Raw genomic sequence first — 54541 nt, 5'->3', positions numbered from 1 at the left:
CGTCAGGGGACGACGTCGGGGCGCTGACCGACCGCCTGAAGGTTGCCGGGGTGCCCGCCCACCACACCGGTTCGGAACTCAGGTTCGAGGACCCGTGGCGGAACCGGATCCGCGTGGCCGTCCGCTGATTGATCCCGCCCCGGGCCGCACTGCGCGGGCGGCCCGCGGGTGTGCGCCGGCCGCCCCGCAGCTACTAGGCTGATCCCGTACGGCCGGGCGGCAGGCAGCGCCCGGCGCGCAGCTCCGCCAACGGAAGAAGGGCACCAGCCATGGGCTTCACCGAGATCTTTGTCGCCACCCATGACGCCGCGCTGAAACGCGCCGGCCTCCTTGATGAAGGACGCGGCTCCGCGGACGGCGCTGCTGCCGGCCAGGCCGTGCGGATCCAGGGCATTAGCGACTTCGAGGTGGAGCAGCTCGGCGATCTTGCCGGGACGGCCGTCCACGCCGGCGGGGCCGATTATGAGCTGACCATGGTCGATGTCGCCAGCGACTCCCTCCTTGCCGTTCCGCCGGCAATGGTCCGGGCTCTGGCCGACCTGCTCACCTATGAAACCGAGGGCGAAGGCAACGTCCTTGACGACGTGGCGGAGCAATGGGCCGCCCAGGAGGACATGCCGTTTGATGCCGCCCAGGCGCGGACGTACGTGCAGCAGCTGGCGGAACTTGCTGCCGGAATCGACGATTCCGAACGGACCGGGCTGTACGTCTGGTCCGCCTGACCCTTCCCGGCCCGTTTTCGGAACTACCCTGCGGGCCGCAGGCAGTCTTCGGGCGGCCTGCGGCGCCACGGACGGCAGTGCCAAGTCGAAATAACAGCGCTCATCTGGCACAATAAACAGGTACTCGATCTGCGTGGCCCCTCTCTCCGCGTCCGGATCCTGTCCTTCGAGCCCGCAAGTATGGCCCGCCCCACGGGTGCAGAACGCCGGGTTCACCCCTTTTCTGAAACAGGAGTGACCACAAAAGTGGCCGTAAAGATTCGCCTTAAGCGCTTCGGCAAGATGCGCGCCCCGTACTACCGCATCGTCGTCGCGGACTCACGCACCAAGCGTGACGGCCGCGCCATCGAGGAAATCGGCAAGTACCACCCCACCGAAGAGCCCTCGTTCATCGAGGTCAACTCCGAGCGTGCACAGTACTGGCTGTCCGTCGGCGCCCAGCCGTCCGAGCAGGTTGCCGCGATCCTGAAGATCACCGGTGACTGGCAGAAGTTCAAGGGCCTGCCGGGCCAGGAAGGCACCCTCAAGACCAAGGTCGAGAAGGAAGCTTTCGTTGCCCCGGAAAAGGGCTCGGTCATCATCCCGGAAGCCATCACCAAGAAGGCATCCAAGTCTGACGCTGCCGAGGCCCCGGCCAACGCCGAAGCTGAGACCACCGAGGCTGAGTAGATTGCTTGCAGAAGCGCTGGAGCACCTGGTCCGCGGAATCGTTGATTCCCCGGACGACGTCAAGGTCAGTTCCAAGAGCAACCGCCGCGGGGACACCCTCGAGGTGCGCGTTCACCAGGACGACCTCGGACGGGTGATTGGCCGCCAGGGCCGCACCGCGCGCGCTTTGCGCACCGTGGTGGCTGCACTGGCCGGCGGCGAACCGGTACGGGTCGACGTCGTCGACACCGACCGCCGCCGCTGAGCGCTCGGCAATACCAGTTTTTGCTCCGGCCCCTCCACCACCAGGTGGAGGGGCCGGAGTTCTTTCACAACAAAGTGCTTTCAGTAGAAACACCACAACGCGGAACAGAGGAACAGATGCAGCTACAGGTGGCACGGATTGGCAAGCCGCACGGCATTCGCGGGGAAGTCACCGTCCAGGTGTTGACCGACGCCCCGGAGGACAGGTTTGTCCCCGGAACGGAGTTCGTGGTCGAGCCTGCCGCGGCCGGTCCCCTGACCGTGAGCAGTGCGCGCTGGAACAAGGACATCCTGCTGCTCGGTTTTGAGGAAGTGGCGGACCGGAACCGTGCCGAAACCCTCCGCGGAGCCAAGCTCTTCATCGAAACCGAAGAGCTGGACGAGGACGACGACGAGGGCTGGTACGAGCACGAACTGGTCGGCCTGGAAGCACGGGTCGGGTCCCAGGTGGTGGGCAAGGTGACAGCCCTGAACACCATGCCGGTCCAGGACCTGCTGGTGGTCACCACCCCGGGCGGCGACGAAATCCTCATCCCGTTCGTGGAGCAGATCGTCCCTGAGGTTAACATCGAGGAAGGCTTCATCCTCCTCACCCCGCCGGACGGCCTCTTCGACGTCAACTCGGACGAAGCCCCCGCCCCGGAAGCCGAAGGCAACGCCTAGATGCGGATCGACGTCGTCAGTATCTTCCCCGAATACCTTGCCCCGCTCGAACTCTCACTGATCGGCAAGGCCCGCCAGGACGGCATCCTGGACCTGCACGTCCACGACCTGCGCAGCTTCACCACGGACAAGCACCGTTCCGTCGACGACACCCCGTACGGCGGCGGCGCCGGCATGGTCATGAAGCCCGAGCCCTGGGCTCAGGCACTCGCGGCAGTGGCCGACGGGCGCCCGGACCCGGACCGCAAGCCCGTGCTGATCGTCCCCTCGCCCGCCGGCGAGCGGTTCACCCAGGCCCTTGCTTACGAACTGGCTGAGGAACAGCACCTCGCGTTTGCGTGCGGACGGTACGAGGGCATCGATGAGCGGGTCATCGAATGGGCGCAGGAGCACTTCACTGTCCGTCCGGTGAGCCTGGGCGACTACGTCCTCAACGGCGGGGAAGTGGCCGTCCTGGCCATGGTGGAGGCCATTGGCCGCCTGCTGCCCGGGGTGGTGGGAAATCCCGAGTCGCTGGTGGAGGAATCCCACTCTGACGGGCTCCTGGAGTACCCGGTCTACACCAAGCCCTCCGTCTGGCGGGACCGCGAAGTGCCCCCGGTGCTCCTCAGCGGGAACCACGGCCGGATTGCCCAGTGGCGCCGCCACGAACAGTACCGCCGCACCGCGGAGCGCCGTCCGGACCTGCTGGAAGGGTTCGACGCCGGCAGCCTCCCGCGCGCCGACCGCACCGAACTGCACAACCTTGGTTACGACGTCGTGGACGGCAGGCTTGCCCGCCGCCCCGGGACGGCAGCTGAACACCAGGACTAGCGCCGCCGGAATTGGCGTAACCCTGCCGTTGTGGCAAAATTAACCCTTGTGTCTGCTGGGTCCGCACCTGCCACAGGGGGTTGCGCGGCCAACAGCCGGACAACCGGCCCCATCAACCCTTGAAGCGGCCGGAGACTTTACTTCGGCGGCGAGACCCGGCCTGCATTCCAGCAGCCCGACTTGCCTGCCGTGACCCAAAGTGAATGACCTGTGGCGTTCACCAGGAGTGCAATCATGCATATTCTCGATTCCGTCGATGCAGCCTCGCTGCGCAACGATGTTCCCGAATTCCGCGCGGGTGACACCCTCAAGGTGCACGTGAACATCATCGAAGGCAAGAACACCCGTGTCCAGGTCTTCCAGGGCTTCGTCCTGGGCCGCCAGGGCGATGGCGTGCGCGAAACCTTCACCGTCCGCAAGGTTTCCTTCGGTGTCGGCGTGGAGCGTACCTTCCCGGTGCACTCCCCGATCATCGAAAAGATCGAGGTTGTCACCAAGGGTGACGTCCGCCGCGCCAAGCTGTACTACATGCGTGCACTGCGTGGCAAGGCCGCCAAGATCAAGGAAAAGCGCGACTTCAGCTCCGCCAAGTAAGTCCTTACCGGACTTACCGCCAGGGAGGAGCGCGGCCGTACCCGGCAAGCGCCGGAGCACATGCACCAGCGCCAGGATACGGACCATGCACCAGACAAAACGCCAGCCCCGCAAAATGGGCTGGCGTTTTGTTTTTCTGGCGCTGCTCCTTGCGGTCGCCATCAGCGGGTTGGTGAGGTCTTTGTGGCTGGATGTCTACTTCATTCCGTCCGAGTCCATGGAGCCGCTCCTGGAAGGCGGGGACCGGATCCTGGTTTCGCGCACTGATTTCCAGTCCGACCCCATCCGGCACGGGGACGTTGTGGTCTTCGACGGGCGTGGCAGCTTTGCGCCCCTGAACAGCGGAAAGGGCCCGCTGGTGGATGCCGCAGCCTCCGCCATGCAATGGCTCGGGCTGACCGGCAGCGACACCACCTACATCAAGCGGGTGATCGGCCTCCCCGGTGACACGGTGGTCTGCTGCGACGCCGGCGGAAAGGTCACCGTGAACGGGGCTGCCCTGGATGAGCCCTACATTTTCCCGGGAGATGCGCCAAGTACGCAGAAGTTCAACACCGTGGTTCCCGAAGGCAGGCTGTGGCTGATGGGGGACCACCGTTCGGTGTCCGCCGATTCACGGAGCCTGCTCGGCGCCCCCGGCGGCGGACTCGTCCCGCTGGACCGGGTCATCGGCAGGCCGGTCCAGATCCTCTGGCCGCTTGATAGATTTGCCCCAGTAGCACGGCCGCCCGCACCGGGGCCGACAACACAGAACGGACGGTAAATGCCCGAGAACCACGCGCGGAAACCTGAGCCCCGCCACGACGGCGCTTCAGAAGTACCGGCCGTTCCAGTTTCCTCCACGCCCGCCGAGGGTCCGGAGGCGTCAGAACCCGTCCACCGGCGGGACCGGCAGGGGTCCAAAGCTGCCGGGAAGTCCGCCGGCAATCCCTTGCTGGGATGGCTGAAGGAAATTGCCACCGTGGTGGTCATCGCGGTGGTGTTGTCCTTCCTCATCAAGACCTTCCTGTTCCGGGCCTTCTTCATCCCCTCCGAGTCCATGGTGAACACCCTGGACGTGGATGACCGGATCTTCGTCAACCTCCTGGTCCCCGAGCCCTTTGCCCTCAGCCGCGGGGACGTTGTGGTGTTCCGTGACACCAAGGGCTGGCTCGGTCCCGCCCCGGCCAAGGCACAGGGCCCGTTCACCTGGGTCCAGGACGGCCTGACCTTCGTAGGCCTCCTGCCGGACAATTCAGAGCAGCACCTGGTCAAGCGGGTCATCGGACTGCCGGGCGACCACGTGGTCTGCTGTGACGCGGGCGGTAAACTGACCATTAACGGGACCTCCGTCGACGAGACCTACATCAATCCCGCCGAAGTCCCGCAGGTCCGCAACTTTGACGTCACCGTCCCGGAGGGCAAGGTGTGGGTGATGGGTGATAACCGGAACCACTCTGCGGACTCCCGCGCGCACATGGAGACCGACGGCGGATTCGTCGACCTCAAGGACCTCGAGGGCAAGGCCGCAATCATCGCGTGGCCGCTGAACAGGATCAAGACGCTGGACAACTACCCGGACGTTTTCAAGAACGTGCCGGCGGCCCGCTGACCATGTCTTCCGCAGTACAGGCCTCCCCGGCCGCCACGTCCCGTCCCGCCACCAAGCCCGCGCCCCGCGGAGCCAAGGCGCCGACGCTGCGGCACGAGCGAACCTTCAAGGCACAGGGGATACGGTTCCTGGCAGGCGTTGACGAGGTTGGCCGCGGTGCCCTCGCGGGCCCTGTCAGCGTGGGAATCGCCGTCGTGGACCTGGAGCGCCAAAAACCGCTTGCCGGCGTGCGGGACAGCAAACTCCTGAGCCCGGCTGAACGGGAACGGCTGGATCCGCTGGTGCGGCGCTGGAGCGTCGCATCCGCGGTGGGGCACGCCACCGCCGGCGAGATCGATTCGCTCGGCATCATCGCGGCCCTGCGGCTGGCCGGAACCCGGGCCTGGGGGAGCATCCTCGGTTCAGGCATTGTCCCGGAAGCGGTCCTGCTGGATGGAAGCCACAACTGGCTTTCCCCGGCGGAGCAGCTGTCCCTGTTCGACCAGCCCGTCCTGGAGGCCGCGTGCGAGGCCCCGGTCCACACCAAGGTCAAGGCCGACATGCAGTGCCTCAGCGTGGCCGCCGCAAGCGTCATCGCCAAGGTGGAGCGGGACCGGATGATGCGCGAACTGCACACCGAGTACCCGGACTATGGCTGGGACATCAACAAGGGTTATGCCACGGCAGCCCATCGGAACGTGCTTCGCGCAGCGGGACCCACCCCCTACCACCGGGTCAGCTGGCGGCTCCTCGGCGGGGAACTGCAGGCCGCGGAGGTCCCCGACGGGGACGGGCCCTACGGAGACTGACTCCCGCCGCCCGGCGCCAGCCGTGCCGGACATGGTGCAAGATGGAAGCATGAGTGCTGAGGATCTTGAGAACTATGAAACCGACATGGAGCTTCAGCTCTATCGTGAATACCGCGACGTGGTCGGTCTGTTCAGCTACGTTGTCGAGACCGAGCGGCGCTTCTACCTGGCCAACCACGTTGACCTCCAGGCCCGCAGCGCTGACGGCGAGGTCTACTTCGACCTGACCCTGCAGGACGCCTGGGTCTGGGACGTCTACCGTTCAGCCCGCTTCGTCAAGAGCGTCAGGGTCCTGACGTTCAAGGACGTCAACGTCGAGGAACTGCCCCGCAACGAGGACCTGGCGTTGCCCAAGGACGTGGACCTGGGGAACTAGACACCCCGGAATTCCCGACTTTCCCTCCACACCGGCCCCTGTCCACATAGGACAGGGGCCTTCTGTTCTCCGCTTGCCTCCGCCGCCAGGCTGGTTGCGGAGGTAGAAATGAAATCGAAAGACCTGTTGGGCAGGCACGGCGAAGACCTCGCCGTGGGGTACCTTGAATCGCTGGGCATGCTGGTGGTGGAGCGCAACTGGAGGTGCGCCGGGGGCGAGATCGACATCGTTGCCCTGGACGGTGACGCGCTGGTCATCGCTGAAGTCAAAACCCGCCGCTCCCTGGATTACGGCCACCCGTTTGAGGCGGTGGGTCCGGAAAAACTGGCGCGGCTGCACCGGCTTGGCGCCGCGTGGTGCCGCGACCGCGAGCTGCGGATGCCGCTGCGGCGTGTGGACGTTGTGGCGGTGCTGGACGACGGCGGCGGGGAACCCCTGGTGGAACACCTCAAGGGGGTGGGGTGATGGCGCTGGGCCGGACCTATTCCGTCGCCCTCGTAGGGCTCAATGGCTACATGGTTGAGGTGGAAGCGGACATCGGCCAGACGCTGCCCGCTTTCGTCCTCCTGGGATTGCCGGATGCCTCCCTCAACGAGGCCAAGGAGCGCATCCGCTCAGCCGCCAAGAACTCCGGGATCCCGCTCAGCCGCCGGAAGATCACCGCCAACCTCATTCCCGCCTCACTTCCCAAGCGCGGTTCCGGCTTCGACCTTGCCGTCACCATGGCCGTACTCCGGGCCGCGAACGACATCAAGCCCACGGGGCGCAGTGTCTTCATCGCGGAACTGGGGCTCGATGGCAGGCTCCGCCCCGTGCGCGGAATCCTGCCGGCCGTCATGGCGTCGGTGCAGGCCGGCTATCCCGAAGTCGTGGTGGCGCAGGCCAATCTCGCCGAGGCCTCCCTTGTCCCGGGTGCCGTGGTGCGTGGATACCGCACGCTTGCCCGGCTCGCCCTCGACTTCGGGGCAGATCCGCAGGAACTTGCCCAGGACTTCGAACCCGATGACGCGGATGGGGGCGGCGACGGGCCCGCCCTTCCCGGCCCGTCTCCCGACATGGCAGATGTCTCCGGCCAGGGCGACGCCCGCAAAGCCCTGGAGGTGGCCGCCGCGGGTGCCCACCATCTGCTGCTCACCGGGCCGCCGGGCGCCGGCAAGACGATGCTGGCGGAGCGGCTGCCCGGTCTTTTACCCGACCTTGGCGACCATGAGTCCATGGAGGTCACGGCCATCCATTCGCTGTGCGGCCTCCCGTCGTCCACCGTGCAGCTCCTGCGCCGGCCGCCCTTCGAGAACCCGCACCACTCCGCCACCGCTGCAGCCATCATCGGCGGCGGGTCGGGCCTGCCCAGGCCTGGAGCGGCATCCCGTGCGCACCGGGGCGTGCTCTTCCTGGACGAGGCGTCAAATTTAGGACATACCCCGCTGATTTGGCAACCGGACACAGCCCCAGGGCCGGTACTGCCTTTTGTAGGCTGTTAGGCTCGAAAGCGTGACTTCTAACGGCCCTGGGCCCCGCGACTACAGCACTGGCACGGTGAATGCACTCTTCGCACTATCCGGAACCTCCTGTTATCACCCTGATTGCCCTGTGACAGTGGTCAAGTTTCTAGAGGATGAAGCGTTCACAGATGTCCAGATTGCCCATATCTATGGTGCAAACAAGGGTGCAGCTCGTTACGACCCGGCGATGACAAATGACCAGCGCCGTGCGTTCTCCAACCTGATGCTCCTGTGCAAACCGCACCATGAACTGGTCGATAAGCGGCATCCTGAACGTTATCCGGCTGAGACACTCTTGAAATGGAAGACTCAGCGCGAGGCGGCCGCAGGAATTGACCGAAAGGACCTCTCAGGCATCACAGAGGACGATCTTCTCGCACTCATCGAACAAGTCGTCACCGCTGCCGGACCACGGCGGGAGGCAGTGGTTGAGCTGGGAATGGGTTTCGCCGGGTCACAGTTGCTCATCCTTCCTCCTGAGAAGGTCAAAGAATTCATCGACTTGGACAACTACAAGGACTTGGGACCGAAGGTTCTCGCATTGTCTCTACGCAGTAGTGGATCGTTGCCTATCTACTGGGCGAGTGAAGCGATTAGATTCGAACCCTGCGGTGCGGCACTACTGGGCAGGAACGACTTCCCGTACCTGAATCCATCGATGCCACGACGGATTGAGGCGGGAGATTCGGCGCACTGGTTCTACGATCTGGCGCTGGTTACGACGATGGTGACAGTCCTCCGAAAACAGGGTTATCAAGTTGACGCTCTAGTGGCGAAGGTCAGCTTGGGATCGGGCGAAGAGCTGGAGTCGAATCCACTACCGGCCGACTACCTCCCGATCTGAATCAAGTAGCCCAGCTACACTCCGTTGGTACGCTTACCTGAGTATTCAGAGCGAGCATAGGGTGGGTCTTGAAGGTCTTTATCAGTTGGTCCGGTCCCAGGAGTCTCACGGTTGCCAGAGCCCTCGATGAGTGGCTTCCGCAGGTAATGAACGCCGTCGAACCGTGGATGAGCGCCAAGAGTATGGAAGCCGGCAAACTGTCTATTCCTCAGATAACTGAGGCCCTGAGTTCAACCAGGTTTGGCATAATCTGCGTGACACCGGAGAACCAGCGCAAGCCATGGTTGCAGTTTGAAGCTGGCGCGCTGTCCAAAGCAACTGACGGCGTAGCGGGTCATGCGATTCCGCTGCTAATCGGGTTTAACAAGATGGAAGATTTGGAACTGCCGCTAGGACATTTTCAAGCTCACATGACTTCCAAGGAAGATCTTTGGAACATCGTCGTCACCATAAACACTGCCCTTGAAGATGATGCTCGGCCCGAAAGCGCACTCCGCACTGCCTTCGAAAAGTGGTGGCCGGATCTGGAAGAGACCCTCGTTGAGGTTACAAGTCAGCCTGTTGCAGAAGCACCGCCAGTTAGGACGTCCGCGGCCATCCTGGATGAAGTATTGGAAACGGTTCGGGGCTTAGCCCGCTCAGCAGATCAAAATGCTGCTGCCGTCAGCAATCTCGTTGGTCCCACGAGGCTTGACACGAAGACCCTACGAGCCCTCGACGGAATGGTCCATGAGATTGTTGGAGTTGATATTTCAGCCAACAACAACCCTCAGGTAAATTATTCTCCTGGATCAAGTGTGATCACAGTTGCCACTCAGGGCCAACTATCTGGTATGGGCGTAGCTCGTGTCAGGAGCATATTTGAAAACACGCCAGCGTTGAAAGACTATCGGGTGAGCTTTATGGACTTGAATGTGGCAGCTTCGGGCAAATCGGACGGATTCTATCAGTCGCATCTATCTAGCGACTAGACCTACTACGGTAGCAAGAGCTTCTCTATCTGCCACCCTTATCGGAACGCCACTAACTTGTGTGGACTGGGCGAGGTAGGTGGTTAGATCAAAGCCATTCATTTACCTCTATATAATAACAAAACGCATTGACTAATTGAAGTCTTTCCCTCATAAATAGGCGCAGAAGCGATCGCAACCTGTGATTGCTCGTACCGCACCTATTGGAGGTGAAAACAAGATGGCATGGATTAGCAGGAAGGTTTCAGACCTAACCGGCAAGGAAGGCAAAGAGGACGCGTTCACTAACGTCGTCGTCCGCGTTCATCCGAAGCTGGAAGAGCCTGTGCAGTTCGATGCTCTGCCGGAAGAAGTGAAAGGCCTCACGCCGCTCACTGATTTGGTGCAGCTTGAACTGCGCAAGGGCACGGAGGTCAAGGAACTCATCGTCACTTTGGAAGAGTTCAACAAGCTCTCACCGAAGATCGAAGAGGTCCTGGACAACGCAGATGGCCTGCGTGGCCGAAGGAAGAATTTCCGACCCAACATATGACCCGACTGCCAAGAAGGGATCGTGATCCAGCATCTAAGACGGGCTTCCCTTGCGCTTTGAGTTTACTCGCGCAAGGGAAGCCCTTTTAACTTTGTTCGATAAATGCTTAAATGTAGACATAAAAATAACCCCGCTGCCACGGGGTCATTGTCTCTAATATAAGGCATGACCTCCAATTCGGGAAGGAGGTCAGTGTGATCAAACAGTGCGAAATGTGCCCAAACAAGTTTGAGGTTACTGCTTGGTTTGAGAACAAAATATTCTCGTGTTCAGCAGAATGCCGATGGAAACGTCACACGCTCAAGAAGGCCCAATCCCGTCTAGTCGAAGAACAGCCTGAGGATCACAAGCTTATTAGGGTGCCAACAGGTGAAGTGGTTCTAGTATCGAATGAGGACTATGAGGTACTTCGCGACCTTCCTTGGTGTCTGAATAGCCGGGGTTACGTGGGTGGTAGACAGGGCATGTTGCACCGAGTCATCATGGAGCGCACTGCTCCAATTCCTAAGGGCTATGTTGTTGACCATATAAACAGGAATCGGCTCGATAACAGACGAGTAAACCTTCGCTTGGCAACGAGAGGGCAGAACAACACCAACCAAAGGTTGCGGGGAGGGTCGTCAAAATACCTGGGTGTTTCCAAGGCTTCCAAGTCAACCTGGAAATCCTACGTTTCAGTCGATGGGCGGATGTATGTCGTGGGCTTCTATGACGACGAGTTAGAGGGGGCGTGGATGCGGGATCAGTGGGCGCTTGCACTCCACGGTGAGTTTGCCGTCCTGAACTTCGACTACAAGTGACTTTTTGCGCACGTCCGCAAAAAGTGATCCCCGCGAAGCCTTCGCGGACGTTCGCCAATGGAAAAAGCCAGCTCCGAAAAGCTGGCTGATCCCACGATCTAAGCAGGAACGACTCTGACATTGTGAGTCAGCGCATCCTTTTGGGCTTCTAGCAGGATTGTTGCGTAGGCCTGAATCCAGTCATCAAAAATGTGGCTGTGTTCGCGCCAGAGCATGTCATCTAGTCGCTGCTTGTGAACCTTGAAGTGTTCGGCCTCAAGCAGGATCTTGACGTACCACTCGGGCACATCCTCAAACCTCATTTCTTCAGTCTGTCTTCCGAGGAGGACGACATCACCCGCAGTAGCAGAGCGCCCTCTGTGAGAGGTTGCGTGCATCCACAGGATGACCGTTGCTCGTCGGTTGGTCGGCAGCTCCAGATACATGGCGCTCTCGCTCTGGATGAGCGACGCGTCCGGTCTGTTGATGGCAAACCTTTCAATCGAGCCGCCAATCGCCTCTTCCAAGTCCGCAAACTCACAGACCTCAAGCGGCTTGGAGTTGTCCACTGGTATCAAGATTCCTCTCGGCATCAGGTTCATCTCCTTCCGGTTCTTCGAGTCCCGCACGGTAGATTTTGTCCGCCGTGCTGAATACCCGCTTGATGGATGACTCAGGTGGTTCTTCACCTTGCAGCCATGTCTGGATGTAGTCGCGACTTTCCGGTGCGTTGAACTGGTCCGTAGAACCGAGCTCATTCATCAACAGGTAGGCGGCGCCTTCTGCCTCGAACTCACACAGGCCGCGGTGGGTCTGATACTCCTTCATGTTGTCGGGCACCGTATGTCCGCAGACTATGTGTGCCATCTCGTGAAGAGTTGTCTTGAACGGGTAGACCGCCACCGGATTGATGGCGAACTGGCGTCCGACGCTGTACCCCTGGCTATTACCGTCAAGGTGCTCGAAGCTGACCTGAGTAAGACTGAGCTTGCTCATGGCTCGCTCTTTGCTCCACTGCGGCGGCTCGTACTCCGGTAGCTCGTCGCCTTCAGTTTCGGAGACTCCGAACATTGACGGCACCAGCTTGAAGCCGGACAGCCGTTTCTCTTCGTCGCCCTTCTCTGTCAGCTCCTTGCGGAACATGGGTACGTAGATCACCTTCGCTTTGCTGCCACGCTTTACCTGTCGGTTCAGCGAGAGCCAGCCTTTGTAGGTGTGCACCGGCTCCATGACACCCTGCATCATCAGGAGTGCCTGGTTGCCCAGTGAGAACCGCCTGAAGCGGTTGTACGTGCTTCCGGCTTGCCCAGGTAGCTCTAGAGCTGTTTTGAGCAGGTCAGACCAGTGTGGAGGCGTTGTGAGCCGTTCGCTGGTCACTGGGATCAGTCCTCGGCCGGGACTACCCGGCACCGTTCAACTGCTGACCAAGACTCAGCCTTGCCCAGTGCGTAGTTCGCGGCTACAAAGTAGTCGTCAAAACGCATCAGGTTCCCGTTGAACTTGTTGGCGTCGTCGTACGTCTGGAACTCAGCCTTGTAAGACTTCGTTTCAAACAGGAGCTCGACCACTTTGGTCGGGACGTCGGTGGTGTTTCCGTCCTTATCGGGGTAACCGACAATCAGGACATCTCCGACAATCACGTCATGGTGGCGAACACTGGGGAACAGGAGCCAGAAGAGCAGTGTTGCTCGACGGTTGATAGGCTTCTGCGCCAGTTTGCCTTCTTCGTCTAGGACGAGAGAAGCGGTGAGCGGTCCGAGATCGATGATCTCGATGTACCCGCCGACTGCTGCCTGCATACCTGCCAGGTTTTCGATAGCCACCTTGTAGAGAGGCCGTTCTTCGTCCTGCGGGATTTGAATTGCGTGAATCACGTAAATCACTTCCTAATCGTGGGAATGTGCTCTGTGTCCGGTTGGGCACAGAGTTCACCCCGCGATAAGGGCTACTTCTTCTCTTTCTTGACCTTCTTGTTTGAGCAGTACGTGCACGACTTCACGAGACACTTCTTCTCGCCAGGGCTCACCATGTTGCCGCCACGGCACTCGCTCCACGTCGAGCGGATTGCTCCGGGCTTGATATGAGCTGGATCGACGACGGACCCGCTGCCGGTCATGATGATTGGCTCTTTGAGGCGCTTGATCTCAACCTGGTGTTGCTGCGTCTCTGCAATGAGGTCTACAAGGTCACTGAGACGCACTGTGGCAAGAACTTCATCGTCCGCCTGGAACACGAGTGTGGGGATGCGGCTGAAGCTTGCACCTGAGACAGTCTGCTTCCACCACTCACGTATCTTGATCGTCTTGTGGTTCTTGCACTCGATGTCTAGGGGAGTGTCTTGGAAGTAGTCGTTTAGGTCCATCTTCTGGTGAGAGCCGGCACCACTGCGCTTGTCCCTGGATACACGGGCTCCGAGCTTCTTCTGTAGGAGCTTGGCTACTTGCGTCTCAAGGGATACACCTTTTTCCGAGGAGACACTCACGCAGTGTGCTCCACGGTTATCCTCAAAGCGTCTAGGAGTTCCTTGACGGTTACGTCATCCCTGAACAGATCTCCACCTTTGTAGTTGATGAGGTCGGAGAGGACACTAGACACCACTTGACTAGTGTGGGCATCAACCTCGCTTTCAGTCTGCTCCCACATCGCTTGCCATATCTCGCTGTCCTGCTTGGCATTCGCGGTCAAGTAACCGTAGTAGGAGCTGGATAGCTCGACTAGGCGCTTATGCAGTTTGTCTTTCAACGTGTCCGGTACCTGTTCATCCGGGATGTTCATATCACCTCCTTATTGGTTTTTTTGGTTGTGCTCTTACCCAGTCTCACCGGCAATCGGACACTACTCGGATTGTAGGTGAGACAAGGTGCACCAGGGCGGAGTTTTCATATTTGCGAGTGAAGTGGCCCTGATGCGGTGGTTCGTGAATACAAGGAGGAGTTCCTTGTAGCTATGAAGTTGAGAAAAGTGCGAGGCAGGCGATCAAGTCGTCTACCCATCCAAACCCGCAAGTGTTCTTGTGATCTTGGATGGAGCACGGTGCTGCTGGGAAAACCAAACCAGCGCGGTCTATGTCCACTCGAAACTTTGGAGAGTACCTATGGAGGGGTGTGGACGGCGAGCACCGTATGTTATTTGCTCTGTTTCTTCTTGCTGTTCCGTTTGAGACTTGGCAAGAGGTCTTCTGAATCTAGTTTTTCGAAGTACAAATGTAGGTCGCTTAGCTTACTGATAGTAATAGTCTCCTGGCGCTCATTTTGATTGAGAGTGCCGTTTTAGTCAATATGCTTCTCAGGCCAGTCGTCGTTGCCATGACCGTAGATGTCGGCTTGGGTGACGCCGCCGTGCCTCATCCCTGCTCTCCTTGTGACCTGAGTTCGGCAAGCAACAGTTGATAGACATTACCCGTCGCTAGTTTCCGTACGAACTCTGGCGACTTGAGATGGTCTACTGCTTTCCGTATTGCTGCTCGCTCACGACGGGAGGCTTCGGCTTCGATGAGTTGCTTCAACCTGTTCACATTGAACTCTGTCAGTGGTGAATAGCCGCCTTTTATTTGGTCAATCAACCATTCTATGGTTGGCTCTTCGACAGTACCGACTGGACAGACAGGGTGCCAGGTAGCTGTTTCATGGCCTTCGATTACGTCCATACTCTTGAATCGCTGTCCACACTTACTGCATTTACTCATCCCTTACCCTCCTGTTTAGTTAGTTCGGCTAAGCGGTCTTTTATCAAGTCGCAACTGTCTATGTCAAAGTGGCGATTGTGTTGCGTATAGAGTGCGTTTAGATCATCTATTCGAGCTTCCAGCTGTTTCTGGGTGATGAGGTCAGTCATCTCAGCCTGAAATATCCACACATCCTCTTGCAGTACGTTATCTAGCTCTTGAGGTGACCACCGCGACTGCTCCGCTACTCGGATGTGCGTTCGCTGACGACCGTGCAAGCGCTCGTGAATCCGGTCGATCTCTTCTCGCAGCTCTTTATCTTCGTATTGGTTAGGCATGGTCATCCTTCTTCCCTCCTTATCTCGTCATTCATATGTATTAGTTGAGCTATCAGCTCGTTGTAGTCCTTGGTCGCTGCGCACAGCACGGTCGCTGCTTCACCAATCCGCCTCACGAGTTCCTGGCGCTGCCAAAACATCTCCTGAAGTGGTTCCGGTAGCGCCGGGATATTTACGTAGCCATGAAGGATCTCGGTCACGGTCGCAGGTCCTCGATGATCTGACCGTGTATCAGCGCAATCTCTCCGATGGCCTGGTTGAGCGTGGGGTACTTGCCTTGCTTTACATCTAGGAAGATGCCGTAAACACGCTCTTCAAACGACAGATCAGTGATAGCTCTTACCTCTGCGGCAAGCTCACTCGCCGGCGACGGTTGGTAGTAGTTGGGCATCTCTGGCCGCGAATACTTCGGCTCGTTTTTCCTCAAGCCCTTGTCCCAGGCGTCCCACTCCTTGGCCGCTCGGATTGAGTTGGCAGTCATGCCGCCTACTACGCCGCGCTGTGGATACGTGCGCTTCATAGCCGCTTCTAGGCACTGCGGTTGGATCACGCAGCGGGCACAGATGGCCTTCGCTGTCTTGATACGGAAGGGCTCTGTATTGCCGTTCGCCTCGAAGTACCTTTCGGCTACTCCAGGGGCCAGGGTCGTGCAGGCTCCACCTTCTAAACTCGGAAATTTTTCATTCATATACCGCCTTTGGCCTACCGGCCTCAATTATTGTTGTCGTTGCTTCGTAGATCCGCTGCTTCAGATCATCACTCGGTGTCCTACCAGCGAGTCTGCTCCTCATGAGGTATTGAACATGGGGGACATCCATCTGGCTCTCGACGCCTAGTTCGTGCATGAAGATGTAGGCAACACCGTCAGCGCTGTACTCACGTAGTGGACTGTCTTCTGTGAACGCCTGGTCATGGCGCACTAGGGTGTGCCCCAAGCAGATATGCCCCAGCTCGTGTATGAGCGTGTGTAGTGGACGGGGAGCCCTCGGACTGATGGCGAACTCTAGACCGCCGCTGTAGCCATATGAGGATCGTGGATCTTCTGTAAAAGGCACTTCACGTATTGCAAGCGCAGCCAGGGCGCGCCGTTTGCTCCAACCTTCTGGCTCGACTAGTGGCCGCTTCCGGTTTAGGTGAGGGAACAACCTGTTCTTACCGCGTGATGTTGAAGCTTCTTCTAAGAGGCAGTCCCAGTGTGGATTGAAAGACTCACTGGCCATCACCGGCCTCTGGAGTGAACACCTCGACTCGCGCGCTATACAGGCCGCCAGACCAACGCCAGGCTAGTCCACCAAGTGCGAGCCGGCGGTTGAGTTCAACTTCCTCGTCATCGTAGGAAAAGTCTTCAGCCTTGTTCATTCGATCTATGAGTTCAGCATCAGTGAGGTGCTGGAACTTCTCTTGGATCTGCTTGCTAAGGTGCTCGTTCATGCTGCTGTGTCCTGGTCATCCTCATGACCGTCATATATGTAGTACCAAAGCGTTTTGTTCTCTTGGACGCTCCGAATCAGATGCCCTTCATGCTTTAGATCAAGTACGCGGGCCGGGTAGCGCCAAGCGATCTGCCGTAGTTCAAAGTTGCTGACTTTGCCCTTAGCCTTCAGCAGCTTCAGGATCTTGCCTGTGTGGGTTAGCTTCTCGCTCATACATCGTTACTCCGACCGTTCAACCACCAATAGACGACGGCTACGAGGAGTCCGATCACTCCTGCGGACCAGTGGACACCGAAGCCCAGGAGGATAGATACCGCTGCTATGAGGATCGTGACGATGGCAGGGGAGGCGCTAGTAGACATAGTCCGATTCCCCATCAATAAACTTGATAATCTCTGAAGCTTTGGTCTTCATCCGATCTAGGGCCTGAGACGCGTCACGATGATCGCCGTTAGCTACACGGCGCACCGCAAGAGCGATATCTTCCGGAGCATGGGATCTTCGACCAACAAAGGCCTTCCACTCTTCCTTATAGTCCTTGTCGTACTCGATCTTGATCCCGATTTCCTTGTGAAGAAACTTGAGATAGTCCTTGAGAGCCTTCGTCTTGCTCTTTTCGACGGCCACGGCTTCTCGTTTAGCATCTAGAACCAAGTCGTTACATACGTCGGGCGGCACCCCTTCTAAAAGTGTCTTACGGAAGATAGCTGCGAGGAAAATCCGATCAATCGGAGCGGGGTCCGCTAGTCGCGGAGCGGGCTTAATAACCTCTATCGATCCGTTCCTCACTGCCATCATGCCCCAGTCATCCGGAAGTTCGCCTTCCTTGACCATAGAAGCATCAGCAACCAGCAGGTACCAGAAGTCGCAGTACTGTTTGATAAAACTGGACTTCTTGGGGTCTTTTACTTCGTGCAACCAGTCAGATCTTGAGACCTTGATCTCAAACCCAGTCAAGTCGTTCCCGGTCGATGGCCAACATCCCATCAGCAGAGCATCCGCAGTTGATGGTTGCTTCGCCCAGCCGGTCCCGTTTCTAACCTGAGTTAGAAGTACGCTCTGTTCGTTGGACGGGTACTTGTTCACCAACATTCGTGTCAGCTCTCCGGTGCGAATCCCTAGGCCGAGTTCGTCATCGAGAGTAGTCTGTTCAGTCATCCATTGTTTCTCCTATTTAGTTATTGATGGTCCGTAGACCAAGCTCGACATGGCTTGTAAGAACTAATCACCTAACGCGCAGTGCGCATATAAATGTTTAGAGCCATGCCGAGCTTGAACGACGGGCTGTGGAAAAGTCCTGGCTATCGCAACCCCTTGTTCTCACGAGATAGGTTGCAGCTGTAGCAGATGTACATCAGGTCGTAGATAGTCGCGCCTTCGTACTTGGTATGGTGAACTACGCAACCCTGTGGGACGTGCTCCAGGCACAACTCGCAGGTATAACGGTCCTTACCAAGTCGTTCGAGCGCCTCAACCACGTAGACCATGAAGGAAGGGCGTATCCAGTTCTCGCGACTTACGCCGCCTTTCCTGGATGCACCTAGCTTCTTCACGACGTACTTGTTGATGGCGCGATCAGACTTAGGCTCTGAAAGGTACTTCTTTATCTTCGACACGGCCAATCCGTGTTTAGTTAGAACCAAGATTCGTTCTGTGTCCGGCATGTCATCCGTGATAACCGGGAACGGCCTAGTAACCGAAACTTGCTTAGGTTCCTTCTCGTAGATGCCTTGTCTGGCGTCACTGACTATTTGGATGTCTATGTTCAGGTGCTGCGCGATCCATGTGTCATTCAGCCCAACATCAAGAAGTCTGCGTAAATATGGTAGTTGGTAGTTCATCTGCCCGTATTATGCTCTTTTACTTCTTTTCTGTCCATATATTTGAAACGGGTGTTTTCTCTGGCGTGCTTTCTGCTGAATCGGTCGGCTGGGTAACGACTAATTTGATCGTCGTCCCGTCATGCATCCGTATTGCAACGCAGCGTTTGCCTTTGTTGTGATACGTGTCGTAGCTAGCGATTTCGATTACTTGCCCGTCCATGTCCCGTCCTCCTTCATTGCCTGCATGAGTTTGCGGTTGCGTAGCTCATACACCAAGTTGCGTTCATCAATGTAGGTTTCGAGTGTCTTGCGGTTCACTTTCATCAACCGAGCTATCGCAGCTTTTGAGACGCGCATATCCATGTAGCCAAGAATCTCGTCATCGCGACCATAGAGCTTGCGTTTACTCGGGTCGCTTGTGCCAGCCGGCCTTCCGAGTATTTTTCCTTCCGCCTTGATTCTGGCAAGTGCTTCCTTGGTGCGTGATGAGATGAGGTCTCGCTCAATCTCGCTCGCTATACCAAACGCAAAGGCGATCACCTTGCTTTGGATGTCGTTCCCGAACTTGTAGTTCTGCTTGACCGCAACAACTTCAACACCCTTGTCGATGAAGAACTGGATGGTAGAGAAGATTTCTCCCAGGCGACGCGATATGCGGCTCGTCTCAGAGACGATTAGCATGTCACCTGTCTCTAGCTCCTTCATCAGGTCACCGAGCTTGCGCTCAGTGACTGACTTAGTACCGGATATCGTCTCTTCAACAAACTTGTCGTACTTGAGGCCGTCCCGAGCCAGGTAACGCTCTATTTCAAAGCGTTGGTTCGCGGCGTCTTGCTTATCTGTGCTGACGCGAGCGTAGGCAATGATCTTAGGCATCTCCTACCTTGATGTCCTTCGGACGTCGACTAATCTGGCCTCCCTTTTTACCTGCGCACATCGCCTTGTGGTGGCTGCCAACGAGGTCATTACAGTTACACTCAGTCTTCGCAGCGAATCCGCCGCTCGTTCCGTTTCGCCCGCCTTTAGCGCCGATCTTGGCGTAGAAGTCCTCGCCGTGCAGCTCTTTGTTCTTTGCAGCGGCTTTCATGCCGCCTTCTTTAGTGCCGGCCACGTTACTTAGACCTCCGGATCAACGCGAGGATGCTTCGGTTCTGCTTTGCCTGCTTGATGCTCCGCTCTAGGTCCGCCTCCTGGTATCGAGCAATGGTTTCGCCTTGGGTCTTATTGAGCTTCTCGAAGCGTTCAGCACGGCCCTTGTGCCAGTCGCGATCAGCCTTTACCGTTTCGAGCTGCGTCTGCATATCGAGGAAGGCGGCTGCTTGCTTCTTTGTGAGATTGCTATCGAGCAGTCCACCGCTCTTACGGCGTTCCACTAGAGTCTTGTTGCTGGCTTGATAAGCCGGCCATGATCGAGCGTTCTTGATCCGCCTGACGATGGTTCCACCGCGGCCAGACTTGGTTTCAATTTGAGGGACGCTAAGTCCGCCCTTGAAGTCTGTCTTTATGGCCAGGAACTCCTGGCGGGTGACTTTGTTGCGTGACATCTACTTGTTACTCCTTGGTGGCAATCCCACCGTTATGTTGTCTCCATGCACCTCCTTGTACTTGGCAAGCTCTAGGAGCTCATAGGGGATGCTGACGTTGTGCTTGATAATGAGCCTGCGTTCAGCGTCGGTCAGCTGGACTGTCTGACTGAAGTCGTCGATGGCCTCGCGGATTCCTATTGGGAGCTGAGTAGCCAGGTAACGAATAGCCTTGGCTGAAAGTCTGCTGGCGCGGTCAACGACTATGTCGATGGCGTGTTCTCTTGTATCTGGACGGATCATGCTGTGTCCTCCGGTGGTCCGATGGTCTCGCCTTTATCAGTGGCTTTCGCTGGTTCTTCCTTGAGCCAGTCTGCCGGTAGTGTTTCTTCGCCTGCTTCGATGCGATCCAAGGCCTCATTGATCAACCGAAGCTCCGGCTCTTTGCAGTTTCCCAAGAGTGGCTTCTTTGTGGTTGCCAGGATGAAGCTACTGATGATCTTGTTATCAACGAAGCCAAAATTCTTCAGACGGTTTTCCACGGCCTTGTGGGAGCTACGAGACTCATCCGTTGGGACTTCGACGATGTCGATGTTGGTTGCAGCATCACTGGATGCCCGTTGCGCTCTCATATTGATGACACTCTCTAGCTTTGTTATTGCGAGGTTCGCGTGATCGAAGCTGCGTATAGTCCGTAGCCGACGCTGAACATCCTCTTCTGGGTACTTGAGATCGAGACACATGGTCTTGATTTGTTCTATTTGTTCAGCGGACGGTGGCTGTTGGTGATTGCTCGCCTTATTGCCGTCGTCGTCCTCATCTTTAGCAGAGAGGCCGAGAATGGCCATAACTGTCTGCCTACGGGTATAGGTGATAGCTGAGCCAAGTCCTTGTGGATCTTGTTTGACCAGGAGTAGTTCGATATCGCCTTTGATACTGACGCCAGATTCATGGAACAGGTTTGTGTGTAGGTAGTGTCTGCCGTCCCTGGTGGTCGGCCACTGCATGAGTCCTAGCTTGTGGCTCGAAAGGAGAGGGAGCGCGTTGTCCATCACCTCATCGAGGGGAGCGTAGGTGTTCTTGAAGTGGTCGTTCTTAGCTGACTTATCTAGTGCCCTGACTTCCGCCTGTAGGTCGATAAGCGCCTTAGCAATCTCTGGTGGGATGCGCTCAAAGAGAGAGGTAACCGATGTATCAGGAGTCTCTTTGACTTCGCTCATAGGCTGAACTCACGCCGTCTTGCTACGTAGACCTTCTGCTTCACCGCCTCACGTCGAGCACGGATGGTGGCCAGTGCCTTAGCGTGCGGATTTAGTTGCTTTGACCGTCTTGATGCCATCAAGGTAGCGTCTGCCATTTCGTTTTCCTTTCTCGATCTCTTGGAAGATCTCTCTTAGCTTGTCGTTATGCTGCAACGCGGAGGCTGCAAGGATGTTGCCGTTAGCTGTATCGGGTAGGTTGTTCTCGATAAGCCAATGCCTGTAAAGGCTAAGGGCTTGCTTGAAACCTGTCGGTACGGTGATAGATAGCGGCTCGTGACCGATCTTCTTCTGTGGTGGGTAGATGTGTTTATCCATGCCACTCCTTTCTATTTGGGTTAGTATTCGCCGGGTTGTAAATCTGCGCTGTGTGGGTAGTGCCCGTTTGCTAATGCTCATTATGAATGAATGCCCTAAATGTTCAATAGCAATTGTGATGTAGAAAGGACAATGCCTGGTGTGGAAAACTGCGCGGCACAGCTTGTGTTGTTCGACGTGTCGTTGGTGTGTCTTTGCCGACACAGCAAATCCGCGTCAGGTCAGGGTAGACCGTGGGCTAGGGCACGAGACTAACCTGTTCTATACTGCGGACATGCGAATGGTCTCAAAACATGCCGATATATTGCGCTCCGTCGATCGCTTCGGACAGCTTTCAAGTGCGCATATACAGCAGCTCTATTTCCCAACTGCTAAAAGCAGAACTTCCTTTGCTAGACCGGCGAAACAGCTCGTTGAAGAAGGATTCCTTGTTCGTATGGGCCAGCGGCAAGTTAGGGGACATGGCAAAGGGTCGGGGCCGGCCGTCTACCAGCTCGGGGTCGCCGGATGGCATTACCTGGGTAAGAGAGGAAAGTTTCGCCCACGGTTTACGGCTGTATCTGAGCACCGTCTAAGGGTGGCCGATGTCTTCGCACAACTATGTGAGCGTGAGGACAGGGGAGAGATCAAGGTACAGGGCTACTACTGCGAGCCCGATACACACAGGCCTCTGGCTGGTGTCACCGTGCGCCCTGACTTCTTCGTTGAGCTTGAGCTGACGGACAAGAGCGAGTTAGTAAGTCTCTGGATAGAAGTAGACCGAGACAATGAAAGCCGTTTAGAGATTGAAAAGAAGATCCGCGAGTACGTCGCCGTATTCGATGGTGTGCGCCCTGGAGAGATTGAGACGGTCCCTAGCGTGTTGTTCTTAGCGGAGACAGATATAGGGCTTCGGAACCTGCAGGGCTACATGCACGGCAAGCTAGGGGCCTATGAGCACATGTTTGAGTTGATGCATATAGAGGGATTCGCGGACAAGGTTAAGTAGACTTAACTACAACTTAAGATGCTCCAAAGTTATTGAACTTTCCTTCTGTTAATCAGATAATAATAGAGTAATAAGGATAACTGGAGAATTTCAATGACCTATAAGGAGTACACGATTACAGCAGAGGTCCGAGCATATCAAGCTTGGAGTATTAACTCTGAGGGGGAGATCGTCGAGCCTATATTCAACGGCACAGAAGATATCGAGGTATGTGGGTATAACGTCTATGACGAGAACGATAGCTGGGTTGAGTACTCAGAGGGGAGTAATATCGAGCACGCTAAGCAGATAGTGGACAGGGAGCTGGCGGGATGAGTCGCTTCGTGACCACAGACACTCACACAGGCGTGATAGTCCAAGAATCGAACTGGCTACCGTCTATACAACCAAAGCGACAGTACAAGCCCTCTAAACGCGTCGACAGTCGTTCCTGGGCAGAACGTGAGCTATCTACTGAGACAGGCCGGCTCGTAGCTGTAGCGCTTGTATCGCTACTATTCGGTGGAGCGCTTTTCTAAGAGCATCAGCACTGAAACAACAAACCCCTCACTCGGAGGGGTTTTTCTGTGTGGGATTAGCGTCTACTGCCGAAACGCGTGGATGTGGCTTGATACCAGGCCTCACTATGAAGAAAGACTTGTGTTTTTTCAAGAGCTTTTGACGTTCTGCAAAGGTTGGCTCGAAGTAGGGGACGCCCAGCTCGGGAACTGTATAGGTCTTGTTTGTAAGTTTTAGTAGATCCATGGGGAAGACTATGACGCATAGAGCGCGTTTTGCCTAGAACTTATCCACTGTATTGCCCGACTTTTCCACAGTTTGAGTGCGCTTAGTCACATGTCAAGATTGACTTAGGGCACTTGTGCTTCATAATGACTAGTAACCGTTTGCCTTCTAGAACAAGGCGCGGGGGTATAAGAGCAACGAAAAAGACACCGCTTGTGCGATGCCTTTAGTTTGCCTTCTAGAACTGCTTCTATTATAGCAATCTTGGTTTCTTATGCAAATACTTTTACAATAGAATAGTTCGCAGTCTATGTTATATTGGATATATAGCATGAACATAGAGCATAAACTTTGCTGCGTGACCTGCAAAATAACTGATAATCTCATGTCGGGGCCTTATTCAAAGGGGGCTCTTAGGCGAGACGGTAAGCAAGTCGGCTACTACCTCTGCAAGGACTGCAATACAACCAGGCTCAAGAAGTACCGAGCTACGTCTGTAGGCAGATTCAAGACCTGTAGGGCTAGAGATAGCTACATCAGGAGAAGTAGAGAGAAGCAACTTGCACGATGGCAGGTTCAGCACGCAGTAAGGACAGGCAAACTCATCAAACCACGACTTTGTGAGAGGTGCAGCCTAGAGAGTGACCTCGACGGTCATCACTCTGACTACAACCTTCCTCTCAGCGTTGATTGGTTATGTAGAACTTGCCACGCTCATGTTCATCAATCCGTATAACACTTGAAGGTAGCTGTGAGGGTCGGCAAAGATGATATGGGTCGCTCCCAAGCCGAGGTTCGCTCTTGATGCCACTTCCGAGAGGCGCAAGACGGGTAGTCCCCGCTGTTCCAAGAACAGCCCCTCTCACATGCTTTCAATCAAAACTGTTGGTGCAGCCCTCACAGGCTTGGTGAACCGTGACTAAATGTTGACTCACCTGACTTACTGAGTGCTGAACTATTGAGAAGCCTTCGTTGGAGCAGATCCCAACTGTCAAGCCGTATGAAGATACGAGAGCATTGGCGGAGGCGTAAGAATAGCTTTGTAATTGGTTTACCTGGTCCCGTCCCTCAAGTAGTAGGGAGTGGGGGAGTAGTGCCTAGCCTCAATGGACTGTGGTGGTAGGTACGGCACTGCGCAGACGATTTGCTATTGACCGCCCCGCAGAACTAACCCTGTCGAGGCCACGCTCCAACCAAGATGGCTTCTCTTGTTGCTTCGGGATGTTTGATCTAATACTGGTGATGTTTGCAACCTCAACGTGTCCGAGCAGTACAGCGTTTACGATAACTTCGATTGCCTCGTCCTGGCGTTCAAAGCTCTTTTGAAGAAAGCGAACGGCTGAAGCGACAGATAACGCTACGACTAGGAAAGGCCACGGATCGTGCTGCTCTTGCCCCAGGCGAACCGCCAACACGATCCCTACGAAGATCACAGGCGCTGCCACGGAAAAACGAAACTTAGCCTCCGATCGGTTTTTGTCGTATATCTCGTAGGCTTTCTCTTTAGTCGCGTGAAGTTGGGTCGCCAATATATCGACCTCCATGACAATTGCGTATATTAGGTCATCGACAATGTGAGCTTTGGTGATCTCAGGTGCCTCTGGCTCTTCCTCAGTCGTAGCCGGCGTAACCTGTCTCACAAAATGCGAATAGGCGTCATCATGTATTTCTTCGAGGCTCCGACCGTGTTTCATCGCGTTTTGTATCTCGTCGTCCAGGAAGTTCGCCAAGCGTTGCTGCGTCGTTGGACGCATACGTTGCATCTTGTAACGAATAGGCATTCTTAGCAGTGCATTGCCTAGGGAAAGCAGAGTTCCCAAGAGATAGGCTACGAACGCAACAAGACCGAGCGTGGCTGGTCCACCGAGATAATCACAGAGTTGGCGCAGGTTACTAGTGATTGTTGGACCTGGCACAGCCTTGGAGATCTCATTTTCGAATATCAACCACAGGCCGAAGAGAACGATGAATCCGGATGCAAGAGGGGCCTTCAGGTCGCGCAGCCCGTCGAGAAGGTTGATCATGTGGCCTCCAAAATGGAACACCACCCCCGTAGCTCGGGAGGCTCATCATCTCATGACTAACGCTTGGATGGCGAGTGGTCGACAGGGCGAGTGCTCTAATTGTTGACTATTCCACATCAACAAAGATATTGAACATTCAATCAATGTGGCTCATAATCCCAACAGAAAACTAAGCAGGACAAAAGCAATGCAAGCAGAGACACTACAACAGTTTGAAGATGGGATCACGCTCGACGATATTCGAGAGGTGCTGATTGAAGCAGGAGCTAAGTCATGAACGTGGCTTCCCTTGAACTGTGCAAGGAGCTGCATGAGGTAAGTGGATGGAGCGATACGCCACTCGTATATGGCAATTTTTGGAGAGACGGGTCGATATCCCCCGTTGGCGTCTACAGCCGCGACCATCTGGAGGACGACTCCATCCCGACCATAATCCATCCCGTATTTGATCTCGGCTATCTTCTTAGCAAGCTACCGCAGAAGATCACTTGGAGGCGGGAGACGATGGGATTCTGCCTTACGGGCGCTACCAGCGACGGTTCATGGATCTGTGACTACATCGTAGCCACATGGAGTTACCCACTGCCCGATCCTGTTAGCAATGTATGGATGCACTCAGGCGGCGAGGCAAACAAAACGGAAGCCGACACTCCCGAAGACGCAGCAACAAAACTCGCCATCCAGCTATTCAGACAAGGCCTACTCACCAGGGACGGTGAGAGCGGAGCTTCTGCATGAGTGCTCCACTCAAGTTCGACTACGTCTATAAGAACAACGACGAGGCTGGAACCATCCTTCACGAAGTAGTGACCCTAGATGAGATCCAAACCGACGAGTTCGTGTACGAGCTGGAGATCATCGCGCGCCGGCTGTTCACTGGGCTTCAGGATATGACCGGAGCAGACATCTTCGATGGGGACTACCTTGAGTACGTCTCACCGTTTGAATACGAAGAACCACGCCGCTACCTCTATGTCGTTGAGTGGGTGGACTTTGGGTTTGAGGCTCGTTGGATAAATCCACCTAGTGCCAACTTCAGGTCTGATGGTCATCTGTCTCTCCAGGGCGCGGACGAAGACATGCGGATTATCGGCAATCGCTTCGAGCATCCTGATCTGTTGGAGGCAAGGTCATGAGCGAGAAACACCAACCAACTATCCACTACGAAGAGGACAGCGGCAAACACTACTTTGACGGCAGGCCAGTAGAAGATTCTATGCCCCTTGACAACTCGGGGCATGGCGAAGACGCAGAGCTGCGGGGCAAACTAGATCAGCTATGGGGCTGGGCTAAAGCTGGGAAGGGTGACGTCAATTATTTGATGGCGATTGATAGCGTGGATAGCTTCACGGACACCGTTATGAAGCTCATCAAAGCCCGTGACGAACTGCGGGAGAGGCCAATCGAAGCGCTAAGAGACATCATCGTTCATGCAGCGCCTGACGGCACTCAAGATGATGGCGAATTCATTGGCTTTTATGTGCTGCCCACTGGACCTGTGCACCGTGGCCTAGTCGCCCTACAAGCTGTTGGGCAAGCTAGAGAGACCATGGGCGACGTGGCCGTCATCTCTCGTTACCAAGCTCATCTTGAACAGAGAGAGAGGGAGATACGGCTCGATGAGGGATGCCAGATTGAGCGGCTATGTCATGAGAACGGGCCGTACGTAGGCGCAAGAGAGCTAACTTACGCAGACTTCATGTTGGCACGAGATAAGCGCATAGCTACTCTTACCCCACGACCTAAAAAGTAGCCAGGAGCAGCACTTGACCGAGCAACTCAAGATCGTTGAAGCACTCTCACGAGGCCTGCGCCACGAACAGATAGATCGCATAGTGGCGCTGCACAACGGCTACAGGGCTATGCACGGCATCGGCGCTCTGGCAGTTCACGTGACTTTGATGGAGTCAGCCAAAGCCAAGGTAGATGACATGGTTGCAACCGGACTGTTTAGCCATGGCCACAGAGACGGTAGGCGATCAAGCAGTTACGCCCTGGATCTCGGGTATGACTTCACCGAGTTTGCGGAGAACCTCAATCGCTACGCGCCGACCGTAGATGATGCCTTCCGCGGCCTCACGAAGAGTCCTGGGCACCGCGTGAACATCCTCCGACCTATGGAACACATAGGGGTCGCTATTTCCCAGCTGGACGGTCAGCCGTATGTCGTTGTCCACTACGGACGCTTGACCGTTCGGAACAAAGACGAGCTCTAAGAGGACGCGTCCTGATCGTCTGTCTCTGGAATCTTATCTAGCAAGTACTTGGCGCCCTTGCTAACAGCTGCACCAGCAGCCGGCCCGCTTAGGCCAACGGCACCAATAACTGCTGCGAGTTCCGCGTTGTCCATGCTGATGTCCAGAATGAGGCAGGTGACATATAGCGTCACGGCTATGCGAATGAACCAGATGACGAGCTTCCGATTCTCGGGCGAGAGGCTCACAAGCATAGGCAGCTGGTCGATTGAAGCCGCGAGTTGAGGGTGTGTCTCGAAGAGCTCTGATGCTCGCTCATCAACATCGGAAGCATCTACTTCTGCCCTGAAGGTACCCGCTTGTTCGACCAGATCCTCAGCGGCCATCGTGCCGAAGGAAGATGCAACAGCTGCTCCAATAGCCGCTAGCGAGTCTCCGATCTGAGCCGACGTGTAAAAGTTGCTCATATTCGGAAGTGAAGCCAGGGCCATGAGCGGCGCATCGAGGGATGCTTTTGTATCGATACCCAGGCGCTCTAAGGAACTGCTGTAGGCGTCACTGAGGGCACCCACACTAGCGAGCAGCGACCCATCCTTGAAGTCCGCAACCTTCTTTGTGTGATCACCTAGCTGCGCTAGTGCCAGACCAACGCCGGTTATATCTGGACGAGGAGCTTGCGCTGTCATGGCACCAAGTGCCGCGAGGGTTGAGCTGATGTTGGCCAGTCGGTCTGGAGAGGTCATGGCTCAACTCTACTGATGGCCAACGACGACCGGTGCCAGGGGCAGTCCTACTAATAAGTGCCTAATTATGTTGCATATTCTACAACTCTAAAACTATTGAACATTCAACCAAAATAGGTTAATATCTAAGCATGCCCAAAGCGCAGCGAATAATGGCTGGATAGCAAAGCGGCAAGATCAAGTCTCGATAGTCCTTACCTGGACAACAAGCCTAGTAGAGCGTGAAATCCGCTCCAAGTCCCGACAAGCTGAGGGGCGAAATAGCGTAGATGTGTTTGGGTAAAGGCTATTGAGCGAGAACATTGAAAATTCGGTTGTTCAGTTACATGGGCACATAAGTGGCGGAATAGGTAGACGCTGGCGATAGATAACTAGGTGTCAATCCGGTGACGGTGCATGAGCACGCCGCGAGACAAGATGTGGTCAGCCTACGGGTAGATACCATCAGCCATGCAGGGTGACTATACGAGTAGCAAGCTGTCGGTCCCGTACAGGACGGGCTACGCAGGGCGGCACCCCGCTCTCGTCAAATCCCTGCCTTATATGTTCAACATGGCTATGTAGTGAAACCTGAGCGAGTGTACTTGCAAAATGGTAGAGCGGCCAGTTCGGGGAAACGTACACGTCATGCCCGCCCCGCTCGGCTTACATAGACCAGCTAGATAGTAAGAGGGTTGCCCTTAGGTGACGACAGGGCCCTGTGCGGCATTAGTGCCAATCGAGTTTAACGGCCAGGCCTACTATCTAGCAACCATGCAACTGAGCAACATTGAAGGTAGCTGCGAGGCCATGGGCGCGGACCCCCTGTAAGCCGTCGAACGTAACAGGTACTTGCGCCGGTGTTTCATTATTAGCATCCAGGTTCAAGGCTGACGTGTGTCCTCTCACCTACCTTCAAGTTCGATCATCCACTTCCGTTCAGGTTGAAGCCCACCCTTTTCCTGAACGGTAGCGGCTCATCGAGCCAACATAAACAAATAACGCCCACTTGGGCAAGGAACACAAAGACATGAAATCAACAGAAGAGCTACGCAAACAAGACATCAACACAAACATGGTGAGCAAGACAGTGTTGAAGCTGTCCATCGCCCTGGCTGTTTTCGCAACGGTCGTGGTGGTCACCATTGCTAACTGGTTCTTGTACAACAACATTCAGTCAGAGGCGCGACAGGCAGTCCATGCCGACATCCAGCTCGTGTCGTCAAAAGACCAAGCGCGACAGCAATAGAAGCCGTCAGTCGCGTTCAACAACCAAAGACGGCTCACATATCGGTCCAGGCACCAACAACGCCACAGAGCGCGCCAGAACGAGCCACAGCACATGTGCAAGCTAGGGGCTGCGTACAGTATCGAGACTTGATCGGTCAATACGACTGGGATTTCGATACTGCCCTAGCCGTATGCCAAGCGGAAAGCCAGGGGAGGGCTGAGGCCTTCAACCCAAGCAACTACGACGGCAGCAATGATAAAGGTCTGTTTCAGATCAACAGCGTGCACGTTGGCCGGTTCATCGGGGATGAAGAGCGATTCAACCCAACGGCGAACGTCACAGCTGCCTACAAGATTTATCTTGGCAGCGGATGGTCAGCCTGGTCGGCGTATAACAACGAAACCTATAAGAAATATTTGTAAGGAGGGACGATCGGATGTTCAAAAGTTTCATCGAGCTATGGATTGCGATTCAGCAGCTACTGGTACAGATACAAACAATAAAGGGCGAGTTCCCAGGCGTGGATGCCGTGATCATCAGGAAGTCTCTTGAAGTATACAAGCAGACGCTGTTAGTCGGTTTGACAGATGACGACATAACCACACGTCTAAGAGCCTACGCTTCGGGAAAGATCGACGTTGACAGCTTGAAGGAGGTGATAATTGGGAACTAACTACTACGCGAGGATCAACACATGTCCGACATGTCGTAGGCCAGAGGAAGAAATTCACCTGGGCAAGAGCAGTGGTGGCTGGCAGTTCCTGTTCGCCTACAACGATGGCGACTACTACAAGGACGTGCACGAGCTGAAGGACTGGCTCAAGGATAAGACCATCATTGACGAGTACGGCCGCGAGGTCAGGCACGACGACTTCTGGTCCTTGATCGAGGCGAAGCAAGCGACGGTGAATCCCGAACAAGGCCACTTCATGACTATCGATGGTCATCGCTTCATGGACGGAGAGTTCTCGTGATTGGCACAGGTATTTATGGCTTTTGTGATGGCTACTTTGGCCGAGACGACTACGACGACAAGATGATCATCATCGAAGGCAGAACGTGGATCGTCTGTCGCTACGTGGATCGAGACGTAGTGACATGTACTAACTTCATGTCGGAGGAATCGAAGAAGCGCTATGTCGCTGAATGGTCCACTGGGAACTAGGCAGATCGAAGGGAGCAACTGGCTCCCTTTTTCGTGCTCAAGGTCGGACCTTCTGGTTTCTTCCATGTCACGAGGCTGCCGGTTGAATCATCGCTGTTAGCATCATCGAATGGTCAAGAAGGCGTTTGGTTCAGCAATCCGTTCGGCGAAGTCTAAGGTACGCCGGCCATCTGCCGTTGGTAACCGTCGAAAGATCAATGACCTCACTGATCAGTGGTATGACGCCAAGAAAGCCAAGGACAAGGATCTAGTAGCTCATCTAGAACGCCAAATCCGTAGACTTGGTGGTCGCGTTCCGTCTTCCCCGAAGAAGAAGCAGCCCAGGGAACTACGCAAGGTGTTAAAGGACGCCATTTTACCTCGGGTGGCAGTTGCCGAGCCTGAAATGTATGAGTCTGTGCAGCGTGTAACGAGGCCTAAGCCCGCTCCAGTTCCGGACATGACTGTAAGTGTCTTTCTGGACACCGACGACGCTGTGACGGCGCTCAAGGTCATAAAGGCCACACAGCGGATGGCCAACGAGCTGGGCTATGAAACTCCGACTATCACTGACGTGCAACGCGGTTCCTTATGGACATGGATGGTCGCCAAGTGGAACAGCGCGGAAGGTCAAAAGATCGTCGCCGCTTCTAAGGCGAAGGGTAAGGAGATCATTGAAGAAGCGGAACACCTGGGAAAGCTTCAAATTCAAAAGCAGCAGGCTGAGGTGGACGCTTCCAACGTCAGTAGTGCGGTTGAACTGATGACGGCATACGCAGACGTTTCCAGGGTCGCTATCAAGATAGGTGCACTGCTGTTTGTAAAGTACCCGGCTCCTGATGGATCTTCCGTAGTCATAACTCGGACGTTATCCACGAAAGAGATGATCGCGTACGACAAGACGCCATCCATATGCTCCAAGCCTGAGCTTCTAGAACAGAATCTCGCACTGCTCGTTGCTGAGGGCGACCAGAAGACAATCAGCCAGTAGGTTCAGGGTCCGCTGCTGCCTTTCCACTCTTCCAGCGTCACTTCCTACAGCGGCCGGCCCCTCCAAGACTCAGCATCTACTCGCTTGATCTGCGTAGCCGGGAACCAGTCCACCTGATAGTTCCGCTGTTCATCGGTCCACTCCACAAGGCCATAGGTCCTCGTGTACCGGATCGCACGACCATAGATCTCGCCGACACGTACTAGCGGGGCAGTTCCAGCGACGAACTCCATGATCTTGCCATCGTCTGGCCTGGGGTGGTTGGACTCCGCGTTCACTTGGGCCATCATGCGGTTGAAGCCGCCCTCATCGAACTTGTTCACGGCTTTAGTTTAGAACATATATTCGAATTAGGTCCTATGGGCCGTCCGATACGATCAGGCTTGCATGTCTAGTCAATTCGAAGGAGAAAAGTGTCTGACGCAGCATCGATCATCAACAGCATTGCCCGGTACTCAAAGGCAGAGGAGGTAGGTCAGCTTGTCGGCCAGTACAGGGCTTACCTGAATGGCGAAGAGATCAAGGTCGAGATCTATCACCGGCCTACTGACGGTCACTACCAGTACTCGGTGGACGCCTATGTAAGCGACGATCCCACACGTCGTGGCTTCGGTAACGGCGGGGCGACGATTGACGAGGCTTTGGCTACGTACCACTGGGACAAGCTCGCCGGATAAGTAGAGCGGCCCGTCGGCAGCGATTGGGGGAACGCTGCCGACGGGCCAACATCGAGCATAGTGCACCCGTGATGTCGGGGTTGTGGTGTATGGCTCCAAATACCAGCTTCGAGCTCGCTGAACGGTAAAGTCATCTACGCCGCGCGGGTGCCTCAAGGCCAGCGTCGGCCTCGATGATTTCAAGGAGTATGGTGGCACACCTCGACACGCTGATCGCGATGATCCCGGATGAGAAGCTAAGGAACGATATCCAAGCCCAGGTCAGCAAATTGACCGCTAAAGCTAGCTTTGGACTCGTCTACCAAGAGCACCACCCTGAAACAGTCCAGCTCCCCGGCTTCAAGGTCACACGAGGTAGCAAGGTTGTCTTCAAGGACGGGACGACTCCCGGCATCTGGACCGTACTCAAACTTGCTGACGACATCGCGACGATCGTCCGGACAGGTGACACCAACGAACGCACAACTGCCAACGTTGAAAACCTTGTTCTTATCCGTGAGTTCGGTGATCCGATCTACCCAGGACTCAAGAGCGTAGGCAGTGTGACTCGTGGTGGTGATAAGCCGTTCCATACGGTGATCAACGCCGAGAACTTCCACGCAACAGAGATGTTGCTATATCCGTACGAAAACAAGATCGACGCGATCTACATTGATCCCCCTTACAACACAGGATCAAAGGACTGGAAGTACAACAACGACTACGTAGACACCGAAGACACCTACCGCCACAGTAAGTGGCTTGCCATGATGGAGCGAAGGCTTAAGGTGGCGCAGCGTCTGCTCAACCCACGCGGCTCTGTTCTTATCGTCACCATTGACGAAAAAGAGTACCTGCGCCTTGGGCTCTTGCTTGAAAAGGTTTTCGACACCGCGAAGATCCAGATGGTGACTTCGGTGATCAACACTAAGGGCGTCGCTAGAGGCCGAGAGTTCTCGCGCGTTGAAGAGTACATCTACTTCGTTTACATAGGTGACCAGGGACCTATCCCAACGTCTGACAACATGCTTGGCGTACCTGATGACAACGCGGGACCCGAAACAATATGGCTATCCATGCTCCGTCGAGGAACCGCCGCTGCCCGTGTCGATAGGCCAAGCATGTTCTACCCGATCTTCGTTGACCAGGAGTCAGGGGCGATTCATTCGGTAGGGGAGTCGCTGCCGCTGACTGCTGACAGGAGCACTGCTGCTATTCCCGATGGCTGCGTTGCCGTTTGGCCGCTACGAACCAACGGTAGTGAGGGACGCTGGCAGATTGGTCGAGAATCCTTCATTGCCGCTGTCGCCGAAGGTACAGCCCGACTTGGCCGGCGAAACGCGCGCACAGGTCAATGGGCGGTCAACTACCTGAATGAGGGTGCTAAAGCTCGGATCGCGACCGGTGAGATCGTCGTGACTGGCAAGGACGCTACGGGCGCACTGATCATCGACGCACATGCTTCAAGTGAGAGGCTGACTGCCGCGCGGACAGTATGGAACCGTTCTTCGCACGATGCCAGTACCTATGGCACGTCGCTTCTATCGCAGTTCTTGCCCGACCGGAAGTTCCCGTTCCCTAAGTCTCTCTATGCCGTGGAGGATACCCTCAGGTTCTTCGTCAAGGACAAGCCCGACGCTACCGTTCTGGACTTCTTCTCGGGATCAGGTACGACAGCTCACGCAGTTATGCGGCTGAATCACCAGGACGGCGGACGGAGGCGGTCAATCCTCGTGACCAACAACGAGGTATCGCCTTCCGAGCAGACCGATCTCCTCAAGGCGGGACTCGAGCCAGGACAAGATGCCTGGGAAGCCCGCGGAATCTTCGAGTACATCACTATGCCGCGCATTACTGCCGCCGTTACCGGAGTTAGCTCTACAGGCAAGCCGATCCAAGGTGACTACAAGTTTGTGGACCAGTTCAAGATGAGCGATGGCTTTGAAGAGAACGTCGAGTTCTTCAAGCTGACCTATGAAGACAACCAGCTCGTGCGACTCGGCCGGAAGTTTGAAGCAATCGCTCCTATCTTGTGGATGCGCGCTGGCGCTGAGGGCGAGCGAATCGATGTACTTCCGGAAGATGGATGGGCGCTGCCTAAGAAGGGTTTCTATGGCGTCCTGACTGATATCGACCAGTGGGAGCCATTCGTCGATTCAGTCAACGCTCGCGATGATGTTCGCTGCGTCTTCATCGTCACAGACTCGCAAGCTGAGTTCGAAGCTATCAACGCGCAGATCGATCAGGGCATCGACTCGGTTAGGCTCTACTCGGACTATCTTCAGTCGTTCGAGATCAACACGAGGCAAGGCTAGACACTTATATGAAATTCAAGCTCCGTGGCTATCAGGCGGTTGCCAAACGCGACGTACTCGAAGACATAAGTGATGCCCTGCAGCGGTATATAGAAACAGATGGTGAGCGCGTCACGGCTGTTCAGCTGACCGCACCAACTGGATCTGGCAAGACGGTCATCGCCTCGGCCGTCATTGAAGCGGCACTTTTTGGCGCCGACGACTTCACGGCTAATTCCGACTGGACGTTCCTTTGGGTCTCCGACGATCCTTCGCTGAACGAACAAACGTCACGCAAGTTCTTGACCGCCTCCGACAAGATCTCGCACGGCACGATTGAAATCATCGAGTCTAGCTTTGATCAGAAGGTGCTGGATGGAGGGAAGGTTTACTTCCTCAACGTCCAGAAGCTCAACTCGAGTGCTCGGCTGTCCAAAGAGGGCGGAGATCTTCGCGAGTATTCATTCTGGTCGACACTGACGAATACCATCGAGATGAAGCCCGACAAATTGGTCATCATGATCGATGAGGCCCATGTCGGCATGAGGACGGAGCGATCACGCGACACCATCGTCTCCAGGATTATTGGTGGCGCTAAGACTGGCCGTCCGCCAGCGCCAGTCATCGTCGGTATTACTGCCACGCCCAAGCGCTTTGAAAAGGCCATGGACGCCATCAACCGCCGTGTGAGGGCTACGCGAATTGGCGTCGACCAGGTGCAGGCATCAGGGCTGTTGAAAGACGGCTTGGTTCTCGCATCGCCTCAGCAGATAGCGGCTAACTTCAACGAGTCCGCCTTGCTTCGCCATGCAGTATCTACCGTGCGCCGCTACGAACAAGAGTGGGCGGCCTACTCTGCACAGAACAACGAACCTCAAGTATTGCCGGCCATGGTTATCCAGGTAGCCAACATGCCCTCGGATGACGAGCTGTCTTCAATCATCAGCGTCGTGCTGGAGTCATGGCCTGGTCTCAAGACGCACAACATCTGCCACACGTTCGGCGAGCACAGTGTGCTCCAGGTCGGCAGCTACGCCATTCCTTACTCGAACCCTGAAGATATTCAGGATGACCTCGATATCCGAGTCGTTCTTTGTAAGCAGGCGATCACCACGGGCTGGGACTGCCCTCGTGCTGAAGTGCTGCTGTCGTACCGCAAGGTAGAAGAAGAAGACGCCATCACGCAGATCATCGGTCGTATGATCCGTACGCCTTTGGCTCGCCGCGTAGAGCAAAATGAAGCGCTCAATTACGTGCACTGCTTCTTGCCCAGGTTCAATAAGGCAGGCGTCAAGCAGATTGCAGACCGCCTCAAGCTTGGTGACGATAGCTTCCGCCAGGAATGGGTACACCCCGAAACCTTCGACAAGGACACACTGCCTGAGCTCGTACCTGCCGTTCCATCGACTGAGATGACGCTAGCGGGAAGCACTCTGGCCAAGCGTGCCACGACGTTCAACACAGGCCTTCGTGAAGAACTGCTCCGCCGCAAAGAAGCGGAGCACGCCGACGCCAAGCTCTTTGACGACGAGACTGAACAGCCGACAGGCAAGCCCGAGCCCGTTGAAGTTCCGGAGCCGGTAGAAGAGCTGATCATCGTTGAAGAACAAGAACTTACCGATGGACCTGGCGCGACGGGCGTCAGCGTCATTACGCAGGAAAACGTACGCCTCACTCGGAATCCACTAATCGATTCCAGTGTGTTCGAGAATCTCCTTGAACTGCCCTCGTACGTAATCCCCGGCGTCCAGTACCGGACTCAGGTTGATCGCCTCAAAAACTTTGCGACCTTGCTTACCGGTGGCGGAAAGAATGCAATCCTTCAGGGTGCCTCGAAGATGGCGAACGATCGTCTGCTTCAGGTGCTCAAGGAAACGCGCGTCCAGCTCGACGCCAGCGATAAGTTCCAGGAGCAGGCCGACAAGCTCGCCCATTTCTTCATTGAGAATGAAGTGACGACGCTGTTTGATGGCAACGCTGTGCTTGAAGTTGACCAGCTTGAGGAAGTGGAGATCGACAGTAAAGGCGTTGAGCAACTGTTCGCCCAGGCAGAGCGTCGTATTGGCCGCACCATGGCAAATGCTTACCTGAACGAGCGCTATGAAGAAGACGGCGACACCTTCACGATGATGATGTCGGTAGCTGTCGTAGCCCACCAACCTGGCGTCAAGGAAAAGCTTGAGCAGGTAGCCAACGCCACGATCGTGGAGTGGTTCAAGGAATACCAAACACAGATCAACAAAGCTCCAGCAGCACTCAAGGCTCAACTGGATGAGGTGCGATCTGAAGCCACAGAGCCAGAGCCAACGGTCATCTCACTTGCCGACAACAAGCCGTTCCCGGTGGCAGAAGTCGTCTGGCCGAAGCACCTGTTGTCCTCTCCTACCGGCGACTACCCGGTGAAGCTCAATGAGTGGGAAATCCACGTTCTCGATACTGAGCTGAAGGATGCCAACTGCTTGGGCTGGTACCGGAACCCTTCAAGTGGATCAGGCGCATTGACGGTTCCATACAAGATGAATGGCCGGCACCGCGGACTTACGCCTGACTTCATTTTCTTCCACCAGACCGACGACGGCGTTGTACCTTCCATTCTTGATCCACACGCCCAGAGCCTTAGTGACTCGATTCCAAAGCTGCGAGGACTGGCGAAGTACGCCAAGGATCACGGTGACCAGTACCAGCGCATTGAGTCGATCATCAAGGTAAACGACATCTTCTACTCACTGAACCTGAAAGATTCTTCCGTTCAAGCTGCCGTCGCAAGCTACAGTGAGGCTCGGCCTGAGGGTCTGTACGTGGAGCACGCGGGCAAGTACTAGAACCAGAGTTTCTATTTGAAACGCACTGTTTCAGCCGCCCGCCACGGCAAAGCTAAGCTGGCCTGCCTCGCGGGTCTGAATCGGGTCTCCTAGTGCCAATCCTCTTGCTGTAACCGATCACCAACCGATTGAGGCATTGTTGAGCAGGAGTCTTTATCGAAGCGGAAAGCTGCATGATCCGCGGCTGTATCGGTGATCCCAATAGTCGCCACCGTAGCCTTCCACCCTCCAAGCCCTTCTATCTGTCGCGGCACGTGGACGTTTGCTGCTCCGTTCACATAATCCGACACCAGGGGATGAGCGAGGGGACCAAGATAGATGCCACCGTCTTTTGCGCGCTGCACCAGGTTAGGCAGCGGCAGTACTCCCATTAGTTGGGCAGCCTGATACTGAGTTATGTTCCATGGCGGGTTGCCGAAGTAGTACCAGGTGGCCGCACAGATGCCATACAGCTTTGGGCCGAACTGCGCGTAGTTCAGGTACAGCTCCAAGATGCGCTTATCCGACATGATCATGCTCAGCTCACTAGCAAGGCCGGCCTCCAGCGCTTTCCTGAATGCACTCTGCTCTGGCCATAGGTAGATGTTCTTTGCGAGCTGCTGCGGAATCGTAGAGCCGCTAGGGTCGGGCTTGCCCTCGGAGTATGCCTTGATCCTGGCATTGAAGTCGTCCATGTCGAACGCACCAGGGCGAGTCCCGAGCTGCTGATCTTCGTGCGCGATAGTAGCGGCCAGTACATACCGGCTGATGTGGTCGATCGAGACGTACTGGTACACCACCGGCTCACCAGATTGGAGCATGTACGAGGTGCGCGGGGGAGTCCCCCATATGTACGGGACTGTGACCAGGAGATTGAGCGCGACCAGTACGAGAAAGAGCTTGAAGCACCATCCGAAGAATCGACGGATAGGGTGTCTCTTTCGCTTTGTGGGGCGAAAAGGTTTGGACTGCGTGGCCGGAACTGCTTCAGTTGCCATGTGCGGACTTTCACGAAAAGAATACTCCCTATTCGAATTAGGAAGGTAAAAGAATTATACGCAATAGGCTATTTCTTCGACTATAGAGGGAATTTGAATCAACTCTTTTAATCTCGCGCCATCTGTGCCATAAATAGAGGCACAATGCCAGACCAAGCGACACCAGACATACCAGAAGAAAAGAACAAGGGCGGGCGGCCGCTCAAATACAAATCAGTTGATGAGCTCCAAGTTGCTATCGACTCATACTTTGATTCCTGTGATCCACACCTGGAGTCTCGTCTTGTTGAATCGGGCATCAACGAACGCGGCGAGACCATCTTTGCTCAACGCAAGGTGATGACCGAGCAGAAGCCCTACACGGTTTCCGGATTGGCAAGAGCACTCGGGATCACGCGGGACACCCTCTTGTCCTACTCCGAACGTCCTGAGTTTCTCGACTCGGTAGAGGCCGCCAAGGAGCGTTGTCACGAGTGGGCTGAGAACGCCCTCTTTACGAAGAGTGCCACCGGTGCTGCCTTCAGCCTCAAGAACAACTGGGGTTGGAAAGAACGTCAGGAGATAGACCACACGTCTGACGGTAAGCCGATGCAGGCGCTCGTGGAGATCGTCCGTAGTGGGGACAAACCAAGTACGGATTAAGTTCCTCGAAGAATACGAGGAACTGTTCAACGAGTCCTGGCGCAACATCGTCTTCTACGGTGGTCGTGGCTCTGGTAAATCTCAGCACGTCGCCCTGGCACTGATCCTTCGTGGCCGGCAGAAGCAGCTGCGCATCCTCTGTACCCGCGAGCTGCAGAACACCATCGCTGACTCGGTGCACAAGCTCTTATCCGACATCATCAACAACAACGGCTTCACCGACTACGAGATCACCGACAAGATCATCCGGAACACCATCACTGGAACTGAGTTCTTCTTCAAAGGTCTTCGCCACAACTCCACTGAGATCAAGTCCACCGAAGGTATCGACATCGCCTGGGTGGAAGAAGCCCAAAGCATTAGCGAGTCGAGCCTGAAGCTGCTCGTACCAACGGTGCGCAAGCCTGGAAGCCAGCTGATCTACACCTTCAACCGCATGAACGAGCTGGACCCTGTCTACGTGCGCTATTGCAAGACAGACCGTGCCCGTACTTATGTTCGCAAGGTCAACTACGACGTTCTGGAACGAGCCGGCCTCTTTCCCGTTGAACTCCGTGAGGAGATGGAAGCGGACAAAGCCGCGTCACTGGATCTCTACGCTCACGTGTGGCTTGGCGAACCCGTATCCCAAGGTGACAACGCCATCCTTAGCCGTGAAGCCATACTCGGCGCTATGGAGCGTTCTGTTGACGATGAGGGCGGCGTTGAAATCGGCGTCGATGTTGCTCGTATGGGAACTGACCGCACGATATTCAAGATGCGGAAAGGCCTACGGGACCTGCGAATGAAGACGTACACGAAGCTAAGGACTACCGAAGTGTGCGACAAGCTCGAACTGTTCGTGGACCACAACAAGACGGTGCTGATCAAGGTTGACGACACCGGAGTTGGCGGGGGAGTCACGGACGAGATGATCCGTCGCGGCTACAAGGTCATGCCGATCAACTTTGGAGCCAAGGCTTCTGATCCCGACAAGTATCCAAACCTCATCAGCGAGGCATGGTTCTATCTAGCAAGCATCATCGAGTCGATCCACATTGAGATGGACGATGACCTTCTCATGGAGCTGTCGAGTCGCCAATGGAAGATGGACTCCAAGGGCCGTCGAGCTGTCGAGAGCAAGGACGACTACAAGAAGCGCGGATTCAGATCACCAGACAAGGCTGACGCGTTGATCATGTGCTTTTACAACAACGCTATTGGACCTTTTGAAGCTCCTAGTGAAGCAACAAACGCCTTTGGTGGTGGCATTACATCGGGATTGTTAAACACTCAGTTCTAGTTTATATTGCAAGTAGATGGCCAGTAATTCTACACGGAAAAGGAAACAACTAGTCGGCCCAGAAATGGGCGACTCTGGTACTCATATTTTCGCTGGTGTTATCACTGGTGAAGAGTACAACTTCGATCTGGCCGGCCGCAGAGCCCTCAAGATCTGGGAACAAATGCGCCGCAGCGATGCCAGTGTTGGTGCATCGCTCAAATCAATCAAGTACCCGATCAAGGCCACCAAGTTCTATGCGGCACCAGCGAATGAGGATGAAATCAATTTGGAAGCATCCGACTTCGTCCACTGGAACTTGTTCAGCCGCCTCAAATGGAAGAAAGTCCTAGGAGAGATCCTCACCTACTTGGAGATGGGTTACGCCATCTTTGAGATGGTGTTTGAAGTTGAGATGGTTGACGGCATTGAGCGCATCGTGCTCACCAAGCTTGGCTTCCGCAAACAGACAGGCCTCGAAGCTTGGCAGGCGGGTCCAGATTTACCAGGTATCACTTTCCGCAAATCGACCGGCCAGAGCGTCGGCATTCCACTCGACAAGCTTATTGTCTTCACCAACGAGCAAGAGGGCGACAACTACGAGGGTGTCAGCATCCTACGTACCGCCTACAAGCATTGGTTCTACGTGGATAAGTTCGATCAGATCGACGCTTTAGGCCACGAGCGCCACTCTCTTGGCGTTCCGAAGATCAAGTACCCGCGGACTGCTACCGATCCCGAGCGAGAAGCTGCTCGCAATACAGTCCGCAACCTCCGTGCCAATGAGCAGTCCTTTATCGAGGAGCCTGAAGGCTGGGAAATCAACTTCATGGACATGCAGTCGCACAGCCTCAAGGACATCGGACCTAGTATCGACCGGCATGACCGGCAGATCACCAAGAACGTCCTGGCTCAGTTCCTAGAGCTTGGTTCGAGCGGTGCCAGCGGTGCACGCTCTGTCAGCGAAGACCAGCACATCCTGCTGAACCAGTCGATTGAGTCTGTCCTCGACTACATTGCCGACACGCTTGGCTACGTCGTGAAGACACTCGTTGATCTCAACTTCACTGTTGATCAATACCCGACGATCAAGCACGGCGACGTAAACCAGAAAGACGTCACTGCGCTAGCTGAAGCTGTCGCGAAGTTTGTTGATGCCGGTGTCATCACGCCGACCGAGGCCGACGAAGACCACGTACGTCAGTTGATCGAGTTCCCGAAGTTGAGTGATGAAGACAAGGCGCAACGCACTAAGAATCAGGCAGTAGCTACCAAAGCGTCGGTGGCAGCCGACATATCCGCCCCACACCAGCACGTCGCTGAGGACGATTCGATTGGTACCCCTATCCCGACTGAACCTAACAAGCTCAAGACGATGGCCGGCAAAGTCTCAGCATCACTAACGAGGCTTCTCTATGGCGACAAGAGCAGAGCTGCTTAGAGCACGCGAAGAGCTGCACATAGCCATTCACGCAGCCGAGGAGTGGCAGGACAGCTATAAGGCGAACCAGGACACGTTCCGGCAGCTTCTCGTGCTTGCGGCACGTTTAGAAACAGCCTCAGGCGAATACTTGCATGAGCTGGCGACCCGAGCGTTGGACTATGTTGACTGGTCCCGCTTACCTGAACCGATCAAGGCTGACAGTGGTCCGGTCTTCAACAACGACGACCCAGTGTGGAAGCGCGAGGAAACCATACTGACCGCTGCCGTCATCGACATTATTACGGATCTTGTGGCCATAGGCGCAGTATCAGGTGAAGCCCTCTATGGGTATCCGGCAGGCTACGCAGGTATCGAGTATGCCACTCTCGATGTAGCGATCCAGAACGCAGCTCGCTGGCACACAGCGCAGCTTGTCTCTCGGGTGACAGAGACGAGCCGCGATCTCATTCGCCAGGCAGTGGCCAAGAGCATTTCCATGGGGGAGGACGTTCACGAGGCCAGGCTGCGAATCCTGGAAGAGATCGACAACCCGATACGTGCTGAACTCATCGCCCAGACGGAGCCGGTCAACGCTTACCAAACGGGACTCAAGCACTATGCCAAGTCAACAGGTGCCAAGACCAAGACATGGGATGGGCTTAGTGGCGCATGTCAGATTTGCTCACCGCTTATAGGTAAGACGATACCGATTGATGATCTATTTCAGCTGCCTAATGGACGGGTAATTGATAGGCCCGCAGGTCATCCACGCTGCCGTTGTAGTCTGATCTACGACTATTAGGAATAATTCCTATTGACTTCTATTCCCATATTTAAGACATTAAGGGTATATGGCGATAAAAGCATTTCATAACCTAGTAAAAATTAGCGCAGATGCCCAGGGCAATGCGCCTAAAACTATTGAGTTACTTCGCGCCGGAACCTGGAACACTCCATGGCACGGCGAGTTCGAGATCACTCCGGACGACATCCAGCAGTTCATCGTCAATGCCGACAAAGGTGTTGGTCTTGTAGAAGCCGATCCAAAGATCCCACTCAACTACGGCCATGAGTCTTGGGACAAGGCAGCCGGTTGGATGCCGAAGCTCTATGCCAGCGACGACGGCGCAGCACTCCTCGCTGATCCTGAATGGACCCCAGCAGCTGAACAGGCGATCAAAGACGGTGAGTGGAAGTACATCTCACCAGAGTTCAACCCTCGCTCTTACCCATGGGAAAACCCTGAGCAAGAGTACGAGTTTGTCAGCAACGTGCTTACGGGTGCTGCACTTACCAACATTCCTCTTTTCAAGAAACTGAAGCCAATTACGGCGTCCCGCCTTGAACCTAAGAAGGTGAAGGCGAGTGCCGCTGGCAACAGTGATAAAAGTAAAGGAGAACACATGACGTTAGAAGAAATTCGCGCCAAGCAAGTTGCCGACCTAACGGATGATGAGAAGTCATTCCTGGCCGAGCACAAAGCCGAGCTGACAGCTGAAGAGCTGACAACGTTCGGTTTGGCAGAGGAAGCCCCTGAAGTACCAGAGACTCCCGAAGAGCCAGAAACACCAGAGGAACCGGAGACACCGGAAACGCCTGGCACACCAGTTGAAGCGAGTGCCCTCAAAGGCATCACTGCTGAAGAGCTAGAGCAGCTTCGTGCTGACGCCGCTGCTGGCCGCGAGGCACAGCAAGAACTGGCGCAAACAAAGGCCAGCGCCTTTGCCTCAGCTCGCATTGCAGCTGGCCAGATCAAGAGCGGACAGAAGGCCGACCTAGTCAAGATCCTGCTCGCTTCACGCGGCGACGATCGAAAGACCCTGGAGACGTTCCTCGAATCTCTACCAGAGAACAAGCTCGTCACTGCCGGTGAACTCGGTGATGGCGGCGCAAATGTTGTCGCTGATGCAGCGCAGGTTGTGGATGAGCGAGTACGCAAAATCCTTGCCGACGCCCGCACAGCAGGCAAAGCAAAGTCATACGCCGAAGCCCGTAAGGAGGTGCTCGACGCCGACGCAACACTAAAAGATCAGCTCAAGGAGGAGCAATAACATGGCATTCCAATCAGGTGAACGCTACAGCGCTACCGCAGGTGCAGACCTGACCGGCAAGCAGTACCACATCGTAAAACTAGACGCTAACGGCGAAGTCGTACTCGCTACGGCTGCCACAGACGCCATTCTCGGTGTCCTGGACAACGCTCCAGTAGCCGGCCGCACAGCAGATGTTGTTCTGCTCAACGGCTCTGGCTCGTTCAAGGTCAAGCTCGCAGCTAACACTGCAAAAGACGCGTATCTAACAACCAATGGCAGTGGTCAAGCAGTTGTTACATCGACCGCAGGCCACCGTGTCATCGGTCGCTTGGTTCGCGCGGGCTCAGCTGGCGCGATCGGTGAATATATCAAACTAAACGAAAAGTTCTAAGGAAGGCATAACTGAATATGGCCAATCAACCTACCTACGTGGATCAAGCGCTTACCAATGTCGCTAACGCGTGGTTCAACGATCAAGAAGACTTCATCGCTGAGAAGCTATTCCCAGTGGTGCCAGTCACCAAACCAACATTCCTCATCCCAGAGTTCGGCAAGGAGAACCTAAACCTTCCAGCTAACTCTGTGCGCACAGGCCTCTCAAAGGCTAAGAGCATCTCACAGACTCGTTCATACAAGAACGCTCAGCCACTTGAAGAGCACGCTCTCTCGGGCTACGTCACTAAGGATGACTACCAACTCACTGACGATCCATTCGTCCCTGAGTCAGATGAAACTGAGAACATCTTGTCTGTCATGGCACTCATCGATGAGAAAGCACTTGCAGACAAGCTAACTGATCCATCTGTCATCACCAACAACCGCACCCTTACAGGTACAAGCCGTTGGTCTGACTACGCTAACTCGAATCCTTTTGAAGATATCCGCACAGCCGTTACGTCAAGCAAGTTCTTGAAGTACAACACGATGGCATTGAGCCGTGAGGGTTACCTTTCGCTCATCAGCCACCCAGACATCTTGGATCGCCTCAAATGGGCCCAGGGTGGTGCTGTCAGCCTTGAACAGCTCAAGCAATTGTTTGGTCCGTTCGGCATCAAGAACATCTACATCGGTCAGGCTCGCGCCAACTTCGCTGAAGAAGGCCTTACAGAAGACATTCAGAACATCTGGGGCGACGACGTACTGTTCGGCTACGTAACTGAAAAGCCAAGCCGCAAGGCTGTCAACGGTGGTTACAAGTTCCAACTCCAGAACGCTCGCGAGACCACAAAGGAAAGCTTCAACAACCCATCTCACACAGAAATCGTGGTCACTGACTACTACAACTACGAGATGATCATGGCCGACGCTTGGTACCTCTTGAAGGACGCGTTTGCGACTGGAGCTTAGTCGTATGGCTAGTGGAATTAGCAAGATCAAGTACTTGGTAGGAGCGATTGCTCCTACCAACCTCAGGAGCGTCGCCGTCACTGTAAATGCAGCTGCAACCAGCGGCACAGCAACAGTGAAGGCCGGCGCCAAGATCCTCGGAATCCTGCCAGCAGGTAACCAGGATCAGTTCGTGGACAACGTAGCGATCAGTGGTACCACCCTCACGGTGACCCTTAGCGCTGCGGCAACCGGAGCGAACCAATTCAACGTAACTGTTCTGGAGGTATAGCCATGGCAGACACAGTAAAAGGAACAGCTAAGAGCGAGATCAAGCTCGACGGCGTTGTCTACAAAGTGGGCGACACCCTCGAAGCTCCGAAGGCAACGATCAAGCGACTGATCCGGATCGGTGTTGTCGAAGATCCAACAGTCAAGGAAGCGGCGGAAGATGCTGCCAAAGCCGAGACCGAAGCTGCTGAAGCTCGGGCTAAAGCAATCACTGATGAAGCCATCGCTCAAGCAGACGCAAAGGCGGCGGAAATCGTGGCTGAAGCGGAGGCCAAAGCTGAAGAGATCGGTGGCCAGGCGGAAGCGGCTGCTGACGACGTGGTTGCGGCTGCCAAGGCTAGCGCGACTGAAGTAGTCGCCGAAGCTGAGGCGCAAGCTGCAAGGCTTGTTGAAGCCGCTAAGGCAGAGGCACAAAAGATCACGGACGCTGCCAAGAAAGCAACTGCTACCAAGTAGACATACGTCTATCACCTAAAAGAGCACCATTGTCGGTGCTCTTTTGCTGTGCAAACATTTTCCTACGTTCTTTCCCATCAGCCGCACTTGGAGCCAAAGGAGTCGCCATGACAGAGCAGGCCACCGAATACGATCCAAGAATGGCTGGGAAGCTTCGTGCGATCCAGAGGCTGCAGCATTACGGGGTTGACCACGATGAGGACCAGCTCATGAAGTCAGATGTGGTTGATGCGGCCATCGAAGAAGCCTTGAAGCATCTGGAAGGTGATGAACCGCCTCAATTCGTTGAGTACCTAGTCGAGACTGTGGCGTTCGCGGCTATGACACGAGAGATTACCGGACACGGGAGCCTTGGTCAGGAGCTGTTGGCGCGCATCAAGGAAGTCCTGCGTGAGGTGTTCGACGGCTTGATATATCGGTGATGAGTACGCCACAGCGACCGGGGCAAGGCAATCCGGAGACAATAGGACTTCGGCTAGCGAGCTATGACCGGTGGAAGGAGTTCTGCGCCTATCTCGGTGGTGGCATCGGTGCCTTGGTCCTGTTCGGAGACCTGGCGAAAGACTCATTCGAAGCTGCTCCGCACTGGATGAGAGCGCTGTTCATCACGCTCATTCTGGCTGCCGGTATCTTCCTTGGCAGAGCGTTCTTCGGTTACGTGTTTGCCTCAGCGGAACTAACCAAGAGGCAACTGACCGATAGCTTGGCGGTGACAGATCCCGTGCCGGGTGGTCGTTGGCTCAAGTACCCCCAAACGTCTTTTATTTGCTATTGGATTGCACTGGTTTTGAGTTTTGCTGCGGCTTTTCTCCTTTGCGCAGCTGCATGGCAGACCTGATGCTCTTTTAAATTTGAGCGAATGGTGCTTTATTGAATACATATGGCAAGTACTCTCCGCATCGACTCATTCCATGAAATCAACATCGTTGAGCGCGGCGAACTTGCTGCCGATCTTGCCGTTGGAGCTACGGCTCTCACACTGCGCAGCACACAAGGTTTTCTGACTGGCCAGACCCTCTATGTCGGTATCTTGGCTCGTGAGGGCGTTGAGAAGGCCGTTATTGCGTCCGTTCCTGACGAGACGACTATCAACCTGACTCAGCCAATCAAGTTGCCACACGGGCGCTATGAAGCGGTCACGGCAGTACTTGGTGATCAGATCCATATCTACCGAGCGGTCAATGTTGACGATTCAATACCTGCCGACGACAGCTTTACGGTCCTGGCTACTCGTGAGATCGACCCCGACCAGCAATCGACATACTTCACGGACTCGGCCGGCTCCTCTGCCTACTGGTACCGATTCACCTACTTCAATGCCACGACTATGGCAGAGACACCACTTACTGCCCTAGATCCAGTACGCGGCCAGGACTTCCCTCACTACGCCTCGATCGGAGACATTCGCCAGGTAGCGGGTCTTCAAAACGCCGTCAACCTTGCAGACAGATCTGTAGAGCTATGGCGTGGAGTTGCAGAAGCAGAGATCAACAGCGCCTTGGCTGGCTCGTACGCCGTGCCGTTCAACCCCGCACCGGCCATCGTGAAGAGCCTGACTCTTGAGCTGGCAGCAGCGTTACTGCTTGTCGATGCCTTTGGACAAAGCGCATACGGAAAGCGCCTCGCAGACGCCAGGGCGAGGCTCATGGAGTACCGAGATAAAACTGCCACCGTCACAGACGAAAACGGGCAACCTATCTCGACGTCAAACTCGATTACTGGATGGCCTGATGATTCGGCACCCCGATCGTTCTATATCGGGCAGGTGTTCTAGCTGTGAGCGAGATCCAAGTAAGCATCTCTGGCGATAAAGAGCTCGTTAGGAAATTTCGTACCTTCGCTGCTGGTCAATTGGACCTGCACCGCTCGATGGGTGCAACTGGTCTGTATCTGACCCGCTTCTTCGCTGGCGAGGTCTTCGCCTCACGCGGTGGTGTCATCGGTGCAAGGTGGCCGCGGCTCAATGAGAACTATGCAATCTGGAAGGCTCGCCACTGGCCAGGAAAAGTGCCCCTGATTCGCACAGGCCTAATGAATCGGAGTTTCAAACATCAATCTACAAAGCTCACGACTTCGTTATGGAATGAGGCCAAGTATTTCGAATATCACCAGGACGGCCGAGGCGTACCGCAGCGCGTCATGATGAAGGTTGATCAACAGCGTGAAGCCCGCATCGTAAAGTACATCGTTTCTGATCTGACCACTCAAATGGATCAGAAGGGACTGCTGTGATGCCAAGCCAGTTCGAACCAACTACGAGTCGTATCCTGCGCCTGATGAAGGACACATTTGGGGACCGATTCAGTACCTATTACGACGGTGATCCAGAGTCAATACCAACCTTCAACCTGCCGTGCCTCATTGTGACACAGGCAAGTGCCGAGATCATGGAATCAGCCATGAACGAAGACGATGTCACCGATTCAATCACGGTGAAGGTTGTGCTCAACAAGCGCGATGACTTCACGGGCGACAAGGTAGATCCCTTGAACCTCACTGATAAGAGAATTAGAGATCTGGTTATCCAGCGGGATACTGCGACAGGCCAATATGACGAACTGACTGTAGTGGGAGCTATCCGCAAGTTCGGTATCGATGGTCTTCGACAGGATGAAGGCATTACTGCCGTTGCTCCAAGCCTCAGTATTGAGTACGGAATCAACCCACGCCCGGCTGAGAACACAACCTTTGCCGATATCACCGCAGAAGGCCACGTGACTTTCTCTATCCAATATTCACTCGACACTGATTAGCCTTTAACAACTAGTGCGATTGATATACATTGAAACTATGGCAAAGCAAATCAAAGATAAGAAGTCAAATATTGAAGCAGCTGAAGCTGTTATTAGTCCTAACCGAAAGTACTTTCTTCCACTAGAAGGTGTGACGGTCGAGGCTGATGATGAGCTAGAAGCTGCCACTAAAGCAAAGCAGCAGAAAGAAGCAGAGGTAGGTGATGACATCATTTAATTCATACAAGAAGAGGCGCGAAGCGATCGTTATCGGTCCTGAGAGCGCACCAGGCACAGTTGCAACGAAGCAGTACTCATACCGCTGGCTCGACAAGGGCCTCAAGCCAATCCCAGGCATCCTCGAGAACGAAAGTGCCATGGGATCAGACGTAAAGGTCAACGACAGCGCAATCGACGTCTGGCACAGTGAGGGACCACTAGGCGGCAAAGTCACCGAAGACGGTATCGGATGGCTGGCAACCGGCATGCTCAACAAGGTCACTACAACGACAGCAACACTAGATGTTCCTGTGGCTAACACGCCGTCTACTGCCACGACAGGTGGAACGCTCGCCGCCGCGACCTATTACTACGTACTCGTGGCCATCAACGCCAGTGGCCAGACAACGAAATCCAATGAAGTATCAGTAGTGACCACAGGTTCGACTAGCACTACGACGATTACATGGGCTGCCATCACGGGTGCTACTGGATACCGTATCTATCGAGGTACAAGTGCGGGTGCAGAGAACACCTACTTTGCAGTTGGAGCGGTGACCACTTTCACCGATACCGGCGCAGCTGGTACGGGCGGTACACCACCTGTTTCCAACACCGCGACGACTTCCCAGAACAAACACGTCTTTAGCCGCGACCAGACGATTGCTCGCCGCACTCTATCTGTTTGGGACGTCCGCCCAGTGAGCACTCGCCTCTACAAGAGCTGCTACATGGACAACCTCACGGTCAAGGTTGAAGTAGGGGAGAAGGGCGCTTGGCTCGAAGCTACTACGGCGCTCAAGGGTTGGAAGCATGCAGACGTTACTGGGGTGACGCCGGCTTTCAAAGTAGGTGAAAAAGAGTTCACAAGCCGCCAGGTAGCGGTGTACTTAGCCGACAACGTAGCGGGGCTCTCTACGGGCAAGATCAAGCCAAAGAGCATCACCATTCAGATGGAAGAGGGCACTACGGTTGACCACTCGCTCGGTGAGACCAACGATGATCCTGAGTTCGACAGTGCACCAGCTGAAGTCAAGGGCTCGATGGTAATCAAGTACCGCAAGACCGACTTTGAAGACGACTATTTCATCAACAAGGTGCATGCGCTGAAAGTCGTCGCTATCAACGGCACGTCCAAAGTTGAGTGGCTTGGTACAAAGGTGCGTTTCCGCGAGCTGACTGACTCTGACGGCCGCGACGATATCGTCACACAAGAGATCAGCTTCTACTTCGAGGCAGATGATGCAAACTCTGGCAAAGATATCGAGATGACCGTTACTAACGACGTCGCCTCTTACGCAGCCTAGTTCCATTGAACTAATAAGTGCCCCATGTTTAAATGAGGGCACTTATTATTTTAGAAAGGATTTCTATGGGTCTAAACATTATTGCCAATCGAAAACTGGGCCTCAAAGGTTTTGCTGAAGGATGGGATGACTGCTATCTCATGGTGCGGGGAGTCAATGAGGCTAAAAGACAGGAACTTCAGGACAAGCTCACTCCGGACACAACAGACGCAGAGGCTGCAGAGGTGATGCGCCAGGCATGTCTCGACGTCATTACCGGTGGTCTTGTAATCACGACGAGCGAAGATGGCACTACTAGCAGCGTCACAGTCGACCGCAAGGACGTGCCAGACGTCGTTGAAGCTCTCAATCTGTCTTGGCAGCAAGAAGTAGTCTCAGTCGCCACAGGTGCAGACCGTTTAAAAGCGATGTCGAACTAAAGCCGGATCAGCTGCACCCCGAGCTTGCACGCTATGAGGAGGCGTTTGAGGACTATTTCAAGCATGGACTGTCGCTCGCTTCTTTGCCAGATGACATACAGAAGGACATCCTCGATCTTGAATATCGCGAAAGGTTCGGCCTCGGCGTTGAACAGTTCGAAAGGGAACCTTGGGAGAGCGTGTATCTGGCCCAGCTCAAGTGGCGAATGATTGCGGAGCGCGATGCTCAACCGCAACATGAGGGTGATAGTAGTGACGATAACTGGGGATATGAGTAACCAGACTGGATAAGGCGACTAGCTATAGCAGCTAGTCGTTTTGCATGTTAAATTGAAGATATAGAGACAGATATAAACAACTGTCACTGAGCAATACCGCGTGGCCAATAAGATCAATATCGTTATATCAGCAGAGGACAAGGCTTCAAAGCCTATTCGAGATGTTACTAACGAACTTGATCAAGGCACTGGCAAAGCCAATAAGTTTAGCGGTGCGCTCGGATCTATGGGAGCGGTTCTTGCTAAGACGGCTCTAGCTGTCGGTGCCGCTGGAGTTGCTGCCGGAACGTTTGCGGTCTCTAGTGCCGCCAATTATGAGCAGTCTCTCAATGTCTTCCGCTCTGTGTCTGGAGCCACCGTAGAGCAAATGAACGCCGTGGCCTCCGCTTCTCGTGCTCTCGGCAACGACATGTCACTGCCTGGCGTGAGTGCCAAAGATGCTGCCCTTGCAATGGTGGAACTCGCAAAAGCGGGTCTCTCGGTCAATGACACTATGGCTGCATCTAAGGGTGTTCTGTCCCTGGCAAAGGCCGGGCAGATGGAGACGGCTGACGCAGCAGAAGTAGCAGCCAATGCCCTGAACTCGTTCGGATTGGCTGGTAGTGAAGCTGGACGTGTAGCTGACCTCTTAGCCGCAGCCGCAAACGCTTCGAGCGCCGATGTAAAGGACATGGCATACAGCCTTCAGATGTCCAGCGCTAGTGCCGCTGCCGTGAAGGTGCCAGTTGAAGATCTCACCACAATGATCGGCGAGATGGCGAATAACGGTATCAAGGGTTCAGACGCCGGTACGTCGCTCAAGACCATGTTCATGAACCTGATCCCGACTACGGATAACGCCAGGGCTGCGATGAAGAAGCTCAACTTGGACTTCTATGACGCCAAGGGCAACTTCGTAGGCGTAAGGGAGGCAATCAACCAGTTAGAGAAGGGCACTAAGAACCTCACTGACGAACAAAAAGCACTGGCGATCCAAACGATCTTCGGATCGGACTCGTCAAGGGCGGCAAACATCCTCATCAAAGAGGGAGTTGCCGGCTACGACCAGATGTCTGCCGCCGTTAACAAGCAGGGCGCAGCAGCAGATCTAGCTGCCGCCCAGAACGCGGGCTTCAAAGGTGCTATAGACGGCCTTCAGAGCTCGCTTGAGACCGTGGCAATAGATGTCGGTATGCAGCTATTACCGTCCCTGACGTCCCTTGCCACTTACCTGGCCAAAAATGTCGAGCCAACCTTCAACCGCGTGAAGAACGTAGTCGTTGGCGTCGGCAAGCAAGTGTGGGACTTCTTACAGCCAGGCGTCATGAGCTTGGGTGATGCCATTGGCAACCACCTGCTTCCTGCTGTCATGGGATTCCTCAGGAGTGACTTTGCTCGGTTCCTTGGCACTACTCTGGTGGCTGCCGTGCGCGTTGCAATGGCTGTCCTAGATGCGGGCATTCGCGTAGTTACCACGTTGTTCCAAGCCTTTAGCGGTGGGGCTCCGATCCTCATAGCGGCGACGGTGGCCTTCGTCGCATACAACGTGACCATGGGCGCCGTAACTCTCGGAACTAAAGCCCTGGCCGCTGCTCAGCTCGCACTCAACGCAATCATGAGCTTAAACCCCTATGTCCTAGTGGCGGCTGCAATAGGCGGGCTCCTAGTGGCCTTTGCGTCCATCGTGACCAGCTCAGGAACCGTTAGGAAATCCACAGAGGATCTTGTCGCCGCTCACTACAACCTGAAGCAGGCGACGGACAACGTCAAGAATTCAGAGCAGGCACTCACTGACTCACGTCTTGCAGCTGAAGGTAGCCGCATTGCAGTGGAGCGAGCAGAAGAACGCCTTGCACAGCTGCGCAGCAGTGGCAAAGCATCTGCACTCGATCTGAAAGAGGCGGAGTTCAATCTCCAATCGAGCAAAGAGAATAGTAAGCGGGCCAGTGAAGACCTCGCGAAAAAAGAGGCTGAGAACGCGGCCAAACGGGAAGAACAGGCGAAGAAAAAGGAAGCGCTGGCTAAGTCTGAAGCCGCCTTCCGCGCTGATTTTGAGAAAACGTCCCAAGCGGTATCGAACCAGAAGAACGACTGGATAGGCATTAACAACATCGTTGGAAACCTCAACGGCAAGAAGTTCGGGTTTGAGCTGAACATGAAGTCCAACGTCTCGCCATCTGACATCCAGTCGGCCATAAATGCTGGCTACAAGAGTGGCGCGCCGTTCAAACACGCAACAGGAACTACCTACGCTCCAGGTGGGCGAACAAGGGTCGGTGAGCATGGTGCAGAAGACGTGATCATGCCCCAGGGGGCTCAAGTAGTGCCTGCCTATAGAACTCGGGCTCAAGTGTCGAGTGGCGCTGGTGGCAACACCACCCTCTACGTCGGGCAGATCAATAACTACACAGAGACAGACAACAAAGTGTTCCTCACCGACATCGGTCTCATGCTGAGGGCCTACTCATGAGGATCTGGCTAGGTAGTTTCCTCTTGAATGATCCAACTAACCGGGTCTACTTAGATGAGCCAATCGAGGGATTGGAGCTACCAAGCGTCCGCACCAGTCGGGGACAGCGTGCCGGTCAGAGCGGCAGCTACATCGGTGCTCAGTTTGATGATGCTCGCTTCATCACGCTCAACGGGCATATTTGGAGCTCTGACATAGCTGAGGCCAAGCAGAAGCGCCGAGACATCCAAGAAGCGCTTCCGCTCCATCCAGACTCGATTACCGTGCGTATCGACGACGACGATGGCCGTAGCTACGAAACCGTTGTGCAGTACGTCGACTTTAAGATGCCGATCAACCGGGCGAAGTTCCGCCATGTATTCAAGATCAACCTGGAAGCAACTGATCCAACGCTCTACGACATGTCAGCCGGCTCTGCACTTACTGCCACGATCCAGAAGGCCATTCCTGGCGGTATCCAGTTCACCAGCACATCGCCACAGTTTGATGCCAGCTTCCAGTTCACACAGACGCAGTCCATAAGCGTTGTGAACAACTCGAGCCCGAACGTGGCGTATCCGGTCATCACGATCACGGGCCGAATCACCAACCCAGTACTTACGAACCAAGCCACGGGCGACAGCTTCTCACTGACGGGCTACGCCGTAACGGGCAGCACTGACGTCACGGTAATCGACATGGCTAACCACACGGTCACGCTGAACAACGGCAACGCCTTTGGCTACGTGCCTCTGACGGCCGAATGGTGGGGCCTTATGCCTGGCGACAACACGATCGACTTCACCAGCGGAAGCGGCTCCGACGTGACGACAGCGGTGATGACCTGGCGGCCAGGATATAGGGGCATCTAGGCATGGCGAGCAAGACTACATTCGGCGTCGAGCTTTGGAGTGCCAGCGGTACCCGCATCTGCGAGATCACTCACCTAGTCCGCAATCTCTACTTTGCCGAGGAACGCAACGAAGCGGAGCTGCTTCAGTTCAGCATGGATCTTGACGCCTTCGAGAACTACCTAGAGAACCAGGTGAAGACAAGCGTTTTGTCGAGCTTCAGGGAAGGGCAGACAGAGATCAAGGTGCGCATGAACGGTGACTATCTTTTTGGCACGCAGCTCTACTACGCACCAATTGACATCAACAACGACGGCTCACTCAGTGTCTCGGTCAACGCTCAGGGTTACCTGAACTTCTTCGCCAGCCGCTACCCAGATCCAGCCATTGCGTACACCAATACCGAGTCGGTGGCTATTTTCTTTGGTCTTATCAACCAAGCTCAGGCGGTGACCAATGGAAACTACGGCATCATCGTCCCTGGCAGCGGCTACTACGCGACGGACAAATTCCGCAGCCTCACCTACGAGTACTACACCAGCTCAACCAAGCTCAACATGCAACGCCTGGGACTGCCCCTGCTTCTGTTGACTCGGGGTCTTAGGCCGCAGTGAGCGCGGTCCGGTTGATTGTTTCATATTCGACGGGCGTGAGTTTTCCCAG

Annotated in this window: 74 protein-coding genes and 1 pseudogene (1 of these 75 cut by a window edge); 51 read left to right on the top strand and 24 right to left on the bottom strand. The window is 55.2% G+C overall.

Annotated elements, in window-relative coordinates; all coding sequences use genetic code 11:
* The 17 genes and pseudogenes from AB0280_RS17845 to AB0280_RS17765 form a co-directional block, all read left to right on the top strand.
* Window positions 1-128: the end of a VOC family protein gene (locus AB0280_RS17845; protein ID WP_141160153.1), read on the top strand. 748 nt of this gene lie to the left of the window's left edge; only the last 128 of its 876 coding nucleotides appear in the window; its start codon lies off the left edge, out of view; the stop codon is at window positions 126-128.
* Window positions 129-269: 141 nt separating this feature from the next.
* A complete protein-coding gene (locus tag AB0280_RS17840; protein WP_224026396.1) occupies window positions 270-722 on the top strand; it encodes a hypothetical protein in 453 nt (150 codons plus the stop codon).
* 246 nt (window positions 723-968) lie between these two features.
* Window positions 969-1391, top strand: coding sequence for a 30S ribosomal protein S16 (gene rpsP, locus AB0280_RS17835; RefSeq protein ID WP_366368178.1), 423 nt, complete (start codon window positions 969-971; stop codon window positions 1389-1391).
* 1 nt (window position 1392) lies between these two features.
* Window positions 1393-1635, top strand: coding sequence for an RNA-binding protein (locus tag AB0280_RS17830; protein ID WP_013601399.1), 243 nt, complete (start codon window positions 1393-1395; stop codon window positions 1633-1635).
* Between the two features lie 116 nt (window positions 1636-1751).
* Window positions 1752-2297 (top strand): ribosome maturation factor RimM, encoded by a 546-nt coding sequence (gene rimM / locus AB0280_RS17825; RefSeq protein WP_366368177.1) that lies wholly within the window; start codon window positions 1752-1754, stop codon window positions 2295-2297.
* A complete protein-coding gene (trmD, locus tag AB0280_RS17820; RefSeq protein ID WP_366368176.1) occupies window positions 2298-3110 on the top strand; it encodes a tRNA (guanosine(37)-N1)-methyltransferase TrmD in 813 nt (270 codons plus the stop codon).
* Between the two features lie 234 nt (window positions 3111-3344).
* Window positions 3345-3704, top strand: coding sequence for a 50S ribosomal protein L19 (rplS, locus tag AB0280_RS17815; protein ID WP_018768283.1), 360 nt, complete (start codon window positions 3345-3347; stop codon window positions 3702-3704).
* 85 nt (window positions 3705-3789) lie between these two features.
* Window positions 3790-4467 (top strand): signal peptidase I, encoded by a 678-nt coding sequence (lepB, locus tag AB0280_RS17810; RefSeq protein WP_366368175.1) that lies wholly within the window; start codon window positions 3790-3792, stop codon window positions 4465-4467.
* Window positions 4468-5295 (top strand): signal peptidase I, encoded by an 828-nt coding sequence (lepB, locus tag AB0280_RS17805; RefSeq protein ID WP_159631745.1) that lies wholly within the window; start codon window positions 4468-4470, stop codon window positions 5293-5295. It begins immediately after the preceding gene.
* Window positions 5296-5297: 2 nt separating this feature from the next.
* Window positions 5298-6083, top strand: coding sequence for a ribonuclease HII (locus AB0280_RS17800; RefSeq protein ID WP_224026393.1), 786 nt, complete (start codon window positions 5298-5300; stop codon window positions 6081-6083).
* Window positions 6084-6132: 49 nt separating this feature from the next.
* Window positions 6133-6459, top strand: a complete 327-nt coding sequence (locus tag AB0280_RS17795; protein WP_159631747.1) for a DUF2469 domain-containing protein — start codon at window positions 6133-6135, stop codon at window positions 6457-6459.
* Window positions 6460-6567: 108 nt separating this feature from the next.
* Window positions 6568-6924 carry a YraN family protein gene (locus tag AB0280_RS17790; protein WP_159631748.1) on the top strand — a complete coding sequence of 119 codons (357 nt, stop codon included), beginning with the start codon at window positions 6568-6570 and terminating at the stop codon, window positions 6922-6924.
* A pseudogene (locus tag AB0280_RS17785) lies at window positions 6924-7862 on the top strand (YifB family Mg chelatase-like AAA ATPase); the annotation flags it as partial. The gene AB0280_RS17790 and the pseudogene AB0280_RS17785, both read left to right, overlap by 1 nt.
* Window positions 7863-7950: 88 nt before the next feature.
* On the top strand, window positions 7951-8805 hold the full coding sequence (locus AB0280_RS17780) for a hypothetical protein (RefSeq protein ID WP_366368174.1): 855 nt from the start codon (window positions 7951-7953) through the stop codon (window positions 8803-8805).
* A 146-nt stretch (window positions 8806-8951) separates the two neighbouring features.
* Entirely contained in the window at window positions 8952-9776 is an 825-nt protein-coding gene (locus AB0280_RS17775) for a hypothetical protein (protein WP_366368173.1), read from the top strand.
* A gap of 220 nt (window positions 9777-9996) precedes the next feature.
* Window positions 9997-10308, top strand: a complete 312-nt coding sequence (locus AB0280_RS17770) for a hypothetical protein (protein ID WP_366368171.1) — start codon at window positions 9997-9999, stop codon at window positions 10306-10308.
* A 212-nt stretch (window positions 10309-10520) separates the two neighbouring features.
* Window positions 10521-11108, top strand: coding sequence for an HNH endonuclease (locus AB0280_RS17765; protein WP_366368239.1), 588 nt, complete (start codon window positions 10521-10523; stop codon window positions 11106-11108).
* A 98-nt stretch (window positions 11109-11206) separates the two neighbouring features.
* On the opposite strand, the gene AB0280_RS17760 is transcribed toward AB0280_RS17765, so the two are convergent.
* The 20 genes from AB0280_RS17760 to AB0280_RS17665 all read right to left on the bottom strand — a co-directional run bounded on the left by AB0280_RS17760 (window position 11207) and on the right by AB0280_RS17665 (window position 21445).
* Window positions 11207-11656, bottom strand: a complete 450-nt coding sequence (locus AB0280_RS17760; RefSeq protein ID WP_366368170.1) for a DUF3846 domain-containing protein — start codon at window positions 11654-11656, stop codon at window positions 11207-11209.
* Window positions 11634-12464 carry an ArdC-like ssDNA-binding domain-containing protein gene (locus AB0280_RS17755; protein WP_366368169.1) on the bottom strand — a complete coding sequence of 277 codons (831 nt, stop codon included), beginning with the start codon at window positions 12462-12464 and terminating at the stop codon, window positions 11634-11636. Before AB0280_RS17755 ends, AB0280_RS17760 begins: the two co-directional genes overlap by 23 nt.
* A gap of 5 nt (window positions 12465-12469) precedes the next feature.
* Window positions 12470-12970, bottom strand: a complete 501-nt coding sequence (locus tag AB0280_RS17750) for a DUF3846 domain-containing protein (protein ID WP_366368168.1) — start codon at window positions 12968-12970, stop codon at window positions 12470-12472.
* Between the two features lie 62 nt (window positions 12971-13032).
* Window positions 13033-13569 (bottom strand): putative PDDEXK endonuclease, encoded by a 537-nt coding sequence (locus tag AB0280_RS17745; RefSeq protein WP_366368166.1) that lies wholly within the window; start codon window positions 13567-13569, stop codon window positions 13033-13035.
* Entirely contained in the window at window positions 13566-13862 is a 297-nt protein-coding gene (locus tag AB0280_RS17740) for a hypothetical protein (protein ID WP_366368165.1), read from the bottom strand. Before AB0280_RS17740 ends, AB0280_RS17745 begins: the two co-directional genes overlap by 4 nt.
* Window positions 13863-14430: 568 nt before the next feature.
* Window positions 14431-14733, bottom strand: a complete 303-nt coding sequence (locus tag AB0280_RS17735) for a hypothetical protein (RefSeq protein WP_366368163.1) — start codon at window positions 14731-14733, stop codon at window positions 14431-14433.
* Between the two features lie 35 nt (window positions 14734-14768).
* The gene (locus AB0280_RS17730; RefSeq protein ID WP_366368162.1) at window positions 14769-15089 is read right to left on the bottom strand and encodes a hypothetical protein; all 321 of its coding nucleotides are present in this window, start codon (window positions 15087-15089) and stop codon (window positions 14769-14771) included.
* 2 nt (window positions 15090-15091) lie between these two features.
* Complete coding sequence (locus tag AB0280_RS17725) at window positions 15092-15289, bottom strand: hypothetical protein (RefSeq protein WP_366368160.1); 198 nt, start codon at window positions 15287-15289, stop codon at window positions 15092-15094.
* Window positions 15286-15777 (bottom strand): WhiB family transcriptional regulator, encoded by a 492-nt coding sequence (locus tag AB0280_RS17720; protein WP_366368159.1) that lies wholly within the window; start codon window positions 15775-15777, stop codon window positions 15286-15288. Before AB0280_RS17720 ends, AB0280_RS17725 begins: the two co-directional genes overlap by 4 nt.
* A 521-nt stretch (window positions 15778-16298) precedes the next feature.
* Window positions 16299-16520, bottom strand: a complete 222-nt coding sequence (locus AB0280_RS17715; protein WP_366368158.1) for a hypothetical protein — start codon at window positions 16518-16520, stop codon at window positions 16299-16301.
* A complete protein-coding gene (locus AB0280_RS17710) occupies window positions 16517-16735 on the bottom strand; it encodes a helix-turn-helix domain-containing protein (RefSeq protein WP_366368156.1) in 219 nt (72 codons plus the stop codon). Before AB0280_RS17710 ends, AB0280_RS17715 begins: the two co-directional genes overlap by 4 nt.
* A gap of 138 nt (window positions 16736-16873) precedes the next feature.
* Complete coding sequence (locus AB0280_RS17705) at window positions 16874-17680, bottom strand: hypothetical protein (protein WP_366368154.1); 807 nt, start codon at window positions 17678-17680, stop codon at window positions 16874-16876.
* A gap of 143 nt (window positions 17681-17823) precedes the next feature.
* Complete coding sequence (locus AB0280_RS17700; protein WP_366368153.1) at window positions 17824-18363, bottom strand: hypothetical protein; 540 nt, start codon at window positions 18361-18363, stop codon at window positions 17824-17826.
* Window positions 18364-18382: 19 nt separating this feature from the next.
* Window positions 18383-18565, bottom strand: a complete 183-nt coding sequence (locus AB0280_RS17695) for a hypothetical protein (RefSeq protein WP_366368152.1) — start codon at window positions 18563-18565, stop codon at window positions 18383-18385.
* Complete coding sequence (locus AB0280_RS17690; RefSeq protein ID WP_366368150.1) at window positions 18550-19221, bottom strand: recombinase family protein; 672 nt, start codon at window positions 19219-19221, stop codon at window positions 18550-18552. The genes AB0280_RS17695 and AB0280_RS17690 overlap by 16 nt, the downstream gene beginning before the upstream one ends.
* Entirely contained in the window at window positions 19214-19432 is a 219-nt protein-coding gene (locus AB0280_RS17685; protein WP_366368148.1) for a hypothetical protein, read from the bottom strand. Before AB0280_RS17685 ends, AB0280_RS17690 begins: the two co-directional genes overlap by 8 nt.
* A 25-nt stretch (window positions 19433-19457) precedes the next feature.
* Complete coding sequence (locus AB0280_RS17680; protein ID WP_366368147.1) at window positions 19458-19889, bottom strand: hypothetical protein; 432 nt, start codon at window positions 19887-19889, stop codon at window positions 19458-19460.
* Window positions 19890-20171, bottom strand: a complete 282-nt coding sequence (locus AB0280_RS17675; RefSeq protein ID WP_366368146.1) for a hypothetical protein — start codon at window positions 20169-20171, stop codon at window positions 19890-19892. It lies immediately after the preceding gene.
* Window positions 20168-21088 carry an ERF family protein gene (locus AB0280_RS17670; protein ID WP_366368144.1) on the bottom strand — a complete coding sequence of 307 codons (921 nt, stop codon included), beginning with the start codon at window positions 21086-21088 and terminating at the stop codon, window positions 20168-20170. The genes AB0280_RS17675 and AB0280_RS17670 overlap by 4 nt, the downstream gene beginning before the upstream one ends.
* 78 nt (window positions 21089-21166) lie before the next feature.
* Complete coding sequence (locus AB0280_RS17665; RefSeq protein WP_366368142.1) at window positions 21167-21445, bottom strand: hypothetical protein; 279 nt, start codon at window positions 21443-21445, stop codon at window positions 21167-21169.
* A gap of 274 nt (window positions 21446-21719) precedes the next feature.
* On the opposite strand from AB0280_RS17665, the gene AB0280_RS17660 reads away from it, so the two are divergent.
* Both AB0280_RS17660 and AB0280_RS17655 read left to right on the top strand, forming a co-directional pair.
* On the top strand, window positions 21720-22433 hold the full coding sequence (locus AB0280_RS17660; protein ID WP_366368141.1) for a replication-relaxation family protein: 714 nt from the start codon (window positions 21720-21722) through the stop codon (window positions 22431-22433).
* A gap of 93 nt (window positions 22434-22526) precedes the next feature.
* Complete coding sequence (locus AB0280_RS17655) at window positions 22527-22748, top strand: hypothetical protein (protein WP_366368140.1); 222 nt, start codon at window positions 22527-22529, stop codon at window positions 22746-22748.
* 1511 nt (window positions 22749-24259) lie between these two features.
* Here the strand turns inward: AB0280_RS17655 and AB0280_RS17650 are convergent.
* Complete coding sequence (locus AB0280_RS17650; RefSeq protein ID WP_366368139.1) at window positions 24260-25180, bottom strand: hypothetical protein; 921 nt, start codon at window positions 25178-25180, stop codon at window positions 24260-24262.
* A 273-nt stretch (window positions 25181-25453) separates the two neighbouring features.
* Here AB0280_RS17650 and AB0280_RS17645 point away from each other — a divergent pair, with 273 nt between their 5' ends.
* Genes AB0280_RS17645 through AB0280_RS17630 form a run of 4 tightly spaced genes read left to right on the top strand, consistent with a single transcriptional unit; the run spans window position 25454 to window position 27396 of the window.
* On the top strand, window positions 25454-25918 hold the full coding sequence (locus AB0280_RS17645) for a hypothetical protein (protein WP_366368138.1): 465 nt from the start codon (window positions 25454-25456) through the stop codon (window positions 25916-25918).
* Window positions 25915-26316: a YopX family protein gene (locus AB0280_RS17640; protein WP_366368136.1), complete on the top strand. Its 402-nt coding sequence runs from the start codon at window positions 25915-25917 to the stop codon at window positions 26314-26316. The genes AB0280_RS17645 and AB0280_RS17640 overlap by 4 nt, the downstream gene beginning before the upstream one ends.
* The gene (locus AB0280_RS17635; protein ID WP_366368134.1) at window positions 26313-26933 is read left to right on the top strand and encodes a hypothetical protein; all 621 of its coding nucleotides are present in this window, start codon (window positions 26313-26315) and stop codon (window positions 26931-26933) included. The genes AB0280_RS17640 and AB0280_RS17635 overlap by 4 nt, the downstream gene beginning before the upstream one ends.
* 13 nt (window positions 26934-26946) lie before the next feature.
* Window positions 26947-27396, top strand: a complete 450-nt coding sequence (locus tag AB0280_RS17630) for a CAP domain-containing protein (RefSeq protein ID WP_366368133.1) — start codon at window positions 26947-26949, stop codon at window positions 27394-27396.
* Here AB0280_RS17630 and AB0280_RS17625 read toward each other — a convergent pair.
* Complete coding sequence (locus tag AB0280_RS17625) at window positions 27393-28118, bottom strand: hypothetical protein (protein WP_366368132.1); 726 nt, start codon at window positions 28116-28118, stop codon at window positions 27393-27395. The two genes, AB0280_RS17630 and AB0280_RS17625, sit on opposite strands and share 4 nt — an antisense overlap.
* 1009 nt (window positions 28119-29127) lie before the next feature.
* On the opposite strand from AB0280_RS17625, the gene AB0280_RS17620 reads away from it, so the two are divergent.
* The 5 genes from AB0280_RS17620 to AB0280_RS17600 all read left to right on the top strand — a co-directional run bounded on the left by AB0280_RS17620 (window position 29128) and on the right by AB0280_RS17600 (window position 31463).
* Window positions 29128-29346 (top strand): hypothetical protein, encoded by a 219-nt coding sequence (locus tag AB0280_RS17620; RefSeq protein ID WP_366368130.1) that lies wholly within the window; start codon window positions 29128-29130, stop codon window positions 29344-29346.
* Window positions 29347-29474: 128 nt separating this feature from the next.
* The gene (locus tag AB0280_RS17615; protein WP_366368129.1) at window positions 29475-29750 is read left to right on the top strand and encodes a transglycosylase SLT domain-containing protein; all 276 of its coding nucleotides are present in this window, start codon (window positions 29475-29477) and stop codon (window positions 29748-29750) included.
* A gap of 14 nt (window positions 29751-29764) precedes the next feature.
* Entirely contained in the window at window positions 29765-30001 is a 237-nt protein-coding gene (locus AB0280_RS17610) for a hypothetical protein (RefSeq protein WP_366368127.1), read from the top strand.
* Window positions 29991-30302 (top strand): hypothetical protein, encoded by a 312-nt coding sequence (locus AB0280_RS17605; RefSeq protein WP_366368126.1) that lies wholly within the window; start codon window positions 29991-29993, stop codon window positions 30300-30302. Before AB0280_RS17610 ends, AB0280_RS17605 begins: the two co-directional genes overlap by 11 nt.
* Before the next feature lie 300 nt (window positions 30303-30602).
* Window positions 30603-31463 carry a hypothetical protein gene (locus tag AB0280_RS17600; protein WP_366368125.1) on the top strand — a complete coding sequence of 287 codons (861 nt, stop codon included), beginning with the start codon at window positions 30603-30605 and terminating at the stop codon, window positions 31461-31463.
* Between the two features lie 44 nt (window positions 31464-31507).
* Here AB0280_RS17600 and AB0280_RS17595 read toward each other — a convergent pair whose 3' ends face one another.
* Window positions 31508-31786, bottom strand: a complete 279-nt coding sequence (locus AB0280_RS17595) for a hypothetical protein (protein WP_366368124.1) — start codon at window positions 31784-31786, stop codon at window positions 31508-31510.
* A gap of 90 nt (window positions 31787-31876) precedes the next feature.
* Here AB0280_RS17595 and AB0280_RS17590 point away from each other — a divergent pair, with 90 nt between their 5' ends.
* The 3 genes from AB0280_RS17590 to AB0280_RS17580 all read left to right on the top strand — a co-directional run bounded on the left by AB0280_RS17590 (window position 31877) and on the right by AB0280_RS17580 (window position 37235).
* Window positions 31877-32140, top strand: coding sequence for a hypothetical protein (locus tag AB0280_RS17590; protein ID WP_366368122.1), 264 nt, complete (start codon window positions 31877-31879; stop codon window positions 32138-32140).
* Window positions 32141-32328: 188 nt separating this feature from the next.
* Window positions 32329-34434, top strand: a complete 2106-nt coding sequence (locus AB0280_RS17585; RefSeq protein ID WP_425328622.1) for a site-specific DNA-methyltransferase — start codon at window positions 32329-32331, stop codon at window positions 34432-34434.
* Between the two features lie 8 nt (window positions 34435-34442).
* On the top strand, window positions 34443-37235 hold the full coding sequence (locus AB0280_RS17580) for a DEAD/DEAH box helicase (protein ID WP_366368119.1): 2793 nt from the start codon (window positions 34443-34445) through the stop codon (window positions 37233-37235).
* Window positions 37236-37324: 89 nt separating this feature from the next.
* Here the strand turns inward: AB0280_RS17580 and AB0280_RS17575 are convergent, their stop codons facing one another.
* Window positions 37325-38212 (bottom strand): biosynthetic peptidoglycan transglycosylase, encoded by an 888-nt coding sequence (locus AB0280_RS17575; RefSeq protein ID WP_366368118.1) that lies wholly within the window; start codon window positions 38210-38212, stop codon window positions 37325-37327.
* A 144-nt stretch (window positions 38213-38356) separates the two neighbouring features.
* Between AB0280_RS17575 and AB0280_RS17570 the strand changes: the two genes are divergently transcribed.
* The 20 genes from AB0280_RS17570 (at window position 38357) to AB0280_RS17475 (ending at window position 54492) form a co-directional block, all read left to right on the top strand.
* Window positions 38357-38854 carry a terminase small subunit gene (locus AB0280_RS17570; RefSeq protein ID WP_366368116.1) on the top strand — a complete coding sequence of 166 codons (498 nt, stop codon included), beginning with the start codon at window positions 38357-38359 and terminating at the stop codon, window positions 38852-38854.
* Entirely contained in the window at window positions 38829-40136 is a 1308-nt protein-coding gene (locus AB0280_RS17565; protein WP_366368115.1) for a PBSX family phage terminase large subunit, read from the top strand. The genes AB0280_RS17570 and AB0280_RS17565 overlap by 26 nt, the downstream gene beginning before the upstream one ends.
* Before the next feature lie 16 nt (window positions 40137-40152).
* The gene (locus AB0280_RS17560) at window positions 40153-41556 is read left to right on the top strand and encodes a phage portal protein family protein (RefSeq protein WP_366368113.1); all 1404 of its coding nucleotides are present in this window, start codon (window positions 40153-40155) and stop codon (window positions 41554-41556) included.
* Window positions 41531-42340, top strand: a complete 810-nt coding sequence (locus tag AB0280_RS17555) for a phage minor head protein (protein WP_366368112.1) — start codon at window positions 41531-41533, stop codon at window positions 42338-42340. The genes AB0280_RS17560 and AB0280_RS17555 overlap by 26 nt, the downstream gene beginning before the upstream one ends.
* A 49-nt stretch (window positions 42341-42389) precedes the next feature.
* Window positions 42390-43589 (top strand): phage protease, encoded by a 1200-nt coding sequence (locus AB0280_RS17550; RefSeq protein WP_366368111.1) that lies wholly within the window; start codon window positions 42390-42392, stop codon window positions 43587-43589.
* A 1-nt stretch (window position 43590) separates the two neighbouring features.
* Window positions 43591-43962, top strand: coding sequence for a hypothetical protein (locus AB0280_RS17545; protein WP_366368110.1), 372 nt, complete (start codon window positions 43591-43593; stop codon window positions 43960-43962).
* Window positions 43963-43979: 17 nt separating this feature from the next.
* A complete protein-coding gene (locus tag AB0280_RS17540) occupies window positions 43980-44918 on the top strand; it encodes a hypothetical protein (RefSeq protein WP_366368108.1) in 939 nt (312 codons plus the stop codon).
* A gap of 4 nt (window positions 44919-44922) precedes the next feature.
* On the top strand, window positions 44923-45189 hold the full coding sequence (locus AB0280_RS17535) for a hypothetical protein (RefSeq protein WP_366368107.1): 267 nt from the start codon (window positions 44923-44925) through the stop codon (window positions 45187-45189).
* 2 nt (window positions 45190-45191) lie between these two features.
* On the top strand, window positions 45192-45644 hold the full coding sequence (locus tag AB0280_RS17530) for a hypothetical protein (RefSeq protein ID WP_366368106.1): 453 nt from the start codon (window positions 45192-45194) through the stop codon (window positions 45642-45644).
* A gap of 107 nt (window positions 45645-45751) precedes the next feature.
* Entirely contained in the window at window positions 45752-46066 is a 315-nt protein-coding gene (locus tag AB0280_RS17525) for a hypothetical protein (protein ID WP_366368105.1), read from the top strand.
* Window positions 46066-46482, top strand: coding sequence for a hypothetical protein (locus AB0280_RS17520; protein ID WP_366368104.1), 417 nt, complete (start codon window positions 46066-46068; stop codon window positions 46480-46482). The genes AB0280_RS17525 and AB0280_RS17520 overlap by 1 nt, the downstream gene beginning before the upstream one ends.
* Before the next feature lie 42 nt (window positions 46483-46524).
* The gene (locus tag AB0280_RS17515) at window positions 46525-47418 is read left to right on the top strand and encodes a hypothetical protein (protein WP_366368103.1); all 894 of its coding nucleotides are present in this window, start codon (window positions 46525-46527) and stop codon (window positions 47416-47418) included.
* Between the two features lie 2 nt (window positions 47419-47420).
* On the top strand, window positions 47421-47876 hold the full coding sequence (locus AB0280_RS17510; protein WP_366368101.1) for a hypothetical protein: 456 nt from the start codon (window positions 47421-47423) through the stop codon (window positions 47874-47876).
* Between the two features lie 44 nt (window positions 47877-47920).
* Window positions 47921-48397: a hypothetical protein gene (locus AB0280_RS17505; protein WP_366368100.1), complete on the top strand. Its 477-nt coding sequence runs from the start codon at window positions 47921-47923 to the stop codon at window positions 48395-48397.
* A gap of 37 nt (window positions 48398-48434) precedes the next feature.
* Entirely contained in the window at window positions 48435-48614 is a 180-nt protein-coding gene (locus AB0280_RS17500) for a hypothetical protein (RefSeq protein WP_366368098.1), read from the top strand.
* A complete protein-coding gene (locus tag AB0280_RS17495; protein WP_366368097.1) occupies window positions 48598-49902 on the top strand; it encodes a hypothetical protein in 1305 nt (434 codons plus the stop codon). Before AB0280_RS17500 ends, AB0280_RS17495 begins: the two co-directional genes overlap by 17 nt.
* A gap of 32 nt (window positions 49903-49934) precedes the next feature.
* A complete protein-coding gene (locus AB0280_RS17490) occupies window positions 49935-50321 on the top strand; it encodes a hypothetical protein (RefSeq protein ID WP_366368095.1) in 387 nt (128 codons plus the stop codon).
* A 378-nt stretch (window positions 50322-50699) separates the two neighbouring features.
* Window positions 50700-53048 carry a phage tail tape measure protein gene (locus AB0280_RS17485; RefSeq protein WP_366368093.1) on the top strand — a complete coding sequence of 783 codons (2349 nt, stop codon included), beginning with the start codon at window positions 50700-50702 and terminating at the stop codon, window positions 53046-53048.
* Window positions 53049-53071: 23 nt separating this feature from the next.
* A complete protein-coding gene (locus AB0280_RS17480; RefSeq protein WP_366368092.1) occupies window positions 53072-53899 on the top strand; it encodes a phage distal tail protein in 828 nt (275 codons plus the stop codon).
* A 2-nt stretch (window positions 53900-53901) separates the two neighbouring features.
* Entirely contained in the window at window positions 53902-54492 is a 591-nt protein-coding gene (locus AB0280_RS17475) for a hypothetical protein (protein WP_366368091.1), read from the top strand.
* Window positions 54493-54541: the final 49 nt, after the last annotated feature.

The organism is Pseudarthrobacter sp. 902506025, from assembly GCF_040702325.1.
GTDB lineage: Bacteria > Actinomycetota > Actinomycetes > Actinomycetales > Micrococcaceae > Arthrobacter.
The sequence above is the reverse complement of the archived record's forward strand: the minus strand, read 5'-3'. Positions and strand labels throughout refer to the sequence as shown.

Coding starts and splice junctions, on each gene's coding strand:
- AB0280_RS17840 (WP_224026396.1), top strand. CDS start 270: ATGGGCTTCACCGAGATCTTTGTCGCCACCCATGACGCCGCGCTGAAA.
- rimM (WP_366368177.1), top strand. CDS start 1,752: ATGCAGCTACAGGTGGCACGGATTGGCAAGCCGCACGGCATTCGCGGG.
- trmD (WP_366368176.1), top strand. CDS start 2,298: ATGCGGATCGACGTCGTCAGTATCTTCCCCGAATACCTTGCCCCGCTC.
- rplS (WP_018768283.1), top strand. CDS start 3,345: ATGCATATTCTCGATTCCGTCGATGCAGCCTCGCTGCGCAACGATGTT.
- lepB (WP_366368175.1), top strand. CDS start 3,790: ATGCACCAGACAAAACGCCAGCCCCGCAAAATGGGCTGGCGTTTTGTT.
- lepB (WP_159631745.1), top strand. CDS start 4,468: ATGCCCGAGAACCACGCGCGGAAACCTGAGCCCCGCCACGACGGCGCT.
- AB0280_RS17800 (WP_224026393.1), top strand. CDS start 5,298: ATGTCTTCCGCAGTACAGGCCTCCCCGGCCGCCACGTCCCGTCCCGCC.
- AB0280_RS17795 (WP_159631747.1), top strand. CDS start 6,133: ATGAGTGCTGAGGATCTTGAGAACTATGAAACCGACATGGAGCTTCAG.
- AB0280_RS17790 (WP_159631748.1), top strand. CDS start 6,568: ATGAAATCGAAAGACCTGTTGGGCAGGCACGGCGAAGACCTCGCCGTG.
- AB0280_RS17775 (WP_366368173.1), top strand. CDS start 8,952: ATGAACGCCGTCGAACCGTGGATGAGCGCCAAGAGTATGGAAGCCGGC.
- AB0280_RS17770 (WP_366368171.1), top strand. CDS start 9,997: ATGGCATGGATTAGCAGGAAGGTTTCAGACCTAACCGGCAAGGAAGGC.
- AB0280_RS17765 (WP_366368239.1), top strand. CDS start 10,521: ATGTGCCCAAACAAGTTTGAGGTTACTGCTTGGTTTGAGAACAAAATA.
- AB0280_RS17740 (WP_366368165.1), bottom strand. CDS start 13,862: ATGAACATCCCGGATGAACAGGTACCGGACACGTTGAAAGACAAACTG.
- AB0280_RS17735 (WP_366368163.1), bottom strand. CDS start 14,733: ATGGACGTAATCGAAGGCCATGAAACAGCTACCTGGCACCCTGTCTGT.
- AB0280_RS17730 (WP_366368162.1), bottom strand. CDS start 15,089: ATGCCTAACCAATACGAAGATAAAGAGCTGCGAGAAGAGATCGACCGG.
- AB0280_RS17720 (WP_366368159.1), bottom strand. CDS start 15,777: ATGAATGAAAAATTTCCGAGTTTAGAAGGTGGAGCCTGCACGACCCTG.
- AB0280_RS17715 (WP_366368158.1), bottom strand. CDS start 16,520: ATGAACGAGCACCTTAGCAAGCAGATCCAAGAGAAGTTCCAGCACCTC.
- AB0280_RS17710 (WP_366368156.1), bottom strand. CDS start 16,735: ATGAGCGAGAAGCTAACCCACACAGGCAAGATCCTGAAGCTGCTGAAG.
- AB0280_RS17705 (WP_366368154.1), bottom strand. CDS start 17,680: ATGACTGAACAGACTACTCTCGATGACGAACTCGGCCTAGGGATTCGC.
- AB0280_RS17700 (WP_366368153.1), bottom strand. CDS start 18,363: ATGAACTACCAACTACCATATTTACGCAGACTTCTTGATGTTGGGCTG.
- AB0280_RS17695 (WP_366368152.1), bottom strand. CDS start 18,565: ATGGACGGGCAAGTAATCGAAATCGCTAGCTACGACACGTATCACAAC.
- AB0280_RS17690 (WP_366368150.1), bottom strand. CDS start 19,221: ATGCCTAAGATCATTGCCTACGCTCGCGTCAGCACAGATAAGCAAGAC.
- AB0280_RS17685 (WP_366368148.1), bottom strand. CDS start 19,432: ATGAAAGCCGCTGCAAAGAACAAAGAGCTGCACGGCGAGGACTTCTAC.
- AB0280_RS17680 (WP_366368147.1), bottom strand. CDS start 19,889: ATGTCACGCAACAAAGTCACCCGCCAGGAGTTCCTGGCCATAAAGACA.
- AB0280_RS17675 (WP_366368146.1), bottom strand. CDS start 20,171: ATGATCCGTCCAGATACAAGAGAACACGCCATCGACATAGTCGTTGAC.
- AB0280_RS17670 (WP_366368144.1), bottom strand. CDS start 21,088: ATGAGCGAAGTCAAAGAGACTCCTGATACATCGGTTACCTCTCTCTTT.
- AB0280_RS17665 (WP_366368142.1), bottom strand. CDS start 21,445: ATGGATAAACACATCTACCCACCACAGAAGAAGATCGGTCACGAGCCG.
- AB0280_RS17660 (WP_366368141.1), top strand. CDS start 21,720: ATGCGAATGGTCTCAAAACATGCCGATATATTGCGCTCCGTCGATCGC.
- AB0280_RS17655 (WP_366368140.1), top strand. CDS start 22,527: ATGACCTATAAGGAGTACACGATTACAGCAGAGGTCCGAGCATATCAA.
- AB0280_RS17650 (WP_366368139.1), bottom strand. CDS start 25,180: ATGATCAACCTTCTCGACGGGCTGCGCGACCTGAAGGCCCCTCTTGCA.
- AB0280_RS17645 (WP_366368138.1), top strand. CDS start 25,454: ATGAACGTGGCTTCCCTTGAACTGTGCAAGGAGCTGCATGAGGTAAGT.
- AB0280_RS17640 (WP_366368136.1), top strand. CDS start 25,915: ATGAGTGCTCCACTCAAGTTCGACTACGTCTATAAGAACAACGACGAG.
- AB0280_RS17635 (WP_366368134.1), top strand. CDS start 26,313: ATGAGCGAGAAACACCAACCAACTATCCACTACGAAGAGGACAGCGGC.
- AB0280_RS17625 (WP_366368132.1), bottom strand. CDS start 28,118: ATGACCTCTCCAGACCGACTGGCCAACATCAGCTCAACCCTCGCGGCA.
- AB0280_RS17620 (WP_366368130.1), top strand. CDS start 29,128: ATGAAATCAACAGAAGAGCTACGCAAACAAGACATCAACACAAACATG.
- AB0280_RS17610 (WP_366368127.1), top strand. CDS start 29,765: ATGTTCAAAAGTTTCATCGAGCTATGGATTGCGATTCAGCAGCTACTG.
- AB0280_RS17600 (WP_366368125.1), top strand. CDS start 30,603: ATGGTCAAGAAGGCGTTTGGTTCAGCAATCCGTTCGGCGAAGTCTAAG.
- AB0280_RS17585 (WP_425328622.1), top strand. CDS start 32,329: ATGGTGGCACACCTCGACACGCTGATCGCGATGATCCCGGATGAGAAG.
- AB0280_RS17580 (WP_366368119.1), top strand. CDS start 34,443: ATGAAATTCAAGCTCCGTGGCTATCAGGCGGTTGCCAAACGCGACGTA.
- AB0280_RS17575 (WP_366368118.1), bottom strand. CDS start 38,212: ATGGCAACTGAAGCAGTTCCGGCCACGCAGTCCAAACCTTTTCGCCCC.
- AB0280_RS17570 (WP_366368116.1), top strand. CDS start 38,357: ATGCCAGACCAAGCGACACCAGACATACCAGAAGAAAAGAACAAGGGC.
- AB0280_RS17560 (WP_366368113.1), top strand. CDS start 40,153: ATGGCCAGTAATTCTACACGGAAAAGGAAACAACTAGTCGGCCCAGAA.
- AB0280_RS17555 (WP_366368112.1), top strand. CDS start 41,531: ATGGCGACAAGAGCAGAGCTGCTTAGAGCACGCGAAGAGCTGCACATA.
- AB0280_RS17550 (WP_366368111.1), top strand. CDS start 42,390: ATGGCGATAAAAGCATTTCATAACCTAGTAAAAATTAGCGCAGATGCC.
- AB0280_RS17545 (WP_366368110.1), top strand. CDS start 43,591: ATGGCATTCCAATCAGGTGAACGCTACAGCGCTACCGCAGGTGCAGAC.
- AB0280_RS17540 (WP_366368108.1), top strand. CDS start 43,980: ATGGCCAATCAACCTACCTACGTGGATCAAGCGCTTACCAATGTCGCT.
- AB0280_RS17535 (WP_366368107.1), top strand. CDS start 44,923: ATGGCTAGTGGAATTAGCAAGATCAAGTACTTGGTAGGAGCGATTGCT.
- AB0280_RS17530 (WP_366368106.1), top strand. CDS start 45,192: ATGGCAGACACAGTAAAAGGAACAGCTAAGAGCGAGATCAAGCTCGAC.
- AB0280_RS17525 (WP_366368105.1), top strand. CDS start 45,752: ATGACAGAGCAGGCCACCGAATACGATCCAAGAATGGCTGGGAAGCTT.
- AB0280_RS17520 (WP_366368104.1), top strand. CDS start 46,066: ATGAGTACGCCACAGCGACCGGGGCAAGGCAATCCGGAGACAATAGGA.
- AB0280_RS17515 (WP_366368103.1), top strand. CDS start 46,525: ATGGCAAGTACTCTCCGCATCGACTCATTCCATGAAATCAACATCGTT.
- AB0280_RS17505 (WP_366368100.1), top strand. CDS start 47,921: ATGAAGGACACATTTGGGGACCGATTCAGTACCTATTACGACGGTGAT.
- AB0280_RS17500 (WP_366368098.1), top strand. CDS start 48,435: ATGGCAAAGCAAATCAAAGATAAGAAGTCAAATATTGAAGCAGCTGAA.
- AB0280_RS17490 (WP_366368095.1), top strand. CDS start 49,935: ATGAGGGCACTTATTATTTTAGAAAGGATTTCTATGGGTCTAAACATT.
- AB0280_RS17475 (WP_366368091.1), top strand. CDS start 53,902: ATGGCGAGCAAGACTACATTCGGCGTCGAGCTTTGGAGTGCCAGCGGT.